Origin of the sequence: Pseudomyxococcus flavus, from assembly GCF_050038885.1 — a bacterium.
Classification (GTDB): domain Bacteria; phylum Myxococcota; class Myxococcia; order Myxococcales; family Myxococcaceae; genus Myxococcus; species Myxococcus flavus.
Map to the genome: position 1 here is coordinate 2,747,140 of NZ_CP143624.1, position 57,671 is coordinate 2,804,810.

General features: G+C 71.0%; 47 protein-coding genes (1 of these 47 running past the window's edge). 19 read left to right on the top strand and 28 right to left on the bottom strand.

Features of this window, described 5'->3' with window-relative positions:
• The 9 genes from VZL07_RS11600 to VZL07_RS11640 all read right to left on the bottom strand — a co-directional run.
• A protein-coding gene (locus VZL07_RS11600) for a fatty acid desaturase family protein (RefSeq protein ID WP_426755564.1) crosses the window boundary here: on the bottom strand, positions 1-734 show its 5' portion. The gene continues 232 nt to the left of window position 1, outside the view; 734 of the gene's 966 nt are visible here — the first part of the coding sequence; its start codon is at positions 732-734; the stop codon falls past the left edge of the window.
• A gap of 68 nt (positions 735-802) precedes the next feature.
• Complete coding sequence (gene cheB, locus VZL07_RS11605; protein WP_426755565.1) at positions 803-1,849, bottom strand: chemotaxis-specific protein-glutamate methyltransferase CheB; 1,047 nt, start codon at positions 1,847-1,849, stop codon at positions 803-805.
• On the bottom strand, positions 1,846-2,667 hold the full coding sequence (locus VZL07_RS11610; RefSeq protein ID WP_426755566.1) for a CheR family methyltransferase: 822 nt from the start codon (positions 2,665-2,667) through the stop codon (positions 1,846-1,848). The genes cheB and VZL07_RS11610 overlap by 4 nt, the downstream gene beginning before the upstream one ends.
• A 9-nt stretch (positions 2,668-2,676) precedes the next feature.
• Positions 2,677-5,043 (bottom strand): HEAT repeat domain-containing protein, encoded by a 2,367-nt coding sequence (locus VZL07_RS11615; RefSeq protein WP_426755567.1) that lies wholly within the window; start codon positions 5,041-5,043, stop codon positions 2,677-2,679.
• Positions 5,040-7,595: a methyl-accepting chemotaxis protein gene (locus tag VZL07_RS11620; RefSeq protein WP_426755568.1), complete on the bottom strand. Its 2,556-nt coding sequence runs from the start codon at positions 7,593-7,595 to the stop codon at positions 5,040-5,042. Before VZL07_RS11620 ends, VZL07_RS11615 begins: the two co-directional genes overlap by 4 nt.
• On the bottom strand, positions 7,576-8,022 hold the full coding sequence (locus VZL07_RS11625; RefSeq protein ID WP_426755569.1) for a chemotaxis protein CheW: 447 nt from the start codon (positions 8,020-8,022) through the stop codon (positions 7,576-7,578). The genes VZL07_RS11620 and VZL07_RS11625 overlap by 20 nt, the downstream gene beginning before the upstream one ends.
• Positions 8,019-10,079 carry a chemotaxis protein CheA gene (locus VZL07_RS11630; protein WP_426755570.1) on the bottom strand — a complete coding sequence of 687 codons (2,061 nt, stop codon included), beginning with the start codon at positions 10,077-10,079 and terminating at the stop codon, positions 8,019-8,021. Before VZL07_RS11630 ends, VZL07_RS11625 begins: the two co-directional genes overlap by 4 nt.
• The gene (locus VZL07_RS11635) at positions 10,076-10,453 is read right to left on the bottom strand and encodes a response regulator (protein WP_426755571.1); all 378 of its coding nucleotides are present in this window, start codon (positions 10,451-10,453) and stop codon (positions 10,076-10,078) included. Before VZL07_RS11635 ends, VZL07_RS11630 begins: the two co-directional genes overlap by 4 nt.
• Positions 10,454-10,738: 285 nt before the next feature.
• Positions 10,739-12,694 (bottom strand): ATP-binding protein, encoded by a 1,956-nt coding sequence (locus VZL07_RS11640; RefSeq protein WP_426755572.1) that lies wholly within the window; start codon positions 12,692-12,694, stop codon positions 10,739-10,741.
• 481 nt (positions 12,695-13,175) lie between these two features.
• Here VZL07_RS11640 and VZL07_RS11645 point away from each other — a divergent pair, with 481 nt between their 5' ends.
• The 4 genes from VZL07_RS11645 (at position 13,176) to VZL07_RS11660 (ending at position 16,640) form a co-directional block, all read left to right on the top strand.
• Positions 13,176-13,625, top strand: coding sequence for a Fur family transcriptional regulator (locus tag VZL07_RS11645; RefSeq protein WP_426755573.1), 450 nt, complete (start codon positions 13,176-13,178; stop codon positions 13,623-13,625).
• Positions 13,626-13,825: 200 nt separating this feature from the next.
• Positions 13,826-14,206 carry a response regulator gene (locus VZL07_RS11650; RefSeq protein WP_426755574.1) on the top strand — a complete coding sequence of 127 codons (381 nt, stop codon included), beginning with the start codon at positions 13,826-13,828 and terminating at the stop codon, positions 14,204-14,206.
• 128 nt (positions 14,207-14,334) lie between these two features.
• Positions 14,335-14,871, top strand: coding sequence for a hypothetical protein (locus VZL07_RS11655; protein WP_426755575.1), 537 nt, complete (start codon positions 14,335-14,337; stop codon positions 14,869-14,871).
• Between the two features lie 197 nt (positions 14,872-15,068).
• On the top strand, positions 15,069-16,640 hold the full coding sequence (locus VZL07_RS11660) for a hypothetical protein (RefSeq protein ID WP_426755576.1): 1,572 nt from the start codon (positions 15,069-15,071) through the stop codon (positions 16,638-16,640).
• 64 nt (positions 16,641-16,704) lie between these two features.
• On the opposite strand, the gene VZL07_RS11665 is transcribed toward VZL07_RS11660, so the two are convergent.
• Positions 16,705-17,865, bottom strand: a complete 1,161-nt coding sequence (locus VZL07_RS11665) for an ATP-binding protein (RefSeq protein ID WP_426757284.1) — start codon at positions 17,863-17,865, stop codon at positions 16,705-16,707.
• Between the two features lie 353 nt (positions 17,866-18,218).
• Here VZL07_RS11665 and VZL07_RS11670 point away from each other — a divergent pair, with 353 nt between their 5' ends.
• Positions 18,219-19,121, top strand: a complete 903-nt coding sequence (locus tag VZL07_RS11670) for a metallophosphoesterase (protein WP_426755577.1) — start codon at positions 18,219-18,221, stop codon at positions 19,119-19,121.
• A gap of 37 nt (positions 19,122-19,158) precedes the next feature.
• Positions 19,159-19,470 carry a hypothetical protein gene (locus VZL07_RS11675; protein WP_426755578.1) on the top strand — a complete coding sequence of 104 codons (312 nt, stop codon included), beginning with the start codon at positions 19,159-19,161 and terminating at the stop codon, positions 19,468-19,470.
• 3 nt (positions 19,471-19,473) lie between these two features.
• Here VZL07_RS11675 and VZL07_RS11680 read toward each other — a convergent pair whose 3' ends face one another.
• Complete coding sequence (locus tag VZL07_RS11680) at positions 19,474-19,911, bottom strand: DoxX family protein (RefSeq protein WP_426755579.1); 438 nt, start codon at positions 19,909-19,911, stop codon at positions 19,474-19,476.
• 209 nt (positions 19,912-20,120) lie between these two features.
• On the opposite strand from VZL07_RS11680, the gene VZL07_RS11685 reads away from it, so the two are divergent.
• The 6 genes from VZL07_RS11685 (at position 20,121) to VZL07_RS11710 (ending at position 26,066) form a co-directional block, all read left to right on the top strand.
• Positions 20,121-21,017 (top strand): transporter, encoded by an 897-nt coding sequence (locus VZL07_RS11685; protein WP_426755580.1) that lies wholly within the window; start codon positions 20,121-20,123, stop codon positions 21,015-21,017.
• A 3-nt stretch (positions 21,018-21,020) separates the two neighbouring features.
• Positions 21,021-21,788 (top strand): hypothetical protein, encoded by a 768-nt coding sequence (locus VZL07_RS11690; RefSeq protein ID WP_426755581.1) that lies wholly within the window; start codon positions 21,021-21,023, stop codon positions 21,786-21,788.
• A complete protein-coding gene (locus VZL07_RS11695; RefSeq protein ID WP_426755582.1) occupies positions 21,785-23,113 on the top strand; it encodes an ATP-binding protein in 1,329 nt (442 codons plus the stop codon). The genes VZL07_RS11690 and VZL07_RS11695 overlap by 4 nt, the downstream gene beginning before the upstream one ends.
• Before the next feature lie 106 nt (positions 23,114-23,219).
• Entirely contained in the window at positions 23,220-23,783 is a 564-nt protein-coding gene (locus VZL07_RS11700; RefSeq protein ID WP_426755583.1) for a response regulator transcription factor, read from the top strand.
• 23 nt (positions 23,784-23,806) lie between these two features.
• Positions 23,807-24,424, top strand: coding sequence for a hypothetical protein (locus tag VZL07_RS11705; protein WP_426755584.1), 618 nt, complete (start codon positions 23,807-23,809; stop codon positions 24,422-24,424).
• A 283-nt stretch (positions 24,425-24,707) separates the two neighbouring features.
• Positions 24,708-26,066: a hypothetical protein gene (locus VZL07_RS11710; protein ID WP_426755585.1), complete on the top strand. Its 1,359-nt coding sequence runs from the start codon at positions 24,708-24,710 to the stop codon at positions 26,064-26,066.
• 75 nt (positions 26,067-26,141) lie between these two features.
• Here the strand turns inward: VZL07_RS11710 and VZL07_RS11715 are convergent, their stop codons facing one another.
• Positions 26,142-27,074 (bottom strand): LysR family transcriptional regulator, encoded by a 933-nt coding sequence (locus VZL07_RS11715; protein WP_426755586.1) that lies wholly within the window; start codon positions 27,072-27,074, stop codon positions 26,142-26,144.
• A 104-nt stretch (positions 27,075-27,178) separates the two neighbouring features.
• Here VZL07_RS11715 and VZL07_RS11720 point away from each other — a divergent pair, with 104 nt between their 5' ends.
• On the top strand, positions 27,179-28,051 hold the full coding sequence (locus VZL07_RS11720; protein ID WP_426755587.1) for an aldo/keto reductase family oxidoreductase: 873 nt from the start codon (positions 27,179-27,181) through the stop codon (positions 28,049-28,051).
• 159 nt (positions 28,052-28,210) lie between these two features.
• On the opposite strand, the gene VZL07_RS11725 is transcribed toward VZL07_RS11720, so the two are convergent.
• On the bottom strand, positions 28,211-29,071 hold the full coding sequence (locus VZL07_RS11725) for a class I SAM-dependent methyltransferase (RefSeq protein ID WP_426755588.1): 861 nt from the start codon (positions 29,069-29,071) through the stop codon (positions 28,211-28,213).
• A 75-nt stretch (positions 29,072-29,146) separates the two neighbouring features.
• On the opposite strand from VZL07_RS11725, the gene VZL07_RS11730 reads away from it, so the two are divergent.
• Positions 29,147-29,650, top strand: a complete 504-nt coding sequence (locus VZL07_RS11730) for a helix-turn-helix domain-containing protein (RefSeq protein WP_426755589.1) — start codon at positions 29,147-29,149, stop codon at positions 29,648-29,650.
• Here the strand turns inward: VZL07_RS11730 and VZL07_RS11735 are convergent.
• Complete coding sequence (locus VZL07_RS11735) at positions 29,584-30,984, bottom strand: amidase (protein ID WP_426755590.1); 1,401 nt, start codon at positions 30,982-30,984, stop codon at positions 29,584-29,586. The genes VZL07_RS11730 and VZL07_RS11735 overlap by 67 nt on opposite strands.
• A gap of 308 nt (positions 30,985-31,292) precedes the next feature.
• Here VZL07_RS11735 and VZL07_RS11740 point away from each other — a divergent pair, with 308 nt between their 5' ends.
• Together VZL07_RS11740 and roxA are read left to right on the top strand one after the other, a co-directional pair.
• Complete coding sequence (locus VZL07_RS11740) at positions 31,293-32,495, top strand: DUF1624 domain-containing protein (protein WP_426755591.1); 1,203 nt, start codon at positions 31,293-31,295, stop codon at positions 32,493-32,495.
• A gap of 233 nt (positions 32,496-32,728) precedes the next feature.
• Positions 32,729-34,708, top strand: a complete 1,980-nt coding sequence (roxA, locus tag VZL07_RS11745) for a rubber dioxygenase RoxA (protein ID WP_426755592.1) — start codon at positions 32,729-32,731, stop codon at positions 34,706-34,708.
• Positions 34,709-34,760: 52 nt separating this feature from the next.
• Here roxA and VZL07_RS11750 read toward each other — a convergent pair whose 3' ends face one another.
• The 9 genes from VZL07_RS11750 to VZL07_RS11790 form a co-directional block, all read right to left on the bottom strand.
• Positions 34,761-36,167, bottom strand: coding sequence for an aldehyde dehydrogenase family protein (locus tag VZL07_RS11750; protein WP_426755593.1), 1,407 nt, complete (start codon positions 36,165-36,167; stop codon positions 34,761-34,763).
• 28 nt (positions 36,168-36,195) lie between these two features.
• Positions 36,196-38,373 (bottom strand): 3-hydroxyacyl-CoA dehydrogenase NAD-binding domain-containing protein, encoded by a 2,178-nt coding sequence (locus tag VZL07_RS11755; protein ID WP_426755594.1) that lies wholly within the window; start codon positions 38,371-38,373, stop codon positions 36,196-36,198.
• Between the two features lie 40 nt (positions 38,374-38,413).
• On the bottom strand, positions 38,414-39,625 hold the full coding sequence (locus tag VZL07_RS11760; RefSeq protein WP_426755595.1) for an acetyl-CoA C-acetyltransferase: 1,212 nt from the start codon (positions 39,623-39,625) through the stop codon (positions 38,414-38,416).
• 31 nt (positions 39,626-39,656) lie between these two features.
• Positions 39,657-40,805, bottom strand: coding sequence for an acyl-CoA dehydrogenase family protein (locus VZL07_RS11765; protein WP_426755596.1), 1,149 nt, complete (start codon positions 40,803-40,805; stop codon positions 39,657-39,659).
• A gap of 9 nt (positions 40,806-40,814) precedes the next feature.
• A complete protein-coding gene (locus VZL07_RS11770) occupies positions 40,815-41,954 on the bottom strand; it encodes an acyl-CoA dehydrogenase family protein (RefSeq protein WP_426755597.1) in 1,140 nt (379 codons plus the stop codon).
• A 30-nt stretch (positions 41,955-41,984) separates the two neighbouring features.
• Positions 41,985-43,823: an AMP-dependent synthetase/ligase gene (locus VZL07_RS11775; protein WP_426755598.1), complete on the bottom strand. Its 1,839-nt coding sequence runs from the start codon at positions 43,821-43,823 to the stop codon at positions 41,985-41,987.
• A gap of 62 nt (positions 43,824-43,885) precedes the next feature.
• A complete protein-coding gene (locus VZL07_RS11780; protein WP_426755599.1) occupies positions 43,886-44,716 on the bottom strand; it encodes an SDR family oxidoreductase in 831 nt (276 codons plus the stop codon).
• Positions 44,713-45,393 (bottom strand): TetR/AcrR family transcriptional regulator, encoded by a 681-nt coding sequence (locus VZL07_RS11785; protein ID WP_426755600.1) that lies wholly within the window; start codon positions 45,391-45,393, stop codon positions 44,713-44,715. The genes VZL07_RS11780 and VZL07_RS11785 overlap by 4 nt, the downstream gene beginning before the upstream one ends.
• Positions 45,390-46,232, bottom strand: coding sequence for an enoyl-CoA hydratase-related protein (locus tag VZL07_RS11790; RefSeq protein WP_426755601.1), 843 nt, complete (start codon positions 46,230-46,232; stop codon positions 45,390-45,392). Before VZL07_RS11790 ends, VZL07_RS11785 begins: the two co-directional genes overlap by 4 nt.
• 280 nt (positions 46,233-46,512) lie before the next feature.
• Here VZL07_RS11790 and VZL07_RS11795 point away from each other — a divergent pair, with 280 nt between their 5' ends.
• The 3 genes from VZL07_RS11795 to VZL07_RS11805 all read left to right on the top strand — a co-directional run bounded on the left by VZL07_RS11795 (position 46,513) and on the right by VZL07_RS11805 (position 48,414).
• Entirely contained in the window at positions 46,513-46,842 is a 330-nt protein-coding gene (locus tag VZL07_RS11795; protein WP_426755602.1) for a hypothetical protein, read from the top strand.
• A gap of 142 nt (positions 46,843-46,984) precedes the next feature.
• On the top strand, positions 46,985-47,677 hold the full coding sequence (locus tag VZL07_RS11800; RefSeq protein WP_426755603.1) for a TIGR02269 family lipoprotein: 693 nt from the start codon (positions 46,985-46,987) through the stop codon (positions 47,675-47,677).
• A 20-nt stretch (positions 47,678-47,697) separates the two neighbouring features.
• A complete protein-coding gene (locus tag VZL07_RS11805; protein ID WP_426755604.1) occupies positions 47,698-48,414 on the top strand; it encodes a double-CXXCG motif protein in 717 nt (238 codons plus the stop codon).
• A 224-nt stretch (positions 48,415-48,638) separates the two neighbouring features.
• On the opposite strand, the gene VZL07_RS11810 is transcribed toward VZL07_RS11805, so the two are convergent.
• From VZL07_RS11810 to VZL07_RS11830, 5 genes are all read right to left on the bottom strand, one after another.
• A complete protein-coding gene (locus VZL07_RS11810) occupies positions 48,639-49,634 on the bottom strand; it encodes a hypothetical protein (protein WP_426755605.1) in 996 nt (331 codons plus the stop codon).
• A gap of 181 nt (positions 49,635-49,815) precedes the next feature.
• Positions 49,816-51,054 (bottom strand): sensor histidine kinase, encoded by a 1,239-nt coding sequence (locus VZL07_RS11815; RefSeq protein WP_426755606.1) that lies wholly within the window; start codon positions 51,052-51,054, stop codon positions 49,816-49,818.
• A gap of 246 nt (positions 51,055-51,300) precedes the next feature.
• On the bottom strand, positions 51,301-53,574 hold the full coding sequence (locus tag VZL07_RS11820) for a GAF domain-containing protein (protein ID WP_426755607.1): 2,274 nt from the start codon (positions 53,572-53,574) through the stop codon (positions 51,301-51,303).
• 236 nt (positions 53,575-53,810) lie between these two features.
• Complete coding sequence (locus VZL07_RS11825; RefSeq protein WP_426755608.1) at positions 53,811-56,675, bottom strand: TonB-dependent receptor domain-containing protein; 2,865 nt, start codon at positions 56,673-56,675, stop codon at positions 53,811-53,813.
• A 436-nt stretch (positions 56,676-57,111) separates the two neighbouring features.
• Positions 57,112-57,579, bottom strand: coding sequence for a helix-turn-helix domain-containing protein (locus VZL07_RS11830; protein ID WP_426755609.1), 468 nt, complete (start codon positions 57,577-57,579; stop codon positions 57,112-57,114).
• Between the last annotated feature and the right edge of the window lie 92 nt (positions 57,580-57,671).

The window sequence follows — 57,671 nt, forward strand, 5'->3', positions numbered from 1 at the left end:
AGGCTCCAGTGCAGGCCTGGCATCTCGTGGTGCACGGCGTGGAGGCCGTTGTTGAAGAGGAAGAAGTTGATGAGGCGGCCGGTGAAGCTGCGGCTGTGGTCGTGCTCGCTCCAGGGGTCCGTGTGGACGTGCTGGATGTAGTTGAAGAACATGATGGTCCACAGCGAGAAGAGCGCCGGGACCAGGAAGGCGAGCGCCCAGATGCGTGCGCCGCCGACCACGCCGTGCAGGACCATGGCCAGCCCCAGCAGCGCCGCGTGCGTGCCGCCCCAGACGACGTACTGGGTGAGAATCTGGCGGAACAGCGGGCGGTTGCGCGCGCGGGCCTTGTCGATGAACGCCTGGGTCGGCGCCTGCTGCCAGTACGTGGAGACGAAGGGGAAGAGGAAGGCCACCAGGAAGTTGTGCTTCTTCGAGTAGCGCCAGGTGATGGTGGCGTCGCCCGCCTTGTTCACGAACTTGTGGTGGTTGAGGTTGTGCGTCGGAATCCAGACGAAGGTGGGGTACCCGTAGAAGAGCGACAGCCACATGCCCATCGCCTCGTTCAGCTTCCGGTTCCGGAAGGTGGGGCAGTGGTTGTGGTTGTGGGCGATGACGCCTGCCGACAGCGCCAGGTAGCACGCCAGTGGGCAGAGATAGGGAATCCACCCGGGGGCCACGTACATCGACAGGGCCACCACGGGCATGGCCAGACACCACAGCATCGTCCGGCGGTCAGCGGCGTATCGGAGCATGCCGGCATCCTGACCTACTCGGCGCCCGGCCACCATCCATCCGCCAACAATTCGAGCCCGGGCGGCGCTCAGTGGACGTGGCGCATCAACAGCGACACCATGTCCTCCAGCGGTGCGCTCGAGGTGGCCAACTCCGCCTCCTGCACCGCGCGCGGCATGCCGTACACCACGCAGGACGACTCGCTCTCGGTGAGGATGGTGCCCCCGGCTTCCCGGATGGCCCGGGCGCCCGCGACGCCGTCGTCGCCCATGCCGGTGAGCACCACCCCCACCGCGTCCGGGCCCCAGCTCTTCGCGGCGCTCTCGAAGAGGACGTCCACGCTGGGGTGGTGGGCCGTGCGCACGGGCCTCCGGTCCAGACGCGCGAGCGTCACCGCCCCGTGACGCTCCACCTTGAGGTGCTGTCCGGAGCGCGCCAGCACCACGCGGCCGGGCCGCAGCTCCAGCCCGTCCACCGCCTCCAGCACCTCCAGGGCGCAGTGCGCGTTCAGCCGCCGCGCCAGCGCCTCCGTGTAGCCAGCGGGGATGTGCAGCGCCAGCGCCACCGGGGCGGGGAAGTCCACGGGCAGCTCCGACAGCAGCCGGGTGAGCGCCTGCGGCCCGCCGGTGGACGTGCCCACCACCACCAGGCTCCGGGCCACGTCCCGTGGCGCCACCGGCGCTGTCTCGTTTGAGGGCGGCGGAGGCTCCGGTGCCACCCGGACCGCCGCGCGCGCGGCCGTGCGGACCTTCTCCACCAGCTCGCTTCCCAGCTCGTAGAGCCGCTCCGTGGCGAGCGCGGTGGGCTTGTGCACCAGCTCCACCGCGCCGGACTGGAGCGCGGCCACCGCCAGCTCGCTCTCCTCGCCCGCGATGCTCACCACCACCACGCGGGGCGCGGACTCGCTGGAGGCGAGCGCGCGCAGCACGCCCAGGCCGTCCAGGCCCGGCATCACCAGGTCCAGCGTGAGCACGTCCGGCGACAGCTCGGCCACCTTCTCCAGCGCGTCCAGGCCGTCGCGCGCGACGCCCACCACCTCCACGCCCTCCGCGGAGGAGAGCACCTGCCGCAGCACCTTGCGGGCGAAGGCGGAGTCATCCACCACCAGCACGCGAATGGGAGACTCCGCCGTCATGGCCCCGCCTTGGTGTAGAAGAAGGTGCCGCGCCGCTCCTCGCAGACGAGCGCGGTGCCGAAGCGCATCAGGGACTCGGAGGTGCCCACCAGCAGGTGGCCCCCGGGCACGAGCGCGCGCGTGAGGGACGCCACCACCCTCAGCGCGGTGGCGTCCTGGAAGTAGATAAGGACGTTGCGACAGAGAATGGCGTCGAAGACGCCCAGCTCGGCCACGGCCTGCGCGTCCACCAGGTTGACGCGCCGCCAGTCCACCGCATCCACCAGCTCCTGCCTGACGCGCGGGCGCCCCTCGCGCAGCTCCAGCCACCTTCCCTCCACACCCGCGGGCAGCGCGCGCAGGGAGCGCAGGTTGTGCTCGCCGCTGCGGGCCCGCTCCAGCGCGCGGGCGCTCAGGTCGCTGGCCACCAGCGACACGCCTTCGAGCACCCCCAGCTCCGCGAGCATCATCGCCAGCGTGAGGGGCTCCTCGCCGGTGGAGCAGGCCGCGCACCACACCCGGGGCTTGCGGCCGGCGCGGACGGCGGGGGCCAGCACGTCCTCGGACAGCACCCGCAGGGGCTGCGGCTCCCGGAAGAAGTAGGTCTCGTGGACCAGCAGCGAGTCCACCAGCGCGTCCAGGGCCTCCGGCCCCGCCGGGTCGTAGCGGAGGAAGTAGTAGTAGTCGAGCAGCGAGTCGAAGCCCGCGTCCAGCGCGCGGGGCACGACCTTGTCGGCGAGCAACTCCCGGTCCTCGGGGGCGTAGTGCAGCCCGGCGCGCTGCTCGATGAGCGCGGCCAGGATGGCAAACACCTGGGGAGACATGGGCAGAGAGAGCATGGCGGGACGTCAGCGGCTCAGCGCGAGTCGGCAGGCCCGCCGGACCTCGGGGTCCTCGTCCTGCACCGAGGCCCGCTCCAGCGCCTCCCGGGCCTCCACGGTGCCCAGCGCCGCCACGGCGGGCACGGCGGCGCGGCGGCCCGCGGGGCTGGCCGACCCCAGGAGCTGCAGCAGCGCGGCGCGCGCGTCCGAGCGGCGCATGCGCGCCAGCGCCGCCACCAGCAGCGGCGCGGTGACCTCGTCCGCCGCCTCCAGCGCGGCGAGCAGCCCCGGCAGCCGTCCCTCCAGGGGCAGGGCCAGCGCGCTCACCACCCGCTCGCGCAGCGTCATGTCCCCCAGCAGCGACACCAGCGCCTGCGTGGCCGGCACGCCGGGACGCGTGGCGATGAAGCCCACCGCGGCGCTGCGCACGCTGTCGTCCCCGTCACCGGCGGCGTGCAGCAGCGCGGGCAGCGTCTCCGGCGCGTCGTATTCCGCCACCGCCGACAGCGCGACGAGCCGCGTGGCCGCGTCCTCGGACTTCGCCGCCTCCAGCAGCACGGGCAGCGCGTCCGGGCGGCGGCCCACGCCCAGGCCCAGCAGGGCGGCGCGGCGCACGTCCGCGTCCGCGCTGGACGCCGCGCGCTGGAGCGCCGCCATCGCGCTCTCCGTGTGCATGTGCGCCAGCGCGTCCACCACCGCCACGCGCACCTGGCCCGCGGCGTCGTCCGCGAGCGCGACGATGGCGTCCGCGGCGGCCTCCTCGTTCAGCTTCCCCAGCGCCTGGCAGGCGTAGTAGCGCACCCACGGGTCGCGGTCGTTGAGGCCCCGCAGCAACGCGGAGGTGATGCGGGCCTCCTTCTCCGTCTGCCCCAGGGCGCGCATGGCCGCCGCGCGTGTGCGCTCGGACTCGTGGGAGGCGGCCGTCAGCAGCGCGTCCACCGCGCGCGGGTCCTCGATGAAGGGCAGGCCGTAGATGGCCGCGTCGCGCAGGCGCTCATCCGGGTCCCTCATGGCCTGCAGCAGCACGTCCAGCCCCTTGGGATAGCCGAAGTAGGAGATGATGCGCAGCGCCGCGCGGCGCAGGCGCGGGTCCGGCGACCGGGCCGCCTGCAGCGCCAGCTTCTCCGTGGTGTCGCTGCCCAGGGACTGGATGGCCCCCACCGCGGCCTGCACCACGCGCAGGTCCTCGTCCACCAGCCGCTCGAAGAGGGCGGGCACCGCGGCCGCGCTGCCAATGCGGGACAGCGTGTCCGCCGCCAGCGCGCGCACCGCCGCGTCCCGGTCCTCCAGGCACGACATGACGTCCGGCACCGCCGCGGCCCGGCGTCCCACCAGCGGCAGCAGCACGCGCCGCCGGGCGCTGTCGCCCTCGCGCAGCGCCTGGAGAATCTGCGCGTCGGCGTCCGCGCCCAGCTCCGCCAGCGCGTTGGCCGCCGCCCGCGCCACCGACGGGTCCGGCCCGTCCAGCAGCTTCAGCAGGCCGGACGCGGCGTCCTGTCCCCCCACCCACCCGAGCAGGCGCGAGAGGGCCGTCTTCTCCGTCGTGTCCGCGCCCGGCACGCACTGCGACAGCCGCCGTCCCAGCGCGGCCGACTCCGGCCCCCGCACCGCGGTCTGCACGGTGCGCGAGCCGCCGAAGCGCTGCACCTGCGCCTCGTGGATGTCCACCACCGCCACCGCCGCTGCCCGCACCACGGCGTCGTTGCCCTTGCGCAAGAGCCCCACCAGCGAGGGCACGGCGGCCTCCTGGCCGGTGCGCCCCAGCGCGCGCGCCACCTCCAGGGTGTAGAAGGGGTCCGCCAGCAGGCCCAGCAGCGCGGGCACCACCACCGGGTCCCCACACCGCCCCAGCACGTCGATGGCGGGGAAGATGCGGAAGAAGTTCCCGCTGCCCAGCGCCGTCAGCAGCGCGTCCACGGCCGCGCCGCCGCCCACGCGGCCCAGCGACTCGATGGCCGCCACGGCCACGTTGTCGTCCGGGTGGACGGTGAGCCGCGCCAGCAGCGGCACCGAGCGCCGGCTGCGGCGCCGGCCCAGCACCTGGGCCGCGTCACAGACGACGGCGGGGTTCGCGTCGTCCGCCAGCGGCTCCAGGGCGCTCTCCACGTCCCCGGTGGAGGCCACCAGCGCCTCCACCGCGGCGGCCAGGCGCGCCTCGCTGTCGCGGCGGTGGACCAGGATGTCGCGCAGCGGCGCCACCGCCGGCGTCCCCAGCTTCGCCAGGGCACCGACCACGGCGCGACGCACCGCCCAGCTCTGGGCGTCCAGGCCGCCCACCAGCAGCGCGAGGCTGGAGGCGCCCCGCCGGGCGAGCTGCTCCACCTCATCCACCTGGGAGCGGTCCTCCGCCGACAACGTCAGCGGATGCGCCCGCGTCGAGGACGCCGCCGTCATGCCCGCTGCTCCTTCGGGTCCTGCGCGGCCCCCGCCTCTGCGTTGTCACGCGCGCCCCCCAGGGCGCCGCGCAGCCGCGTCAGGCTCTCCGCCTGCAAGCCCTGCAGCCGCGTGAGCTGGGCGAGCCGGCCAGCCACCTCGCCGACTTCGGTGGCGGTGGCGACGGCCGTCCGCGCCTGCTGCGCGCTGGCGGTGGCGATGTCACGGGCCCGGAGGCGTATCTCCTCCACGCCCCTGGCCAGCCCCTCCATCACCGTGGTGGCCTCCGTGCTGGCGCGGGCCATCACCGCCACGCCCGTGGCCTGGCGGTTGGCGGAGCCCGAAAGCGCGGTGAGCGCCTCGGTCTGCTCGTCCAGCGCGCGCGACGTCTGCTTCGCCACGCGCCGCACCTCGTCCGCGCCCCGCACCAGCGCGCCCAGGGCCTTCACCTGCTCCTCGGTGGCGCGCGTCACCGACGCGGCCAGCTTCGCCACCTGGCGGCTGGCCACCTCGCTCTGCTTGAGGGCCCGGGCCTGCTCCGTCATGCCGCGCGCGGACTGGGCCACCTGCTTGCGCGTCTCCTCCATGGCCCGCGTCACCTCCTGGGACGCGGTGGCCTGCTCGGCCAGCCCCACCAGGATGCGTTGGGTGGAGGCCGCCGCCTCCTGCGCCAGCGTCCCCACGCCCGCGATGTCGCGGCTCTGCCCCGCCACCGCCGCGCTCACCCCCTGGACGAGCTGACGCATCTGGGAGGCGCCCTTGGCCAGGTCCGCCGTGGCCGCCACCTGTTCCTGCACGGCCCGCGCGACCTTCTGCGCCACCTCCGCGAGCTGGCCGTTGGAGCGAACCATGTCGCGCAGCGCGCGGGCCTGCTCCGCGGTGGCCTGGGTCGTCTGCCGCGCCATGCGCCGCATCTCCGCGCCGCCCTGGGCCAGGGACTGGGCCGCCTGCGCCTGCTCCGCCGCGGACGCGGCGATGGCCCGCCCCTGCTCGCTCACCTTCGCCGTGCCCTGGACGAGCGCCTGCGTGGCCTGCACCTGCTCGCCCGAGGCGCGCGACACCTCACGGACGTTGTGCCCCAGGTCCTCCACGCCCTTGAGGATGGTGTTCAGCGCGCGCTCGGCATCACCGGCCAGCGCCGCGCCCTCGTCCGCGGCCCGCACGCCCTCGCCGGTGGCGGCGGCCGCCTCGCGCGCGGTGGTCTGCAGGCCCCGGACGATTTTCGCCACGTCCGCGCTGGCCGCGGCCGCGCGGTCCGCCAGCGCGCGAATCTCCTCCGCCACCACCGCGAAGCCCCGGCCGTGCTCACCCGCGCGCGCCGCCTCGATGCTGGCGTTGAGCGACAGCAGGTTGGTCCGGTCCGCGATGAGGTTGATGGTCTGGACGATGTCGCCAATCTCCTCGGCGCGCCGGCCCATCTCCTTCATCACCCCGGCGGACTCGACGATGGTGGCGCGGACGCGGCCGAACCCCGCGATGGAGCGCGTCACCGTGGCGCCGCCCTCGCGCGCCGTGGTGCCCACGCGCTCGGCGGTGGCGCGCGCCTCCTCCATCATCTGCGCCACCCGCCGCGTGGACGACTCCAGCTGCGCCGAGGCGCTGGCGCTGCCCGTGGCCAGGGTGTTGATTTGCTCGGCGGCCTTCGCCACCGCCTGCGCGGAGCGGGCGAGCTGCTCGATGGTGGCCGCGTTGGCGTCCACCGTCGCCGCGTTCTTCTCCGCCGTCGCGGCCACCTCCTCCACGCTGGCGGCCACCTCCTCCACGGTGGACGCGGTGGACGCGGAGTGGGCCTCCAGCGCCCGGGCGTTCTCCGCCACGCCCCGCACGCTGCGCGCCACCTCCTCCACGGTGGAGGCCGTCTCCTCCACGCTGGACGACATGGTGGCGGCGTCCCGGGCCACCTCGCCCAGCGAGCGGACCAGGCCCGTCACCGCCTGCGTCACCTGCGTCACCCGGTCGCCCACCCCCTGCGAGTCGGTGGCGAGCCGGGCGATGCCCTTGGCCATCTCCTCGGCGGTGGCGGCGACCTGCTCCGTGGCGGCGGCGCTGGCCTGGTTGCGCGCGACCAGGTCCGCCACGGTGGCGTTCATCTCCGTCATCGAGGCCAGCAGCTCCTCGCTGGACGCGGCCAGCTCCTCCGCGTTGGCGCTCACGCCCTTCACCGAGCGGGACACCTCCTCCAGCGTCGCGGCCGTGGCGTCGGACGAGGCGGCCAGGTGCGCGGCGTCCTTGCGCACGCTGGTCACCGAGGCGCTGACCTCCTGCAGGGTGCCCGCGGTGGCCTCGGCCTCCTGGGTCAAGGCCCGCGCCGAGTCGCTCACCGTGCGCTGCGAGCGCACGAGCTCCTGGACGGACTGGCCCGTCTCCTCCACGTGCGCCGCGACGGACTCGATGGCGGTCCGCACCTGTTCGGACGCGGCGGCCTGCTCGTTGCCTCCCGCCGCCAGCCGCGCCGCGAGCCCCTCGACCGCCTGCACCAGCCCCACGCTCTCCTGGACGCTGTTCCCCACGTCCTCGGCCAGCGCGCGCGCCTCCTCCAGCGCCACCCCTGCGTTACCGCTGTCCGTCGCCATCCAACGTCTCCTCCCCGATGACCCGAGGGAAATCGATGAGCATCACCAGCCGGGGCCCCACCTGGGCCACGGCCTTCACGAAGCCGTGCGCTCCCTCCACGACCAGCGGAGGGGGCGGTCTCAACTGCTGGGGCTCCAGCTTCAGCACCTCGCGGGCGCTGTCCACCAGCAGGCCCACGACGCGGTCGCCCAGCTGGGCCACGACGACCCGGGAGTCCAGCGAACGCTCCACCGGCGGCAGGCCGAAGCGCGCGCGCGCATCCACCACCGGGATGACGCGCCCGCGCACCTGCACCAGCCCCGCCACGTGCGGCGCGGCCCCGGGCACGGGCGTGGCGCCCGTGAAGGACTCCATCTGGAGCACGTCCGCCGCGGGCAGCACGTACTCGGCCCCATCCACCTTGAACACCACGTGCAGCACGCTCATGCCAGGCGCCCCTCCTCCCGAGAGGAGACCTCGCGCCGGGCCGACTTGCCGCCGCGCGCGAGGCCGAGCGAGGCCAGGTCCAGGACCAGCGTGGGCCGGCCATCCCCCAGGTCGGTGGCCCCCACCACGCCGGGCACGCGCACCAGCGGGTCCTCCAGCGGCCGCAGGACGATTTCCTGCTGCCCCACCAGCCGGTCCACGCCGAAGGCGACGAGCTCGCCGCGCTGGCGCACGATGAGCGCCTTGGCCCCCATGTCCTGCGTCCCCGCCGCGGCGCCCAGCCCCAGCAGCCGCGCCAGCGACACCAGCGGCACCGCGCTGCCCCGGCGCTCCAGCAGGCACAGGCCCCCGGCGCCCGCGGGCCGCGCCAGCCGCGCGCCGTCCACCTCGATGAGCTCCTCCACCGAGCCCACCGCGACGGCGTAGCGCAGGCCCGCGCACTCGAAGACGAGCGCGTCCAGCAGCGTAATCGTGAGGGGCACGCGGAGCCGGAAGGTGGTGCCCGCGCCGGGGCGCGTCTCCAGGGCCAGCTCGCCCCCCAGCTGCTCCACGACGATGCGGCGGACGATGTCCATGCCCATGCCCCGGCCGCTCGTCGCGTTGGCGGCGTCCCGGGTGGAGAAGCCGGGGCGGCAGAGCACCTCCAGCAGCGCGTCCGGCGTCTGGGGCACCGGCACCTTCGCCCGCGCGGCCACGGCCTGGGCATCCACGCCGCGCCCGTCATCCGACACGGTGAGGTCCAGCAGCCCTCCCGCGCGGCCATGGCTCGCCACGCGCACCACGCCTTCATCGGGCTTGCCGGCGGCGCGGCGCGCCTCGGGCAGCTCCAGCGCATGGTCCACCGCGTTGCGCACCAGGTGCACCAGCGCGGGCAGCAGCCGGTCCGCCACGGCCTTGTCCAGCTCGGCGTCTCCCACGTCCAGCTCCAGCCGCACCGACTTGCCCGTGCTGCGGCGCAGGCCCCGCACCAGCAGCGGCAGCCGCTCCAGGACGTCGCCCACCCGCACCATGCGCAGGCGCAGGATGGCGGCGCGCATGTCGCGAAGCTGGCGCGCGTTCTCCTGGAGGATGGCGGTGAGCTCGCGCGTCGGCGCCCCCGCCGCCGTCAGCGCCGCCACCGCGCGGGACAGCCGCGAGCGGTTGACGACGAGCGCGGCCAGCCGCTCCAGCGCCTCGTCCAGCCGGGACACCTCCACCCGCAGCGTGCCGCTCCCGCGCCGGGCCTCCTCGAGCTCCTCCTCCGCCGGCAGCTCCTGCACCGCAGGCCCCAGGGCGGGCGCCTCCGCGGGCGCGGCGAGGAGCGGACGCACCGAGGCGGGAGGCCCGCCAGCGGCCTCCAGCAAGGCCGCGTCCGGGGCCTCCGTCAGCAGCAACAGCACGAAGGTGAGCGAGCCGCCGCCCGCGGTGGGGCCGGACAGCGGCAGCACCTTCACCGTCTCGCCCAGCGCCGCCACGCGCTCGCGCACGCTGTTGATGGTGAGGCCGCTGGCGGCCCGGTCCGCGCCCGGAATGAAGTCCAGCCGCACCGCCCGGCGGCCTCCGGTGGCGCCCGCGGCGAGCTGCTCCCGCTCGGCCGCGGAGAGCCGGGAGGCAACGGACTCCTCCAGCGCCAGCGCGGCGGCCCCACCCTTCGTGCCCCCCGCGCCTGGAGCGCCCTCGAGCTCCAGCGCCTCCAGCCGCGAGAGCAGCGCCGCGGACACGGACGCCGCCGGCTTGCCCGCGGCGAGCTGCCGCACGCGCTGCTCGATTTCGCGCAGGCCCTCCAGCAGCGGCTCCACGCTGGCCTCGGACAGCCGCCCTCCGGCGCGGTCCGCGTGGCGCAGACACGTCTCCATCCAGTGGGCGATGTCGACGATGGGCTCCACGTCCACCATGGCGGACAGGCCCTTGATGGTGTGCACCGCCCGGAAGAGCTCGCGCACGGCGCGCGGGTGCGCGAGCCCCCGCCGGATGCTCGCCTCCATCGCCAGCAGCTGGCGCTGCGCCGTCCCCAGCAACTCCTCCGCTTCCGCGAGGTAGGCGGGCAGGAAATCCGCGAGGTCCACCGAGGCGCTCAAGCGCGCCTCCCCTCCAGCAGCCCACGCACCTCCGCGAGGATGGCGTCCGGCGTGAAGGGCTTCGTCATGAAGCGGCTGGCCCCCGCGGCCAGGGCCCGGGCCCGCGAGGCCTCGTCCCCACGCGTGGTGACGATGATGATGGGCAGCTCGCGCAGCCGGTCCTGCCCCCGCACGAACTCCACCACCTCGATGCCGCCGATGTCCGGCATGTTCAGGTCGAGGACCAGCAGGTCATACGGCTGCAGCGACAACCGCTCGATGGCCTCCAAGCCGCTGGAGGCATGCGTGAAGGTAAGCCCCGGATAGGGGCGCAGGCACGCGACCACCATGTCGCGCATCACCTTGCTGTCATCGACGACGAGCACCTCTGCCATGGCTTCCCCTGGAAACGGCCACCGAACCTAGAGCGATTCCTCGAACTTGAAAGACATGGCCGTACATGCGGCTGCTACAGCGCCCACTGGCTGACAGTCCTCCGCCATGAGGGCTCCAGGCTGGAACGCCAGGTGTCAGGAGGATGCGCCTGTGGTGCGGCTCCCGGGTACCGGCCCTTCTTCCTCCCGCCACGCGGTGCCTGCCTCGCCTGCCGGGTGGGCAGTGGCCAAGGCCCCTTCTCGAGAAGGTCGAGGTCGCTCACGCGAAGCCATGCGTCCCATCCATCAGTCCCGCGCCGCGGGCGGCCCCTCGCGCGGGAGCCGGACGCGGAACGTCGCGCCCTCGCCGGGGACGCTGTCCACCGAGACTCCGCCTCCGTGCGCCTCCACGATGCGGCGCAGCCGGTACAGCCCCAGGCCCAGGCCGCCGTAGTGGCGCACCGGCACGGCGCGCTCGAAGCGGCGGAAGAGGCTCTCCAGCCGGCCGGGCGCGATGCCGATGCCGTGGTCCTTCACCATCAGCGTCGCCACGTCCGGCTGGGACTCCAGCGCCACCTCCACCGGCTTGCCGGGCCCGAACTTCATCGCGTTGGACAACAGGTGCGTCATCACCTGGGACAGCCGAGCGGCGTCCCACCGGCCGGGCGTGGGCTCCAGCGGGCTCAGCACCAGCAGGCAGCCCGCGCGCGCGGCCGCCTCCTCGGAGCGCGACACCGCCTCGCGCACCACCGTCGCCAGGTCCACCTCCTCCAGGTGCAGGCGCGGCGCGCCGCCCTGGAGCTGGGACACGTCCAGCAGGGACTCCACCAGGTCCGACAGGCGCTGCACCTGCCGGTCCGCCGCCTCCAGCGCGCGCTCCAGCCGCTGGGGCCCGGCCTTCAACCCCGAGCGCAGCACGCCCTGGGCGCCCTGCACCCGCAGCCGCAGCGCGGCCAGCGGGGTGCGCAGCTCATGGGCCGCGACGCTGAGGAAGTCGTCCCGCGCGCGCACCGCCTCCTGCGTCTCGCGGTACAGCCGCAGCTGCTCCGTCACGTCGCCGATGATGCCGGCCATCCGCACCGGCCGGCCCTGCGCGTCCCGCAGCGCCTTGCCCCGGCTCACACACGAGCGCCACGTCCCCGTGGCGTGCCGCAGCCGCAGGGACACGTCGTAGGGCTCGCCCCGCTCCAGGTGCGCGGACAGCGCCGTCATCACGTCCGGCCGGTCCTCCGGGTGGATCAGCTCCAGGAAGGCGGAGAAGGTGCCGCCGAAGGACTCCAGCCCCAGCATCTCCAGCAGCGGCGGGCTCCAGTAGAAGGCCTGGCCGCGCAAATCCCAGTCCCAGATGCCGTCGTAGGAGCCGCTCACCACCAGCCGGTAGCGTGCCTCGCTCTCGCGCGTGGCGCGCTCGGCCTGCTCCAGCAGGCCGACCCGCCGCTCGAGCTGCCGCACCATCCGGTACAGGTGGTCCTCGGTGCTCAGGTCCACGGGGGGCGGGGTGTACGCGGGGCCCCCGGCGCGCAGCTCGCGCAGGAGCGCGCCCACCAGCTCGTCGCCGTCCTGCGTCCGGCGCACGAAGCCATTGGCCCCCACGTTGTGGGCCATGCGCAGGTCCAGCTCGTCCGGGGCCACCGTGTGCGTGAGGATGACGGGCACCCGGGCCAGCCGCGGGTCCTGCCGCAGCTCCAGGCACAGCTTGAAGCCGTCCATCCCCGGCATGAGCGCATCCGCCAGCACCACGTCCGGGCCCCGGCGCCGGGCCAGGTCCAGCGCCGTGCGCCCATCCGCCGCCAGCGCCACCTCGAAGCGGAAGGGCGCCAGGTACAGCTGCGCCAGCTTCCGGGAGACGGGGTCGTCGTCCGCCACCAGCACCCGGGGCCGCCTCACTTCCGGCCCCGCCTCCCCGGGCAGGACCTGCCGCGCCGCCTCCACCAGCGCCCCCAGCGTCAGGGGCCGGCCCAGGTACCGCTCCACCGGGAGGCCGAGCGGGCGCAGCGCCTCCCTTTCCGCGGGGAAGGCACTGACCTGGAGCAGGGCTCCCGCCTCCGCCAGGCCGCGGCCCAGCGCGTCCAGGTGCGTCCCGTCCGCCACCAGCGCCCCCGCGGCGGCCACCACCAGCAGCACCGGCTGCGCCTGGAGCAGCGCCAGGGCGCCTGGCACATCCGGTGAAACCCAGACTCTCCAGCCCTGACTCTCCAGCGCGAGGACCTGGAGCTCCCGCGAGGCGCCGGGGTCTTCGATGAGCAGGAGGGAGGGCGTCATCACGACGGGTCGAAGGCGGGCGTGCGGCCAGGACGTCGGGACGCCCTGGATGAAGGAAAGGGTCGCAGTCTGGGCACCGGACGCACCGAGTCAAGCAGTCCAAACGCAAGTGTTCGCCGGTGCAAATGACCTCCGGTCGGCCCGCCGCCCCTCACGGAACGCATCTGCGTGACGGATGCATCCGGCGAGGCAGCGGTATCCCGTCAGCAGACGCACCCGGGCATGCAGGGGCATGCTTGTGGCCAGCCCGCCACCCACGAGGTCATCCCCAGCGACATGCCGCGCAGACTCACACCTCAGTTGTCAACAGCGATTCTTTTGCATCCAGATTGCATTGGATACAGATACAAGTCGCTACCGAAACGTGCGCGGGGAGTCGGGGGAGACCCGCTGGGATGAGCCACGCGGAGCGTAGAGTCCCAACGCTCCAGGTCTCAGCTGGGTGAAAGTGACCGCTAGATCGGTTATGCGAAAGGGCATCATGGGAGCAAAGAGAAGTTCCGTGCAGCCGAAGCTCGCTGAGTTCCAGGACCGGATTCGCGCGGCAGGCCTGCGCAGCACCGCGCCGCGTGTGGCGGTGCTGCGGGAGCTGGAGGACGCCACGTCGCCAATGAGCCACGCCGACCTGGTGGACGCGCTGGGTGACGAGGGCTACGACCGGGTGACCATCTACCGCAACCTCACGGACCTCACCGAGGCGGGCCTGGTGGTGCGCGCGGACCTGGGCGACCACGTCTGGCGCTTCGAGCTGAAGCGCGCCGGTGAGGAGCACGGCGGCAACCACCCGCACTTCACCTGCACCGACTGTGGCACGGTGGCCTGCCTGCCCGAGGAGTCGGTCCGCATCGCGTCCTCGAAGGGCGTGCCCCGCGCGGTGTCGCAGCGCGCGGTGGAGGTGCAGCTCCGCGGCCTCTGCGACGGCTGCAACTGAAGGAACGGCCCGCGCCGGCCCCCAGCGGGCCGCGCTGGAGCCACCTCCACGGCCGCCGATCGGTGGGCGGCCGGGCATGCGTCGGGGGTTGAGCATTTGCCCGCCCCCAGGGCGGCCCCGCGCTTCCGCCTTCGTGGGAGCGGACACATCGTGGGTTCGGCGTCGCGAGGGAACATGCCCCCGGGACGCCGGAGGCTTCGGTGCAACCGCTTCAGACACTGCTGGTCGTCGACGACGACCTGGACATCCGAGACGCGCTCCAGGATGTGTTCGAGCTGGAAGGCTACGCGGTCCTCCTCGCCGCGGATGGGCTGGAAGCCCTCGCGCAGCTCCGCCAGGTGGAGTCCATGCCGGACCTCATCCTGCTCGACCTGATGATGCCGCGCATGGACGGCTTCGCCTTCCGCGAGGCGCTGCGCCAGGACACGAGCCTCAACCGCATCCCCGTGCTGGTGGCCAGCGCGGACCTGGACGTGAAGGGCGCCGCGGAAGGGCTGGGCGTCGCGGGTTGGCTGCGCAAGCCCCTGGACCTGCGCGAGCTGCTCACCGCCGTGAAGCGGCTCAGCCACCTGCCCAACTGACGCGGGGCGTCCGCCCGCCTGTCCGGCAGTCAGCGCGCCGCGGAGCCCCTGGCGTGGATTGGCGACCGCAGGAGCCGACCCCACCCTTGCCTCCAGCAGTCAGTCACTTGACCTGGGGGAGAGGAATCATGAAGAAGCTCATCGCCACACTGGCCCTGTGCGTGGGAAGCGCCGCGTTCGCGCAGCAGCAGGAGCAGCCGTCGAAGACGCAGGTGCCCCGCCCTGGCACGGAGAAGAGCACCGGCGTCGACGCCACCGAGGTGGGGCCCGCCATCGGCAAGGCCGCCAGGGACGTGACGGGCGGCGGGACGACGAAGGAGGGCACCTTCAAGCTGGACAAGGCCCTGAGCCTGCAAGGCACCCTGAAGGACGCCGACGACGACAGCGTCAACCTCTCCCGTCCGGGGCTTCCCGACGCGGAGCTCGACGTGCGCAAAGAGACGGTGCTGATGCTGGATGGCCAGAAAATCTCGAAGGCGGACCAGATTCCAGAGGGCGCCACGGTGCGCGCCCGCTTCCAGCTCGAGGGGGATGACTCCGTCGCGGTGGAGCTGCGCGCCACCAGCCCCAAGGGCACCCAGAAGCAGCAGCAGGGCACCGGCGGCGCGGGCACGCAGGGGCATCAGTCCGTCGACAAGGAGCTGGACGGCACGCCCTCGCGGTAGGCCTCGCGCCCGAACGCAAGCGCTTCACCCCGGGCCCGCTTCCTCCTGGAGGCGGGCCCGTCTGTTTTGCGCATCGCGGTGCACGCGGCTTCCTCTCGCGAGGAAAGGGTTTGCCCACATTGACCCGCGTTTCCCCTGCGGCCAGGCGTCTCCGCGTCGGTATGCGATTTGCTGTCCGCCCCGGGGAGGAGGAAGCGGTGATTCGACGACTGTTGGGCGGGTGTCTTGGGGCAGTGGTGGTCACAGCGTGGGCATGTGGTGGCTCGAGCGAGCCCTCCTCGCCCCCGGCGGTGGATGGCAGCATCGACGACCATCCACCGGTCGCGCAGCCGGATGCGGGCACCCGGCCGGACGGAGGGACGGACGCGGGCCCGGAGCCGGATGCGGGCACCGACCCGGAGCCGGATGCGGGCACCGGCCCGGAGCCGGATGCGGGCACCGACCCGGAGCCGGACGGTGGCAGCGGCCCCACGGCGGGCCCGTGGCCGACGGACGCGGTGATGGACTACTCGGCCCGGTACAACATCGACCGGGCGCAAGCGGTGGGCGTGGACGCCGCGCACAACATCTGGCTGCTCGACGGAGACCGGATTGGCGTGCTGCGCGCGGACACGCAAGCGCTCGTCTGGACGCGCTCGCCCATTGGCCAGGCCAGGGATGGCTTCGGCCCGGACCGGGCGGCCACCGGCTCCACCGTCATCTGCGGTGGCAGCGCGGGCCGCGCCTACGTGGGCTACGCGACGCCCGACCTGCGCGAGGACCCGGAGTTCGAGGGCCTCCAACCCAACTACATCGTCAGCCCCGACGAGTGCTACCAGCCGGACCCGCGGCGGCCGTGCTACCCGTACAGCCGCCGCCGGCTCGACTACTACAAGCAGGGCGACGTGGACGTGGTGCGCCTGAACGAGCGCGGGGAGATTGTCCTCGAGGAGCACCTGCACCAGTCCATCCGCAACACGGTGGACGAGAACGGCCAGCCCCGCGTGCAGACGGGGCCCCGCGAGCTGGCCGATGTGCGCAACCTCGGCATCCGGAACAGCAACGACCACCACTTCGACGAGGACCGCAGCATCCTCAGCTGCGTGACGGTGCTGCACGGCCGTGACCAGGGCGACGTCTACGTGGGCACCAACCACGGCGTCACCCGCATCCGGGGGCTCGAGTACAACTCCCACCGTCACCCCATCTGGCACGACGAGAACGGCAGCCAGAAGGCGGGCTACACCTACGGGCTCGGCATCGCCCAGGACGGGGACGTCCTCATCGCCAACCAGTGGACCTTCGGCATCGTCACGCCCACGGCCCGGCTGGGGGACTGGGACAACATGGACAAGAACGTCAACCGGATGAAGGTGGAGTCCTCCTATCTGCCCCAGGTCAACAGCCTCGCCGAGTACGACTCCTGGCGCGGCTTCCAGCAGACGACGGATGGCCGCTACTACCTGGGCAGCGCGGACCTCGGCCTGTGGGAGATGACCATCGTCTGGCCGTCCAATCAGGCCCAGACGGGCACCCAGGTGACGGGCGCGAACGCCGAGCAGCGCGCGGCGCTCCAGAACATCAACGCGCTCGCGGCCACGGGTGACGGCTCGCTCTTCATCGGCACGAACAAGGGGGGCCTGTGGCGCCTCACGCCGCAGAAGGCGCTGGAGAAGGTGACGGACGTGAGCGGCTCGAAGGTGAAGCAGCTCATCTACGACCCGCGGGTGACGCCGGCGGCGCTCTATGTGCTCACCGACCGCGGCCTCACCGTCCTCCGCGGCCACTGAGCCCGTGCCGGACGTGGCCCCGGGGTGCCAGGCATCGCGCTGGCGCCTCGGGGCCTTGCGCCATCTACCGCGTGCCCGCGGCGGCCTTCCTGGGCGCGGGAGGCCGGGTGGGCAGCCGGAGGATGAAGGTGGAGCCCTTTCCCTGCGCGGAGCGCACGGTGATGCTGCCGCCCATGGCCTCCACAATCTGCCGGGTGATGTAGAGCCCCAGGCCCAGCCCGCCGTAGTGCCGCTCCGACACGGCGCGCTCGAACTTGCCGAACAGCCGCGCCATGCCGTCCTCGGAGATGCCGATGCCGTGGTCCTTCACGGCGAGCACCGCCGTGGGGCCCTCGCCCACCAGCGACACCTCCACCGGCCGGCCCTCGCCGTACTTCACGGCGTTGGACAGCAGGTTCACCAGCACCTGCTCCAGGCGCAGCGAGTCCCACTCGCCCATCACCGGCCCGTCCACGTGCAGCGACAGCGTGCTGCCGGCGCGGCTGAACTCCTCGGAGAAGGCCTCCGCCATCTGCCGCACCAGCTGCGCCAGGTCCAGCTCCCGGGGCTCCAGCGACAGGCGCCCCGCCGCCAGCCGGGACACGTCCAGCAGCGTGTTCACCAGGCTCGCCAGCCGCGACAGCTGCCGGTCCAGCACCCGGGCCCGGGGCGCCAGCTCCGCGGGCGGCTCCGCCTGCGAGCCCGCCACCTGCCGCAGCAGGAGCTGCAGGTGCAGCCGCAGGCTGGTGAGGGGCGTGCGCAGCTCGTGGGCCGCCACGCTGAGGAACTCGTCCCGGGCGCGCACCGCCTCCTGCGTTTCACGCAGGGCCTGCTCGCGCACCGAGCGCTCCCGGGCCGCGCCCGCGTCGCGCTGGGCCTCCACGCGGCGGCGCTCCGTCATGTCCTCCACGTAGATGCACGCGGCGACGATGACGCCGCCCCGGCGCACCGGGTGGTAGCTGGCCCGGTAGACGCGGGTGCGCTCGCTGCTGGCGCCGGAGTCGCGGTGGATGATCTCCACGCCCTCCAGCGCCACGCCCGTCTCCAGCACGCGGCGGACGCGGCGCACCACGTCGGCCACGGAGGGCTCGGCGCGCAACACCTCGGCCATGGGCTGGCCCAGGTGGGCCTCGCGCGGCACGCCGTGCATGGCGGCCATGGCCTCGCTGACCTCGACGAAGCGCAGCTCGCGGTCGATGACGGCCATGCCCAGCGGCACCGTGGACATGAGCTCCGCCAGTTCCACCGGCCGCGCGTCGTCGCGGGGGTGAGGCGCCGCGCTTCCTCCACCATCTGGCGTTGTCACGTCCGGCCCCGTGTCCTGGGCGGACCCGAGCCTGGGGGTCATCGTCTCCCCCGGTGTAGCAATCCCAACTGAAGCCGTCACGGCACGCCCCCCGGACGTGTGTCCAATGCTGGAAGGATGCCTGAGTCGGCCACGGAATCTTCCTGAAATCGCGCGGGTTTCTCCTGCACCTCAGGCGTCGGCCGCTGACCGGGCAGGCGTGCGAGGGACACCTGCTTCAACCCACCCTGGCCGGCTCTCTAGAATAACCCGAGCCTTCACGCCGTCCCGGCACGGAAAGGATACCGAACCGCATGCGCCTGAGACGTTTCGCCCGCCGTGCCGCGCCCCTGGTCTCCCCGGCCAACACCCTCCGGCAGGAAGTACAGGAGGACGGGCGCAACGAGCTGGTGGCTCGCAGCGGCGAGGACCCCTTTCGCGCGGAGCGGCGCCTGCGCTGGCGGGACCATTTCTCCCTCACGGAGAACGTGCTGATGCTCCAGCACATGCACGCCGAGCATGATGGCCTGCGCATCGCGCAGCTGTCGGACGTGCACGTGGGGCAGGCGACCTCGGCGGTGCGCATCCGCCGCGCGGTGGAGGCGGTCAACGCCGAGAAGCCGGACCTGGTGTTCCTCACGGGCGACTACGTGACGCACAGCCCCAAGCCGCTGCCGCGCGTGCGCGAGCTGCTGGCGGGGCTCCAGGGCCCCGTCTACGTGGTGCTGGGCAACCATGACCACTGGGTGAACGCGCCCTACCTGCGCGAGTCCTTCGAGCGGCTGGGCTACACGGTGCTCCAGAACGAGCACCGTCAGGTGCAGGTGAAGGGCGCGCCGGTGACGGTGCTGGGCATCGATGACGGCCTCACGGGCCGCGACGACGTGGAGGCCACCTTCCGTGGGGCGCCGGTGTCGGGCACGCGCCTGGTGCTGGCGCACACGCCGCCCACGGCGGAGAAGCTGCCGGCGCACGCGGGGCTGGTGCAGTTCTCCGGGCACACGCACGGCGGCCAGTTCGTGGTGCGGGGCCTGACGGAGGCCCTCTTCCGCCGCGCGGGCCAGCCGTACATCCGCGGCCACTACCACGTGAATGGCAACCAGCTGTACGTGAACCGGGGCCTGGGCTTCGGCTTCGGCGGGCCCTACCTGCGCCGGGGCAGCGAGCCGGAGGTGGCCTTCTTCACGCTGCGCCAGGCCACTGTGAGCGCGGGGTAGCCCCACTCACCGCGCGAGTTCGGATAGCATGGACCGCATGCGCAAATCCCTGCTCCCCAATGCCGTGCTCCTGCTGTCGCTCGTGGGCTGTGGTGTTCCGGCGCACGTCGACTACGTCAAGTTGCCGACCGAGGGCAAATTCGCCGTCATCGCCATCGACAACCGGAATGGCTATCTCATCGACCCGCGCACGGAGAGCTGCTTCCTGTTGACGTCGAGCATGGACAACCACGCCATCGTGCACGTCCCGTGTGACAAGCTGAAGCGGAACGTGCCCGAGGCCGCCACCTTCATCACCTGGGTTCCCGACAGCGCGGAGTCCCCGGCCGTCAGCGCGCCCACGCCCTGAGCCTCAGGGCCGCAGCGGCACGCCCAGCCGCCCGCTCCCCAGTCCCTCCGCCTTCTTGCGCCGCAGGCTGAAGGGGCCGGACCCGAAGTAGACGATGAACAGCGCGCCACCCGCCATGGAGAGGTTCTTCATGAAGTGGATGAGCTGGTCCTGCGCCTGCACCGGGTCCGTCACCAGCCAGAACCTGTGGACCATGAAGGCGGCGGACAGCAGGAAGATGGCGATGGCCGCCGCGCCCAGGCGAGCGAACACGCCCAGCAGCACGAACAGGCCGCCCACCACCAGCGCCACGCCCGACCCCAGCACCGCCATGCGCGGCTCCGGGACGCCGGACGCCTGAGCCACCGCCGTCAGCGCATCGAGCTGGAAGAAGTGGTTCAGCCCACTGGTGATGAAGATGGCCGAGAAGAGCAGCCGGCCAATCGGCGCGAGCACGCCCATGAGTCCTCCCTGTATCCCTCCTCCCAGGAGCACAACGCTGGCAGGATGAAGTCATTCTCAACGTGGGCATGAATTCCCGCGTGACAGCGGCCGCTCGCCTGCCTGCCCGCCCCCGTCGACAAGGCACTGTCCGGCCCGCTCCGGGCCTGGCGTGCTGCGACAACACGCCACACGCGGGCCCTCCGGGCAGCACGTATGGTGCCCGGGCCGTGAAGAAAACACTGACCGTCAGCCTCCTGCTGTCCAGCGCCCTCCTGCTCGTCCCCACCTCGAGCGCCTGGGCGTGCGCCACCTGCGCCTGTGGCGACCCCACCCTGATGTCCATGGGCACCGAGCAGCCCTTCGAGGGCCGCCTGCGCCTGTCCTCCACCCTGCGGGGCTGGGGCCACACGGTGGGCGAGGACGGGGTGAACGCCCTGCGCCTGCGCGAGGCGCGCATGGACCTGGCGGTCGCCTACGCGCCGCTGCCCTGGCTGTTCCTCTCCGCCACCCTGCCCCTGCAGGCCCGCGAGGTGCGCGACGTCAGCCTCGCCCGGGAGCGCGGCTGGGGCATTGGCGACGTGGAGCTCACCGCGAAGGTGTTCCTCTTCCAGGACAAGGCCTTCTCCGCGGACCACCTGTTCAGCGTGCTGGGCGGCGTGAAGCTCCCCACCGCCCCCGAGCTGCGCGGTCCCAATGGCACCATGCAATTGGACCTGCAGCTGGGCAGCGGCTCCGTGGACCCGCTGGCCGGCATCGCCTACCAGCACTTCCGCGGCGACTGGTCCTTCCTGGTCAGCGCCACCGGCTTCCTCCCCACGCGCGGCATCCAGGGCTACCGCGCGGGCGCCTCCCTGCGCACCACGCTCGCCGCGCAGTTCCAGCCGTCGGCCCGCTGGGCCCTGCGCCTGGGCTTCGACAGCCGCCTGGAAGCGCCGGCCGACACGTACGGAGAGCGCGAGGAGAACACGGGCGGCTTCATCGGCTACGCCTCTCCCGACGTGCTCTTCAGCCCGGGCATGGACGTCGTCGTCGCGGCGGGCGTGCGCGTGCCCTTCCTCAACCAACTGCGTGGCCGCGTCGCTCCCACGCCCATCGCGATGCTGTCCGTCGCCTACGACCTCTGAACCATGCGCTCCTTCCTGAAGACCCTCACCCTGGGCGCCACCGCCCTCCTGTCCCTCGCCGGCTGCGGAGGCGGCAGCCGCGAGGACGGCATGACGCTGGACCTCGCGCTCACCACCGGCCGGGCGCGACCCATCTCGGGCGCGGCCGGCGCGCGCGAGCTCATGAACGACCAGGGCGTCCACGCCGTCCTCACCAGCGGCTTCGTCACGCTGGGCAGCGTGGAGCTGCTCCCCTGCGCGGAGGTCGGCTGGAAGCGCTTCCTGCGCCAGCTCTCACCGGTGGGCACGGCGTGGGCCCACCACACCGTGGGCAACCCCACGCGGCTGGACATCGCCCACGTGGTGAGCCTGGGCAGCTCGGACGGCACCGTCATTCCGCTGGGCTCGCTGCACCCGCCGCCGGGACGCTACTGCCACGCGCGCCTCAACTTCGAGCCCGCGGGCGACGACGCGGAGGGCCTGTCCGCCGCCGCCCAGGGTGACGCCCCCGTGGACATGGTGGGTCGCAGCCTGCACCTGCGCGGCACCCTGTCCACCGGCCAGGAGGGCGAGCCCCAGCCCTTCGAGGTGAGCTTCCAGACGCGCGCCTCCGTGGACGTGCTCCTGGAGTGGGTGACGCTGTCGGAGGCCGAGCCCCACGCGCAGCTCGTCTTTGCGCTCACGTGGGATACGTGGCTGGATGGCGTCAGCGCCGAGCAGCCGCCCGCCAACGTGGACCTGGTGGGCAACGTGGCCCGCTCGGTGGTGCCCCCCACTTCCGCCGGACCATGACGCCTCCGCCCGTCGCCGCCACGCCACTCCCCGAGTCCGACTCCCGGGCCCGCATCAACCTGGAGTGGCTGCTGCGTCTGCGCTGGGGCCTGCTGCTGGGCCAGGCGCTCGTCATCGCGGTGGCGGCCTATGGCCTGGAGCTGGGCCTGCCCGTGCCGGTGCTGGCCGCATTGCTGGGCCTGGAGGCGCTGACGAACCTGTCGGTGCGGGCCTGGCTGACCCGCGGGCAGCGGGTGACGGAAGGCACCATCGGCAAGCTGATGCTGTGGGACACGCTGGTGCTGACCGGCCTGCTGGCCCTCAGCGGCGGCACCCACAACCCCTTCACCACGCTCTACCTGGTGAACGTGGCGCTGGGCACGGTGCTGCTGCCCGCGCGCTGGACGTGGGGCCTGCTCGGCTTCACGCTGGCGGCCTTCGGCTCGCTGTTCGTGCTCCAGGACGTGGAGCTACCGGCGGGGCTGTCCCGGCCGGACCACGCGGAGCTGATGCGGCTGCACATCAACGGCATGTGGGTGGCCTTCGCCGTGGCCGCGGGCTTCATCGTCTACTTCGTCCAGCGCGTCACGCGGGCGCTCGGCGCGCGGGAGCAGGAGCTGGCCCAGGCGCGCGCGCTGCACGCGAGGCGGGAGAAGGTGGCTTCGCTGGCGACGCTGGCCGCGGGCGCCGCGCACGAGCTGTCCACCCCCCTGTCCACCATCGCCGTGGTGGCCAAGGAGGTGGAGCGCGCGCTGGCCAGCGCGGGCACCTCCGAGTCCGTGCGGGAGGACCTCCGCCTCATCCGCCAGCAGGTGGACCGCTGCCGCGACGTGCTGGTGCAGATGTCCGCCGACGCGGGCCAGACGACGGGCGAGCCCTTCCACCCCGTGCCCCTGGGCCGACTGGTGGAGGAGATGCTGGCGGAGCTCCACGGCGCGGAGCGCGTGCGGGTCGAGCTGCCCGCCGAGGCCCGCGAGTGGCACGTCCATGGCCCGCCCCGGGCCCTGGCGCGGGTGCTCCGCGGACTGCTGAAGAACGCGCTCCAGGCCTCGCAGGCCACGCGCACCGTGGCGCTGCGCGTGCGAGCGCGCGGCGATGGCGCGCTGCTGGAGGTCCAGGACTCGGGCACGGGGATGCCGGCGGACGTGCTGTCGCGCGCTGGCGAGCCCTTCTTCACCACCAAGCCACCGGGTGAGGGCATGGGCCTGGGGCTCTTCCTGGCGCGCACCCTGGTGGAACAGCTGGGCGGCTCGCTGGAGCTGCGCTCGTCACCGGGCCAGGGCACCACGGCCAGCCTCTCGCTGCCAATGAGCGAGCCGCGCGCCGCGCCGGAGCTGGCGTCATGAGTCGCACGCGCCTCGCCACGAACGCGGCCGCGCCGGCTAGCGGAGCCCTCCCCCACCTCGCGCGGCCACCAGGAGCCTCTCGGCCAACGATGGAGGAAGCAGCGCCATGAGCCTCGCGAGCGCGGGCACCGAGCACCGCCCCAGCCTGCTGCTGGTGGATGACGACGCCACCCTGCGCGAGCGCCTGGCGCGGGCCTTCCGCGAGCGCGGCTGGGACGTCACCACCGCCGGGGACTACGACGAGGCGCTGGCGGCTGCCCGGCGCGAGTCCCCCGAGTACGCGGTGGTGGACCTGCGCATGCCGGGCCGCAGCGGCCTGGAGGTGGTGAGGGACTTGCTGGCGGTGGATGCCGCCACGCGCGTCATCGTCCTCACGGGCTACGGCAGCATCGCCACCACGGTGGATGCCATCCGGCTGGGCGCGGTGAACTACCTGCCGAAGCCCGCGGACGTGGACGACGTGCTCGCGGCCTTCGCGCGGGCCTCCGGCGAGCCCTCCGTCGCGACGTCCGAGCGCTTCGAGGCCCCCTCGCTCGCCCGCGCCGAATGGGAGCACATCAACCGCGTGCTGGCGGACTGCGGTGGCAACATCTCCGAGGCCGCGCGCAAGCTGGGCATCCACCGGCGCTCGCTCCAGCGCAAGCTCCAGAAGTACCCCCCATCCCGCTAACAACTCTTGCTATGGGTCGCACCATGTCGACCGCACTCCAGACCCGCGCTCCCAGCCACCTCGCCCCCGGCCGCTTCGGCCAGACGCGCTACATGATTCGCCGCAAGTTCTTCAAGCTGTTCGGCGACGCGTTCCACATCTATGACGAGGCGGGCAACCTCGCGTTCTACTCGAAGCTGAAGGCCTTCAAGCTGAAGGAGGACATCCGCATCTACGGCGACGAGGAGATGCGCGAGGAGCTGCTCAGCATCAAGGCGCGCGGCATCCTCGACTTCGGCATGACCTACGATGTGACGGACGCCACCACGGGCGAGCGCGTGGGTGCGCTGCGCCGCAAGGGCCTGCGCTCCATCCTCCGTGACCAGTGGCTGGTGCTGGACACGCATGACCAGGAGGTGGGGAAGATTGAAGAGGACAGCATGGTGCTGGCGCTGGTGCGCCGCTTCCTGGTCAACCTCATTCCCCAGTCCTTCACTGGCACGATGGGCGACGCCCAGGTGCTCTCCTTCAATCAGCGCTTCAACCCGTTCATCCAGAAGATTGATTTGGACTTCTCCATGGACAGCAGCCACCGGCTGGACCGGCGGCTCGGAATCGCGGCCGCGGTGCTCATGTCCGCCATCGAGGGCCGTCAGCAGTAACCACGAACCTTCAGGCCCGGCGCGGACACGCCGGGCAGGTGTCTCACAGCGTCGCCTGCCGGTGGCCGCATGCGTGGCCTCGCGTGGGTTCTGGCACTGGCAATGCGCCGGGCTGTGACTTCGAACGCCACGGAATGACCACGCCTTGTGACGGGCCGGGCTACGCCCGCCGCGCTCCGGGGTCGTGCTGCGTCGCGCTCGCGTGCACCAGGGGATGGCATCACGGCTGCACAGCGGTCCGTGCCTGCACCTCATGCCCGTTCCCGGGCACAGGAGACCCTGGATGCGACTCCCCCTGGATTCACAGTGGCTGACGAACGCGGCGCTGCTCGGTGCGCTCTCCTGGGGTGGACTGGCGCTGGCCAGCACACCCGCGAGCGCCACCGTCCCCAACGCGGGGACGCGGATTCACCCCATGAACGCGAAGGCGCTCAAGGAAGGCGAGCGCGCCCCCGTCGAGACGCCCCACTACCTGCCACCGCCGCCGCCGCCCAGCTGCCCCGGCGTGATTGACAACGGGACGGTCCAGCTCGGCGTGGCGCCCGAAGGCCACCTGAGCATCCCCTGTCCGTTGAGCCCTCTCTCCAGCGGCTGGTCCGGGACCACCTGGGTGGGCTTGCGCTATCTGCCCACCGTGGGCGAGGCCGCCGCGCCGGGCACGCCGTGCGAGGGCTGGGGCGTGGCCGACGCCAGCCTGGGCGTCACGGGCTTCTCCTCCGCGGGCTGCGGCAGCTCCAGCAACCTGACGGTGGAGTCCTTCGCGTCCTCCACCACCACCGCGACGTCGGTGGTCCGCGTGGGCAACTCCCTCCGGGTGACGCACATCTACACGCCCTCGCAGGTGTCGAACCTGCTGTACCAGGTGGATGTCCTCATCGAGAACATCGGCACGACGTTCATCCCGGACCTGCGTTACACGCGCGGCATCGACTACGACATCCTGCCCAACACCTTTTCCGAGTACGTCACCATCGCGGGCGCCGCGAGCAGCCCCTGGGTGGTGGGCTCGGTGGACAACAACTTCACGTCGCTCGACCCGCTGGCCGCCAACACCCCCATCTTCGGTGGCACGGGTGACTTCACCAACCTGGGGCCGGGGGACGTGGGCGCGCAGCTCGACTTCCAGCTCGGCGCGTTGCCCGTGGGCCAGGTCCGCGCCTTCCGGACCTTCTACGGTGCCGCGGGCAACCACTTCGCCGCGCTGGCCGCGCTGTCCTCCGTGGGCGCCGGCACGTACTCGCTCGGCAAGGGCAACTGGAACGGCTCAGGGAGCCCGCTGAGCGCGGCGGGCGCGCCCCCGGGGACCTTCGCGGCCATCACCGGACAGCCCAATACCTTCATGTATGGCTTCCGCCCGCCGGAGCCGCCGACGAGCTGCACGGTGGAGTGCAGCGTCCTTCAGAACACGCCCGTCTACATGACGGACTCCGCGGGCACGCGGGACCTCTGCTTCGTCAACGGCACGAGCCTCATCAACCCCATGGGCGTCACGTACATCAACGGTGAGCGCATCGAGTTCAACTGCGGCACCTACGGCAGCCTCGGCACCCTGTGCAACCTCGTGCCGGGGCAGGACACCTGTGACGCCGCGGTCTACCAGGCCATCTGCAGCAGCCCTGTGTACGCGCATCACTGCCTCTGACTCGACTTTCGCCATGCTGCCCGCCGCTCGAGCAACGTCTGCCAGCGGCGAGGCAGCGGGGACAGGCCAGCGAATTCAACGTTCGTTACGTCGACGCGCTCGCGGCTGCGTCGACTGCACCGACCTGACGAAGTCCACGAAGGCACGCAGCGGCGTCGGCAGGTACCGACGACTGGGGTAGTAGAGGAAGGGTCCGGAGAAGCTCAGCCACCACGATTGGAGTACGGGAACCAGCGCGCCTCGGTCGATGAAGGGACGCAGCCAATCCTCGAACAGATAGATGATTCCGGTACCCGCCACGGCGGCATCCACGGCGAGCTCCGTGGTGCCACCGAAACCGGCGATCAGCGGGCCCTTCGGGTCGACTTTGATTGTCTCGCCGTCTCGCTCGAACTCCCACGGGTGCGGTGGCCCGTTCGAGAAGCGCCATCGCAGGCAATCATGTTCGAGCAGGTCATGCGGGTGTGTGGGACGACCACGGCGAGCAAGATACGCGGGTGACGCGGCTGCGGCGAACCGCTGGATGCGCGGACCGATGGGAACCGCCACCATGTCCTTTTCGAGCCATTCTTCGTAGCGGACGCCAGCGTCGAAGCCTTCGGCAACCACGTCGACGATACGCTCCTCGGCGGTCACCTCGAGACAGATGTCGGGGTACTTCGCGAGGAAGGGCGGCACGATGTGAGGGAGGACGAGCCGTGCAGCGGCGGTCGGCACGTTGAGCCTCAGACGACCCGCGGGCCGGTCGCGGAAATCGTTGACCACGTCCAGCGCCGCGCGCACTTCACCGAGCGCCGGCGTGACCCGCTCGATCAGGCGCGCTCCCGCGTCGGTGGGTGTGACGCTGCGGGTGGTGCGATGGAGCAGCCGGACCCCGAGCCGGGCTTCCAGCCGACGAACCGCGTCGCCCATGCGCGACGCGCTTGTGCCCGCCGCACGGGCGGCGCTGCGAAAGCCGCCCTCCCGGGCGACCGTCAAGAACGCGGTGAGGTCTGCGAGGTCATCCATCGACTGTGCAGATTATCGCACAGCCCGTACAGACTGCAGTGGGTTGCCGCGCAGAGGGCTCCTCGTAAGGCTTGTGACGAAGCCAATCCTCAAAGGACCTCGTCATGACCGCTCCCCACATCGTAGACAGCTACCACCTCGGCGCTCACACCGTTCGCCGTCTGGGCTACGGCGCCATGCAGCTCGCCGGCCCTGGCGTCTTCGGCCCGCCCAGGGACCGCAAGGCCGCCATCGCCGTGCTGCGAGAGGCCATCGCTCTGGGCGTCAACCATATCGACACGAGCGACATCTACGGTCCCCATGTCACGAACGAGCTCATCCGCGAGGCGCTGCATCCGTATCGCGAGGGCCTCGTCATCGCCACGAAGGTCGGCGCCGTGCGCGGCCCATCGGGGTCGTGGGAGCCCGCCTTCTCCGCCACCGACATCGAGCGCGCGGTTCACGACAACCTGCGCAACCTCGGCCTGGACGTGCTCGACGTCGTGAACTTTCGCGCGATGTTCAACGCCTATGGCCCAGCGGAGGGCTCTATCGAAGCGCCGCTGACCGTGCTCGCCGAACTCCAGCGGCGTGGGCTGATTCGACACATCGGCCTGAGCAACGTCACGGCCGCGCAGATCGCGGAAGGACGCAAGCTCACGAACATCGTGTGCGTGCAGAACCAGTACAACCTGGCGTACCGCGGCGATGACGCCGTCATCGACGAGCTCGCCGCGCTCCGCATCGCGTACGTGCCGTTCTACCCGCTCGGCGGGTTCTCACCGCTGCAGTCCAGCGCGCTCAACACGGTTGCCGCCCGGCTCGGGGCTACGCCGATGCAGGTGGCGCTCGCGTGGCTCTTGCGCCGCTCGCCCAACGTGCTGCTCATTCCTGGCACGTCCTCCATCGCGCACCTCAGGGAGAACCTCGCGAGCGCCTCAATCGTCCTGAGCGACGAGGACATGGCCACGCTGAACGGGATTGCCGAGCACGCCTGAAGGCCGACGTCCCCCGAGCGAGGCCAGACCGGCCTTGCTCCGGTGTGTCCTTCGCCGGGGCCCTCTCTCGGCCACCTCGATGCGTGCTCGTGAACGTCACGGCGAGCGAGCCCATCGCGTGCTTGTTCAACCCGACGCGGCTTTCGAAGCAGCTGCAGGTCAACGGGAGCCGGCTGCGGGGGCGCGGGCCTCAGCCCGCCAGCAAGCGGCGGTGAACCGCACCTCGTCGCCGTGCACGAAGGGCTTGAAGGCGGCGAGGACGGTCTCGATGACGTGGCTCCGGGTCCGTTCGTCGACCTCCTGAAGAACCCGGCCGAGCAGGCCGAACCGGGTCACATACCGGGCCAGCTCCTGCTCGGGCAGGGTGCAGGCGACTTCGATGGGCTGGATGTCGATGTCCGCCCAGCCGCTCTGCTCCAGGATGCGCTGGACGCGGCCCCGGTCCTCGAAGGCGAACTGCCCCGGCGCGTTCGGCTGGCGGGCGGGGAGGTTCGGGACGAGGGGCGCCGCGGCCCGCTCGGCGGTCGTCATGAACGGGTTCTCCGAGGGGCTTCGCCAGGCGATGAAGCACAGCCGGGCGTTCTCCTTCGCGGCTCGTCTCAGGTTCGCGAAGGCCTGGACGGGGTCATCGAAGAACATGACGCCGAAGCGCGAAATCACCATGTCGAAGCGGGCCGGCTCGAAGGCGTGACTCTCGGCGCTGGCTTCGATGAAGCTTGCGGCCACGTGCTCCGCCTCGGCCCGGGCCCGTGCGACGGCGAGCATCGGCGCCGAGACGTCGACGCCGACGCAGTGTCCCTGGGTGCCGAGCTGCCGCGCCACGGCGAGCGTCGTGCTACCCGTCCCACAGCCCACATCGAGCACCTGGCGCGCGCCGCGGGTCTGGACGGCCTCGACGAGCAGGTCCTCGAACGGCTTGAACATCCGCTCGACCATGTCCCGAAGCTCGGCCCAGGCGTGTCCCGCGGGACCATTCCAGAGCGCTATCTGCCCATCCGGGGGTGGGTGTCCGGCCGTCATCGCGAGTCTCCTTCCACATGCCTTCAAGATGTGAAGGCCGTACAGTGCCAGTTCAAGTCGACTTGAGGTCAACAGGTGAGAGACCTGGACATCACCGAGGTGGCCCGGCGCTCCGGGGTTCCTGCCTCGACGCTGCGCTTCTATGAGGCGAAGGGCCTGCTGTCCTCCACAGGCAGGCGAGGCCTGCGCCGCCTGTTCGCACCGGAGGTGCTGGAGCGGCTCACACTCATCGCGCTGGGGCGAGAGGCCGGCTTTTCGCTCGATGAGATTGCTCGGATGTTCACGCCGGATGGACGGCTGCGCATCGACCGGAAGATGCTCACCGCGAAGGCAGAGGAGCTCGACAGCACCATCCGGCGTCTGAGCGCCATGCGCGACGGCTTGCGGCACGCCGCGAACTGTCCCGCGCCGAGCCACATGGAATGCCCCACGTTTCGCCGGCTCCTGGCGGCGGCCGCGTCCTCCAAACGAGGACGGGCTCCGATGACGCACGGGAACAAAGGCGAGCGCCCTCAGAAGCGCGCTGGAATCGAGAAGGGCGCCCAGCGGTCCTTCCACGGGCGCGCCTCTTCGAGCTGATAGGCAAGGCCCAGTAGCAGCGCATCCGCCCCCGGAGCCGCGGCGAAGTGCATCCCCACGGGCACTCCGCCTTCCGGAAAGTGGAGCGGCACCGACATGGCCGGGCACCCGGCGATGTTGTGGAGCGGCGTGTCTCCAATCGCCTGGGCCGTGCGCTGCAACAGCACCTCCCTGCCGAGCACCGGCGACAGGCGCCCCAGGGGCCATGACGCGGCGGAGGTCGTGGGCGTGAGGACCACGTCATATCCGCGCGTGGCCTCGAGGTAGGCCCGCACGGCCTGCGAGAAGGCGGCACGGGCCTGGGGCAGCGCCTCGGGGCCAGCGGCCAGGAAGTCCTCCACCAGCGCCCAGGTGAAGGGCTCCAGCTCCTCGATTTGCACCGGCTCGTCCCGCGTCCGGTCCATCAGCTCGACAATGCCCGCGACGGCCGCCCCCGCGACGCGGAAGAAGGCGGCGCTCAGCCCCGGACCGTCGAAGCGCGGCGGGGCGATGGGCTCCACCTCGTGCCCCAGCTCGACGAGCAGCGCCACGGCGTCTTCGGAGGCACGGCGGACCTCGGGCTCCGGCTCGGTGCCCATCATCGTCCGCGTCCAGGTCGCGATGCGCAGGCTCCGGGGCACCGGCTCCCGGACGAACCCCACGGGCGTCCCGAAAGAGGGGTCTTCCGTCAGCGACAGGAACAGCGCGCTGTCCCGCACCGAGCGGCTGATGCAGTGGTCGCTCGTCATGGCCGCGAAGTCGGACCTGGCGAAGCTCGCGGGCACGGTGCGCCCGCGGCTCGGCTTGAAGCCGAAGACGCCGCACGCCGACGCCGGCACCCGGATGGAGCCGCCCCCGTCATTGGCATGCGCGATGGGAACGAGCCCGGCCGCCACCGCCGCCGCGCTTCCACCCGACGAGCCCGCCGCGGAGCGGGACAGGTCCCACGGGTTGAGCGTCGCGCCCTCGAGCAGCGTCTCGGTGCTGAAGAGCAGGCCGAGCTCCGACATGGCGCTCTTGCCGGCGCAGACGAGCCCGGCTGCTTCGAGCCGCTTTCCGTACGGCGTCTGCCGCCGCGCGACGTTGGCCGCGAACAGCCGCGAGCCCATCGACCAGCGAAGGCCCGGCCACTCCGTGGAGTCCTTCACCAGGAAGGGCACGCCGGAGAACGGGCCCGCGCCCGCTGGCTCCGAGGGCTCGCGAGCCGTCGTGACAACCGCGCGCAACAGGGGATTCAACGCGTCGATACGCGCCAGGCAGGCCTCGAACAGCTCGCTCGCCTGGACCTCACCCCGAGCACACAACTCCGCCTGCGCCACACCATCCAGCCGCGCCAGGACCGCCAGTTCCTTCATGCCTCCATTCTGGTGCGGAGGACCGCGAAGGCGCCATCACGGATGACGGCGAGAAGGTGGAGCAAGCAACCGCCCCTCAGGACCAAGCCCCACTAATCGCCATCATGATGCAGATACAATTACGATTCACGTATTCCTCGCCCACGTCGGGGAACGAGGATTCTTCCTGCCCCTTTCCGCCTGCGGGAGAGGACTCCCCCTGCTATCCAACGCGGACTCGGCAGGCGCCAGCAGGGCCACGGACCTCGGGCCTGCACGCACGCATATCCCACCGGCCACCGCGCGGGTGGCCTTTCCCCTCGCTCGCGATGACCTCACTCGCCCAGACGCCACACTCCGCGCACACCGCCACTGCCTCGCGTGAAGCAGCGGGCACCAGAAGCCGCCGCATCGTCGGCATCGACGCCCTGCGCGGCCTGGTCATGGTGCTGATGCTGGTCGACCACGTGCGGGAGTTCTTCTACCTGCACGCCCAGGTCAGCGACCCGGTGGAAATCTCCTCCACGCCCCCCGGCCTCTTCTTCACGCGGCTGGCGGCGCACCTGTGCGCGCCCGTGTTCGTCATCCTGACCGGCGTGGCGGCGTGGCTCTACGGACAGCGGCACGGTGGACGCCGCGCGGCGTCCGGCTTCCTGTTCAAGCGCGGTCTCTTCCTGCTGGTGCTCGAGCTGACGGTCATCAACTTCGCCTGGACCTTCACGCTCCTGCCCCGGACCTATTACTTCCAGGTCATCGGCGCGATTGGCGTGTCGATGATGGTGCTGGCGGCCCTGCTCCACCTGCCGCGCCCGGCCCTGCTGACCTTCGCGCTGGCGGTGATTTTCGGCCACAACCTGCTCGACCCGGTTCACTTCGCGGCCGGCGAACCCGGCCACGCCCTCTGGGCGCTGCTGCATGATCGCGGCTTCATCGCCCTCCCCTGGGGCGCGCAGCTCAAGACGTCCTACCCCGTCCTACCGTGGATAGGGGTCATCGCCCTGGGCTTCGCGGCGGGACCGTGGTTCGCGTCCCAGGTCGCTCCAGAGGTGCGCCGCCGTCGCCTGCTGCTGACCGCGGCCCTGTCGGTGGGCCTCTTCGTGGCGCTGCGGCTCCTCAACATCTACGGAGAGCCCCTCCCCTGGTCACCCGGCGCGACGGCGCTGGAGACGGCCATGTCGTTCGTCAACCTGACCAAGTACCCGCCGTCGCTCGACTTCCTGCTGCTGACGCTCGGCGTGGGCGCGGCCTTGCTGGCCCTGCTGGACCTCGCGCCGCACCGGCTGAGCGCCGCCCTGGCGGTGTTCGGCGCCGCGCCGCTGTTCTTCTACGTCGTCCACCTGTACCTGCTGCACGTGCTGAACAAGCTCGCGCTGGCCACCCTTGGACCGAACCAGGGCGACCTGTTCAGCCTGCCGAACATCAGCGCCCTCTGGCTCATGGCGCTCGTGGCCACGGTGCCCATGGGGTTCGCCTGCCGCGCCTTCGCCAGGCTCAAGGCCCGCTCCTCCAGTCCCTGGATGAGCTACCTGTAAGCCCGCACCGCGCCCCATGCCGCGAGGCCAATGCCTCATATCCATCAACGCGCTGCGGTTTCCCCAGACAGACAACCACATCGCACCCGCCACGGAAGCGAACTAACGCGCTGCGTATTGTGAGCCTTCACGCCCAGCCCTAAACAGGAGCTTGTTGTCATCATGCCAATAAGCCATGGAGGGCCGCGCGCATGCGACTGCACTGGAGTCGTCGTCTGGCGTTTTCGAGTACCTTGCTCCTGACCCTGGGAGTGGCGCAGGCCGCCGAAGATCCGCTGCCGCTCCTGGACATGACGCCCATTCGCTCGCCATTCGCGGCGGCCTGTGAGGGGAAGCCTGACTCCACCCCGCTGCCCGTGGACGCACGCACCCTGGTCGTCCCGGGCGTCAACAAGCCGGGCACCGCGGTGCAGTTCAACGCGTTCTGGGTGGACCTGCACTCACCGCCGCCGCCGTTCATCTCCAACCTGCCGCCCAACCCGACGACGTGCGGCGAGTTCCGGGCGAGCGTGCAGCGAGGGCGGGTGAACATCGAGACCCGCGCCTACTTCCAGCCCTTCACGACCTCGCTGGCCTACTACCACCTCTATCGGCAATGGGGTTACCTCTTCCGCCCCGCGGACTTCGATGAGCAGATCATCAACCGCTTCGGGCTCGCGAAGGCGCCGTTCCGCAATCCCTATCCGCTGCCGTGGGAGGACCCCAACCGCACCAACGGCGGCAGCGGGCAGCTCCCCCTGGGCCTCGTGCAGGAGCGCGACGCCAACGGCCGCTTCACGGGGATGATTGCCTCCAGCTGCTCGGGCTGCCACGACTCGAAGCTGGGCAACGACCAGGAATCCTCCTTCGTCTGGGGACGCTCCACGGACGCCAGCGACCCGGGCCTCATCCAGTCCGACTTCTTCCGCTCCACCGTCGTGGGCAACGTGTTCCAGCTCGCGCCCATCCCCTGGAGCGTGGGCCGAGGCATGAGTGATGCCATTGGCATCGTGGACCTGCTGCCCGCCCTCTTCGACATGGACTCCCTGGCGATGGTGCCGAGCCTGCTCGAGTACTTCCCGACGCACGCCGGTGGCATGTCCCGCGCGCCCAACTGGTGGTACCGCGCCTTCAAGACGCGCCAGTTCTGGGACGGCGCGCTCACCTCGGACAACGTCCGCTCAGAGATGGCGTTCGGCATCGCCAACATCGGGCGCTCGGCCGCGGAGCGCCGCGCGCTCACCGCCGAGTTCGAGGACAACGACAACTTCTTCCTCTCGCTATCGCCCCCCACCTACCCCAAGCCCATCAACACCGCGCTCGCCGAGCAGGGCGCCATCCTCTTCCACGAGCGCGACCTCTGGGCGAACGGCGCCAACCCCGACATCCCGAAGACGCCCGGCAATGGCTCGTGTGCGAGCTGCCACGGTGTCTACTCCCCGCGCTACGCGGCCAACCCCGCCTACCTGCCCGACCCGCGCCTCAAGGGCATCGCCGGCGTCATCACGCCCATCGAGACCATCCGGACGGACCCCGCCCGCAAGGACCTGATGGCGGACGAGCGCAAGCGCCGGGCCTGGAACACGTCCTTCCTGGCCTACAACGACATGCACCCCGACCACGGGCCCTTCTATGACGACCCCATCATGAGCGCCCTGCGACGCGTGCCCCGCGCCGCGTATGACCGGGGCGTGGGCCCCATCTACTCGCCCGAGGGTCCGAACATCTGGATCGAGCCGTTCGGCTACATCGCGCCACCGCTCTACGGCGTGTGGGCCTCCGCGCCCTACTTCCACAACAGCAGCGTGCCCACGCTGTGGGACGTGCTGAAGCCGTCGGACCGGCCGAAGGTGTGGCAGCGCCAGCAGACGGAGCCCAACAACCTGGGCATCAACGCGGGCTATGAGATGGGCTACGAGGCGTATGACTTCGCGAAGCTCGGCTGGAAGGTGACGCGCCTGGCCTGTGGCGACGTGCCCAGCAGGGACCCGTTCATCCCCTGCAGCCAGCACATGGCGACCATCGACATCGCCTTCGCCAACATCGCCAACCTGGTGGCCAACTACAACTCGCTGGCCTACCAGTCGCCGCCGCCCATCACCCAGAAGCAGATTCGCTCCCGGATGATTTTCAACTCGCACCTCTACGGGCTCGGCAACGAGGGCCATGACTTCAACCAGTCGCTCACCGACGACGAGCGCTGGGCCATCATCGAGTACATGAAGACGCTCTGAAGCCCGGGCGCCGGCCTCCTGGGGAACACGCCAGGAGGCCGCGGCCTTCGCGTCACAGGAAGCGCTTGAAGAGGTCCAGCTTGCCCGTGTAGGGCGGGTAGCGCAGCTTCATGTCGAGCAGGAAGGGCCGCTTCACCACGCTCTTGCGGTGGCTGAAGGCGTCGAAGCTGGCCTGGCCGTGGTAGCCGCCGATGCCGGACTCACCCACCCCGCCGAAGGGCAGGCCCTTGACGGCGAAGTGGACGCACACGTCGTTGGCCACCGCGCCGCCGCTCGACGTCTCCAGGAGGACGCGCTCGTTCACCGCCGCGTCCTTCGCGAAGGTGTAGAGCGCGAGCGGCTTGGGCCTCGCGCGGACGAAGCGGATGGCCTCGTCGATGCTGGGGCAGTCCACCAGCGGCAGCAGGGGCCCGAAGATTTCCTCCTGCATCAGCGGGCTGGACAGCGGCGCGTCGGTGATGACGGTGGGCGCGAAGAAGCGGCTGTCCGCGTCCCGCTCACCGCCGAAGGCCACCGTCCCGTCCTGCGCCAGCTTCGAGACGCGCTCGAAGTGCCGCGTGCTGATGATGCGGCCGTAGTCCCGGCTCGCCCGCGCGTCCGCGCCGTAGAACTCGGTGACGGCCTTCTGGACCAGCTCGGTGAAGCGGCCCTTGAGCTCGGGAGGAATCAGCACGTAGTCCGGGGCGATGCACGTCTGCCCGGCATTGACGTACTTGCCCCAGGCGATGCGGCGCGCGGTGACCTCCAGGTCCGCGCTCCGGTCGATGATGCAGGGGCTCTTGCCGCCCAGCTCCAGCACGGTGGGCGTCAGGTGCTTCGCCGCGGCCTCCGCCACCACCCGACCCACCTGGGGGCCACCGGTGAAGAAGATGAGGTCCCAGCGCTCGTCGAGCAGGGCCCGGCTCGCCTCCGCCCCGCCCTCCACCACGGCGACGACGTCCTCGGGGAAGGCCTCCCGCAGCATCCGCGCGAGCACGCTGGACGTCGCCGGGGACAGCTCGCTGGGCTTCAGCACCGCGGTACAGCCCGCTGCGAGCGCCCCGATGAGCGGCGCGATGGCCAGCTGATAGGGGTAGTTCCAGGGGGCGATGATGAGCGTCACCCCCAGCGGCTCCGAGTACTGCCAGACGCGCGCGGGCTGGATGACGAGCGGCGCCGAGCCCTTGCGCGGCGCCATCCACGCCTTCACGTGCTTGAGCGCGTCCTTCAGCTCCCCGTAGATGCTGCCCACCTCCGTGAGGTAGGCCTCCTCGGGGCTCTTGGAGAGGTCCGACTGCAAGGCGGCGAGAATCTCCGCCTCGTACTTGCGTGCCACCCGTTCGAGCACCTGCAACTGCTCCCGGCGCCACGCCAGCGGCAGCGTGGCGCGGGTCTCGAAACGGGCCCGCTGCTTCTCGACGAGCGCCTTCGCATCGAACGAAGGCGGGACGGCGGCGAGACGGCTGGAGCCCTGCGTCATCGGACCTCTCCTTGTGTGTGGGGAGTTGCTATTTCAAGAGCTCGCCCTTTTCGGCCTTCTCGACGAGGGACGCCGGGGGCTGGAAGTGCGGACCGTAGCGCTCCGCGAGCTCGCGCGCACGGGCGATGAAGCCCCGCAGGCCGGTGCCCGTGCGGCCCTCGTAGCCGTTGATGAACTGCGCCACGCCGCCCGTCCACGCCGGGAAGCCGATGCCGAGGATGGAGCCGATGTTCGCGTCCGCCGCCGAGCGCAGCACGCCCTCGTCGAAGCACCGCACCGTGTCGATGGCCTCGGCGAACAGCATGCGGTCCTTCATGTCCTCGAAGGGGATGCTGTAGCCGGGCTTGGTGAAGTGCTTCGCCAGGCCGGCCCACAGCCCCGTGCGCTTGCCGTCCACGTAGTCGTAGAAGCCGCCGCCCGTGGAGCGCCCCTTGCGCTCGTGCTGGTCAATCATGGCGTCGACCACGGCGTAGCTGCCGTGCTCCGGCCAGGGCTTGCCCTCCGCCAGGGCGGCCGCCTTCGTCTCCAGGCGAATCTTCCGGGGCAGCGTCAGGGTGAGCTCGTCCATCAGCTGGAGCGGCGCCGCGGGGTAGCCCGCCTGGAGGCCCGCCTGCTCGATGGAGGCCGGCGCGATGCCCTCGCCCACCATGGCGATGGCCTCGTTGAGGAAGGTGCCGATGACGCGGCTGGTGAAGAAGCCCCGGCTGTCGTTGACGACGATGGGCGTCTTCCCAATCTGCACCGCGATGTCGATGGCCTTCGCCAGCGCCGCGTCGCTCGTCTTCTTCCCGGCGATGAGCTCCAGCAGCGGCATCTTGTCCACGGGCGAGAAGAAGTGCATGCCCACGAAGTCGTCCGTGCGCTTCACGCCCTCCGCCAGCAGGGTGATGGGCAGCGTGGAGGTGTTGGACGCGAGCAGCGCGTCCGGGGCCACCACGTCCTGCACCTCCTGGAACACCTGGTGCTTGAGCTTCACGTCCTCGAAGACGGCCTCGATGACGACGTCACACCCCTTCAGCGCGGCGGCGTCCGCGGTGGGGGTGATTCGCGCGAGCAGCGCGTCGCCCTTCTCCTTCGTGGACTTGCCCTTCTGGATGGCCTTCTCCACCAGCTTGACGGAGTACTGCTTGCCCTTCTCCGCCGCGGCCAGGCTCACGTCCTTGAGCACCACGTCGATGCCGGCCTTGGCGCACACGTAGGCGATGCCCGCGCCCATCATCCCCGCGCCCAGCACGCCCACCTTCTTCGCCGTGTACTGCGGGAAGCCCTTGGGCCGGCCGCCGCCGGAGTTGATGTGCTGCATGTCGAAGAAGAACGCCTGAATCATGTTCTTCGCGACCTGGCCGGTGACGAGCTCGGTGAAGTAGCGCGACTCGATGGTGAACGCGGTCTCCACATCCACCTGGGTGCTCTCCACGGCCACCGCCATGATGGCGCGGGGCGCGGGCATGTTCGCGCCCTTGAGCTGCTTGCGCAGGTTGGCCGGGAAGGCCGGCAGGTTCGCCGCGAAGCCGGGGTTCGACGGCGTGCCGCCCGGAATCTTGTAGCCCTTCTGGTCCCACGGCTGCTGCGCGGTGGGGTGGGCCTTCACCCACGCCTTGGCCGCGGGCAGGAGCGCCTCCACGGAGTCCACCACCTCGTGGACCAGGCCGACCTCCTTCGCCTCCTGCGGACGGTAGCGCTGGCCCTGGAGCAGCACCTTCATCAGCGCGTCCACGATGCCCAGCATGCGCACCGTGCGCACCACGCCGCCGCCGCCGGGCAGCAGGCCCAGGGTGACCTCCGGCAGGCCCACCTGGGCGCCCTTCACGTCGGCCACGATGCGGTGGTGGCACGCGAGCGCAATCTCCAGCCCGCCGCCCAGCGCCGCGCCGTTGATGGCCGCGACCACGGGCTTGCCCAGCGTCTCCAGCGCCCGCAGCTGCGCCTTGATTTCCTGCCCCAGCTCGAAGGCCTGCTTCGCGTCCTCCTTCTTGACCTTCAGCAGGTCCTTCAGGTCACCGCCGGCGAAGAAGGTCTTCTTCGCGGAGGTGAGGATGACGCCCGCGATGCTGTCCTTCTCCTGGACCAGCCGGTCCACCGTCGCGCGCATGGACTTCAGGTACGCGGCGTTCATGGTGTTCGCGGACTGGCTCGGGTCATCCATCGTCAAGACCACGATGCCGTCGGCGTCTTTTTCCCAGCGGATGGTGTTCTGCTCGCTCATGGGGTTCGCTCGAATCCTGTCGAAGTATGGGAAGAGAAGTTCAGACGCGCTCGATGAGGGTGGCCACGCCCATGCCACCGCCGACGCACAGGGTGATGACCGCGCGGCGCGCCTTGCGGCGCTCCAGCTCGTCCACCATCGTCCCCAGAATCATCGCGCCGGTGGCGCCCAGCGGGTGCCCCATGGCGATGGCGCCGCCGTTGACGTTGAGCTTCTCCTCCGGGATGCCGAGGTCCTTCTGGTACTTGAGCACCACCGAGGCGAAGGCCTCGTTGAGCTCGAACAGGTCGATGTCCTTCACCGACAGGCCGGCCATCGCCAGCAGCTTCTGGGTGGCCGGAATCGGGCCGGTGAGCATGATGGTCGGGTCCGAGCCGGACGTGGCCACGGCGGCGATGCGGGCGCGCGGCGTGAGCCCCAGCGACTTGCCCACCTGCTCCGAGCCGATGAGCACCAGCGCCGCGCCATCCACGATGCCCGACGAGTTGCCCGGCGTGTGGACGTGCTCGATGCGCTCCACGAAGTGATACTTCTGCAGCGCCACCGCGTCGAAGCCGCCGGCCTCGCCCATGACGGCGAAGGACGGGTTGAGCTTGCCCAGCGACGCCACGGTGGAGTCCGGGCGCATGAGCTCGTCATGGTCCAGCACGGTGAGGCCGTTCTGGTCCACCACCGGGATGACGGAGTTCTTGAAGTACCCGCCGGCCCACGCCTTCGCCGCGAGCTGCTGCGAGCGCTCCGCGTAGCGGTCCACGTCCTCGCGGGTGAAGCCCTCGATGGTGGCGATGAGGTCCGCGGAGATGCCCTGCGGGACGAAGTAGGTGTCGAAGTTGGTGGCCGGGTCCATGGCCCACGCGCCACCGTCCGAGCCCATGGGCACGCGCGACATGCTCTCCACGCCGCCCGCGATGACCAGGTGCTCCCAGCCCGAGCGCACCTGCTGGGCGGCCATGTTCACCGCCGTCAGGCCGGAGGCGCAGAAGCGGTTGAGCTGCACGCCGCCCACCGTCTCCGGCAGCCCCGCGGCCAGCACCAGCGTCCGGGCGATGTCCGCGCCCTGGTCCCCCACCGGCGAGACGACGCCGAGCACCACGTCGTCGATGCGCTGGGGGTCCAGGTTGGGGTGGCGCTTCTTGAGCGCGTCCACCAGCCCGGTGAGCAGCGAGATGGGCTTGGTGCCATGCAGCGAGCCCTTCTTGCCCTTGCCGCGAGGGGTCCGGACGGCGTCGAAGATGAATGCTTCCTGGCTCACGCAGAGCCTCCTTGGGTACGGGGATGGGGGTCTACAGGGAACGGGCGACGAGCTCTTTCATGACCTCGTTCGCACCGGCAAGGATTCGCAGCACACGCGTGTCCGCGAAGAGGTGGGCGATGGGGTACTCCTTCATGTAGCCGTACCCTCCGAACAACTGCAAGCAACGGTCGGCGACAATGCACGCCTGGTCCGTCACCCAGTACTTGGCCATGGCCGCCGTTGTCACATCCAACCCACCCTCCAGGTGCGACACGATGCAGTCGTCGATGAAGGTGCGGCAGACCCGGCGCAGCGTCGCCACTTCCGCCAGCTCGAAGCGAGTGTTCTGGAGGGCGAAGAGCGGCTTTCCGAACACCTGACGCTGCTTGGTGTATTCGACCGTCACGTCCATGGCCCGCTCCAGGCTGGCCATGGCGATGATGGCGGTGCTCAGCCGCTCCTGGGGGAGCTGCTGCATCAACTGGATGAAGCCCTTCCCCTCCTCGCCGCCCAGGAGGTTGCTGGCGGGGACCCTCAGGTCGTCGAAGAAGAGCTCCGTCGTGTCCTGGCCCTTGCCGCCCAGCTTGTCGAGGATGCGCCCCCGCTCGAAGCCGGGCGTCGTGTCGGAGACCTCCGCGCACAGCAGGGAGATGCCCGCGTGCCCCTTCGCCTCGCCCGTCCGCACGGCGATGATGAGGAAGTCACACACGCGGCCGTTGGAGATGAACGTCTTCGAGCCGCTCACCCGGTAGAAGTCACCCTCACGCACCGCGCGGGTGGAGATGGCCTGGAGGTCCGAGCCCGTCCCCGGCTCCGTCATGGCGATGGCCCCCACCCACTCGCCGCTCGCGAGCTTGGGCAGCCACCTCTTCTTCTGGGCCTCGGAGGCGTAGGCCAGCAGGTAGTGCGCGACGATGGTGCAGTGCACCGCGAAGCCCATGGACGGGTCGCCCGCGCGCACCTGCTCCTCGATGAGGACGGCCTCGTGCGCGAAGGTGCCGCCCCCGCCGCCATAGGCCTCCGGGATGGACATGCACAAGAGGCCCAGCTCGCCCGCGCGGCGGTACAGCGCCTTGTCCGGATACCCCTGGGCCACGTGCTTGGGCACGTTGGGGAGGACCTCCTTGGTGAAGTAGCTGGCCGCGAGCGCCCGCACCTGCTCGAGCTCCTCCGAGCCCCATCGAGGTGTTGCCTTCATGTCCGCCTCCTAGAGTCCGAACGTCTTGCCGATGATGTCGCGCTGGATTTCGCTGGTGCCGCCGTAGACGGTGGAAATCACCGTGGCGCGCAGGTGCGACTCCATGTCGTATTCGGTGGCGTAGCCGTAGCCGCCCATCATCTGCACGCCCTCGAGCGCCACGCGCTTGGCCGTCTCCGTGGCCTTCAGCTTGGCCATGGACGCCTCGCGCGGGAGCATCCGCTCGGGGGCCTCGTCCGCCATCGCCGCCACGCGGTAGACGAGCAGCTCGCAGCAGTCGAGCTCGGTGGCGAGGTCGGCGATGCGGTGCTTGAGCGCCTGGAAGGAGCCCACCGCCTTGCCGAACTGCTTGCGCTCCTTCACGTAGGCGACGGCGTCATCGAAGGCGCGCCGGCCGCGGCCCAGCATCGTCGCCGCGAGGATGAGCCGCTCGCTGTTGAGCCCCGACATCAGCTGGGGCCAGGCCTGGTCCACCGTGCCGACGACGGCGCTCTCCGGCACGAAGCAGTCGGTGAAGTAGACGTCGTTGACGTCCTTGCCGTTCAACGTGGGGATGCCGCGAATCTCCACGCCCTGCGTGTCCGTGGGGACGCAGAACATGGTGAGCCCCTCGTGCCGAGAGCCCGTGGTCTGCGTGCGCGCCACCAGCAGCAGGTGGTCCGCGAGGTGCGCGTTGGAGCACCACGTCTTCTGCCCATTGATGAGGAAGCCGCCGTCAATCCGCCGCGCCCGGCAGGCAATGGCGGCGGCGTCCGAGCCCGCGCCGGGCTCCGAGATGGCGATGGCCTCCACGCTGCCCCGGACGATGCCGCCCAGAACCTTCTCGCGCTGCGCCGGGGTCCCGAACTTCGCATAGGGCCCGGCGGCGACCGCGGTGGTGACGTAGCCGCCCACCGGGGCGAGCCCGTAGGCGGTCCGCTCCGCGAACAGGCAGACTTCCGACAGGCCACCGCCCGAGCCGCCAAACTCCGGCGGGATGCCCACGCCGAGCCAGCCGAGCTCGGCCATCTGGGCATAGAGGGCGCGGTGGTGCGTCTCCGCGCCGTGGTGGGTCAGCGCATCGCGCTGGGCACGCGTGCCCGTCCGAGCGCGGCAGAACGCGTCGATGGAGGCGGCGAAGGACGCCTGCTCCGGGGTTCTCACATGCATGGGGACTCTGGGGAGGCTGCGGGTGAGACGTCAGGCGTCCTCGTAGAACGAGGCGATGCGCGCGGCGTACTGCTGGAGAATCACGCGGCGCTTGAGCTTCAAGCTGGGCGTCAGCTCGCCCGTCACGGGTGACCAGGCCTCGGCGACCACGTCGTAGTGCTTCACCTGCTCCGCGCGCGAGAGCCGGACGTTGCTGGCCGCCACCAATGCGTCGAGCTCCGCGCGGACCGCGGGCTCCCGCGCGAGCGCCTCCAGCGAGCGCGCCTCCAGCCCCCGGGCCTTCGCCCAGACCGGCGCGGCCTCCGGGTCCAGGCTGATGAGCGCCGTCACGTAGGGCCGCCGGTCGCCAATGGCAATGGCCTGGGCAACCAGCGGGTGCGCGCGCAGCATGCCCTCGATTTTCGACGGGGCGATGTTCTTCCCGCTCGAGGTGATGAGCAGCTCCTTCTTGCGGTCGGTGATGGTGAGGTAGCCCTCCGCGTCCACCGTGCCGATGTCGCCGGTGGCCAGCCACCCGTCCGCGTCCACCGCGCTGACGATGGTTCCATCCGCGGCGAGGTAGCCGAGGAAGAGCACCGGGCCCCGGACGAAAATCTCCCCGTCCGCGGCCAGCCGGAGCTGGAGCCCGGGGATGGGGCGCCCCACCGTGCCCACCCGGAAGTCCGAGGGCGTGTTGATGGTGGCGCAGCCCGTCGTCTCGCTCATGCCCCAGACCTCCAGCACCTTGAGGCCGAAGCCGCCGAGGAACTCCAGCACCTCCACGGGGATGGGCGCCGAGCCGCTGCTCGCCCACATGAGCGCGTCCAGGCCGAGCACCGCGCGCAGCGGCCTGAGGACCTGCGCCTCCGCCTCGGCGGCCTTCCGCGCGAGCTCGGGCGGCACCGCCCGTCCGGAGCCCTCGAGCCGGAAGACCTCCAGGAGCGCCGCGTGGGCGGCCAGGACGGCCTCGCGGCGCGGCGACTCCATGGTGTCGAGCTTCGCCTTCAACCCCGCGGCGAGCTTCTCCCAGACGCGCGGCACGCCGAAGAAGGCGGGCGGGCGGGCCTTGGCCAGGAGCCCCATCACCCCGGCGGGGTCCGCGCAGATGTAGACGTGCAACGCCTTGTAGAGCGAGCGGTAGAGACCCAGCTCGCGCTCCGCGATGTGCGCCAGCGGCAGGTAGGCGACGGAGGTGGCGTGCATCGGCGTGGGGACCACCGCGTCCACGGCGATGGCCTCGTAGAAGGCGTTGCGGTGGCTGAGCACCACGCCCTTCGGGTCACCGGTGGTGCCCGAGGTGTACATCATCGCGATGGGGTCCTCCGGGCGGATGCCCTTCCAGCCGGACTCGAAGACGGAAGGGTCCTCCTGGTGCAGCCCACGGCCCCGGGCCTCCACCTGCGCGAAGGAGACGAAGCGCGCATCGCCGGGAGGTAGCGCGGCTTCGTCCACGACGATGACCCGCTCCAGCGCGTCCAGCGCGTCGAGCACCGGCTGCCACCGGGCGAGCTCCGCCGCGCCCTCCAGGACGACGATGCGGGCCTGGCTCTGCTTCGCCACGAAGGCAATCTGCTCGACGCTCAGCGTCTGATAGGCGGTACAGGAAATGGCCCCCAGGTGGACGGCTCCATAGTCGATGAGCCAGTGCTCCGGCCGGGCGGACATCATGATCATCATCCGGTCGCCCCGCCGCAGCCCGAGCGCCCCCAGCCCACGCGAGAGCGCCGCCGTCCGCGCCCGGAGCTGTGCCCAGGTGAGCGTGGTGTCTCCAGCGGTGAGCGCGGGAGCATCCGCATATGCCTCCGCGTTGCGCTGCAGGAGCAGCGGCAACGTGAGCGTGTCCGCCAGGGATTGGCACTGCGATTCCAGGTCTGCGAACGACGGACGCATGGCATCTCCTCGGTTCACTGTTTCACTGGACTGCAATGTCAGACAGCGTGGCGACGTTTGATTCAGGGGTCGACGTACAGGTCGAGGATGACGTCGGGACCGCCGCCGTACCTGCTGAAGTCGGTGATGCCCTCGGCGCGCAGGACGTCCTCATCGATGAAGGACTGCCCGGTGCAGGCGCGAGGCGAGCGCTGGAAGATGGCCACGGCCGCGTCCGCCATGATGTCCGGAGAGCGGGCCCGCTGCATGGACGCCTCGCCCCCGAGCAGGTTGTTCACGGCGGCGGTGGCGATGAGTGTCTTTGGCCAGAGCACGTTCGCCGCGATGCCCGCCTCCGCGAGCTCCGCGGCCCAGCCGAGCGTGAGCAGCGTCATGCCGTACTTCGCGACCGTGTACGCCGGGTGCCGGCCCAGCCAGTGCGGCGCGAGGTTGATGGGCGGCGAGAGCGACAGGATGTGCGCGTGCGAGGAGCGGCGCAGGTGCGGGAGCGCAGTCCGCGTGAGGAGGAAGGTCCCCCGGAGCTGAATCTGCTGCATCAGGTCGAAGCGCTTGAGCGGCAGCTCTTCCGTCTTCAGCGGCGCCAGGGCGCTCGCGTTGTTCACGCAGAAGTCGATGCCGCCGAAGCGCGCCACCGCGGCGTCCACGGCGCGCTGCACGTCCGCTTCCTCGCGCACGTCGCCTACCACCGCGAGCGCCTGGCCTCCCGCGTCCTCGACGGCCTGGGCCGCCGTGTGGACCGTCCCGGGGAGCCGGGGGTCCGGCGTGTCTGTCTTTGCCAGGAGCACGACGTTGGCCCCCAGGCGCCCGGCGGCGACGCCGATGGCCAGCCCGATGCCCCGGCTGCCCCCGGACATCAGCAGGGTGCGCCCCGCCAGGGGCTTCGCGGCGCTCATCGCCCGTCCTTGCCCGGCCTGGGCCCGGTCTTCAGCGTGGCGGCGCCCCGCTCCGGCCCGGGCTGCTGGGGAAGGTGCGGGAAGACGTCCCGGACGATGGTGATGAGCGCCTCGCTGAGCAGCAGGTGCGCGTCCTCCCGGGAGAGCGTTCCACCGCGAATCCACTCGCGGATGGTGGACTTCACCAGGCCGCCGTAGGAGCGCATCATCGCGCGGTGGCGCGCGTCGCTCCCGACCTCCACCTTGAGGCCCAGGAACTCGAGCGTCTTCGCGGCGGCGACGTCGTCCGCCTGGGCGACGATGCGCTCGACCTCCGGGTCCGCGATGCTTCCCGCGCCCGTGACGGCCACGTACATCTTGCCATGGGCGGCCACGGTGTCGAGGTACCACTCGACGCTGCGCTCCACGCGCTGCCGCAAGGTTCCGGTCGCGCTCACCTTCTCCTCCAGTCCGGGCATGCGCAGCATCCGCTTCACCACCTTGAGATAGAGGTCCCGCTTCTGTCCGAAGTAATGGTTGAGCAGCCCCCGAGCCACGCCCGCTTCCCGCGCGATGTCCGTGGTGGAGACCTCCGCATAGGGGCGCTCACCGAACAGCCGCATGGCGCACTCGAGAATCTGTTCCCTGCGCGCGTCGGGCTCCAGCCGCTTCCACCGGGGGGCGTCCGCGGAGCTCATGACGTCACCTCCCGCCAGGGCAGGAAGGCCGGCAGGTCCTGCGCCACGGTCCGGGTGAACCGGGGAGGCCGCTTCTGCATGAAGGCCTGCACGCCCTCCAGCGCGTCCGCGCTCCGGCTCAAGCTGGCGATGAGCCTGCTGTCGAGCTTGAAGGCGGGCTCCGGCGAGCTGAGCGCGCTCATCTGATAGAGCGCCTGCCGGATGACGGCCACGGACACCGGCGCCGTCGTCTCCACGAGCTCACGGGCGAGCGCGCGGGCCGCGTCGAGCACCTCGTCGGGCGCATGGAGGGAGCGGACCAGGCCCGCGCTCAGCGCCTCCTCCGCGGGAATCAGCCGCCCGCTCACCATCCAGTCGAGCGCGCGTCCCAGGCCGACGATGCGCGGCAGGAACCACGTCGAGCCGGCCTCGGGGTAGATGCCGCGCCGGCTGAAGACGAAGCCGAAGCGGCTGTCCTTCGCCGCCAGGCGGAAGTCCGCGGGCAGCAGCATCGTCGAGCCCACGCCCACCGCGGCGCCACGAACGGCGGCGATGACGGGCTTCTGCATCGAGAACATGCGGCGGGTGACGCGCGTGGCGGGCTCCACCCAGCCTCCTTCGGGAGGCTCGGTGTTCGTCACCTCGAGCGCGCTGCCGCTCAGGTCCGCGCCCACACAGAAGTCCCTCCCCGCGCCGGTGAGGATGACGACGCGCACGGACTCGTCCGCATCCGCCGCGGCGAGCGCGGCCTCGAGCTCGTCCGCCATCATCACCGTGAAGCCATTCCGCGCTTCGGGCCGGTGCAGCTCGAATGTCGCGACCCGGTCGACCACCGAAGACCGGATGTGCTGATAGGTCATGGAGGGTTCCTCATACCGTCTGTGCAAGGGATGATGGGAGCTTGTTGGCGGAGTGTCAATAGCGAGGTCTCCGCGATTTCCTGTTCATTTCCGACGTCTTGCGTCATCCGCACCGACTGCCCTTTACGTCGCACCGCGGCGGAGCCGGCGTGCCTGTCCATGCAATCCATGTCGTCTCCATGCCAGAGCCGCTTTTGCCGTTTTCTTTGCCCGGTTCGATAATGGACCGCACCGGAGCACGCCGTGTGGTCCGGTCACCCGTCGTCGAGATGGAGCCATCATGAACCTGCTTGCGAAGACCCTGCTGACGAGCGTCGCCGCCACGCTCACGCTCGCGCCGTTTTCCGCGTCGGCCCTGCCTCCGGACTGCGACGTGCAGTGCACCGACAACCCGCCGTGCTGGCTCGTCTGTGCCGTTCCGTGGGGCATGCGGGTCATCACCTGTGAGCAGTGGTTCAACGATTACGAACTGGGCGGCACCTGCTCGCCCGATGCGCAGCCTTCCTCCGAGGAAGAGGACGAGCTGTCGTCGGCGGAGCCGAGCCAGAGTGTCATGCCCGGCATGGCGTCCGCCTGCCAGGCGCCTGTGCTGGTGAGCAGCGCCCAGTAGCGCGCGGGTGCCAGAGCCCACCCCGCGCATCCTGGCGCCGGGTGGGCCCGCGGCGGCGCGGAGAGACACACGCCGGTCCAGTGCCACCGCGCCTTTCACGAGGGCCTCCGTGCGGTCCCGCGAACAGGAGCCGAGTGCGCCGATGCGAAGGTCCGCCATGTCGTGGCGCGTGCTGGTCATCGCCTGGATGGTCGCGGCGTGTGCCTCGCGGCCGCCGCTGACGCGGGCCTGGGATGCCGCGGGCACCTCTGGCTGCTCGGCGCCCGGTGATGACCACTGCGTGGTGCTCGGCTGCGAGGAGGGCCTGTGCGGGTTCTTCGCGTGCGAGGACGTGCTCGCCGAGCCGCCTTCATCGCCGTCTCCTGGGGAGTCCCTGACCGCCGGGCCAGTCCTCGCGATGCGGCCGGGGTTCCCCGTGGGCCCCGCCAGGCCCGGCCGCTGGTGGCGGAGAAGCCCCTGGCTCCGCCACGGGGCCGAGCCGGTGATGACGTTCCGCTGGTACCCGGAACGACTTCCGACACGACCACCCGCCGCCCTCCCCGCGCCGCGGTTGCAGAAGCACCACCTGTTCCCCCAGGCCAGCGACCTGTCGAGCTGGTTCAAGGTGCGCGGCATCAACATCCATGACTACACGATGCTCATTCCCACGCACGTGCACCGGCGCATCCACAGCGGCGGCCCCTCTGGCGGCCAATGGAACGAGGCCTGGCGGCAATTCATCCAGGGACCTGGGCGCACCGCCTCTCGTGAGGAGCTCTTCCGCCACGCCGGTGCGCTCATCTATCGCTTTGAGCTCACCGGGCCCGTGGGCTCGTATTATCGACGGCTCCCATGACCCGACCCGGCGCGAGCCCCATGAGCATCTACAAACTGGCAGCAACTGAGGATGCGGGCTCCAAGGGCGAGCTGAACGCCACCCACCCGTGGATACTTCCAGGCCTGGAGAACTGCGTGGGCTGTGGCGCGACCTGGGCCACCACCGGCCTTCAGTATCCCTGTGTCGACTTGTCGGCCGTTCCCGAACAAGCGATGTACCGCGAGCCTCGCGCCGAGCCTCACGACGCCCTGGCTCGGCTGACCGAGCAGCTCCGTCCCTGGATGCCTCCGGGAATCCTGCTCAACCCCGGGGCGAGCTTCGGTCCCATGACGGGTACGGCGCGGGGCCGCTTCGGTGGCTTCCATCTGCCCAATCCCTGGACGCTCTGCATGCGCAAGGAAGCGCTCGAGAAGCTCTCATCGTCCGGTGTGCAAGGGCTCCAGGGATGCCGCATCAACGTGCGATACCGAGGAACACAGCCACCCGAGCTGTTCGAGCTGCAACTCGAGCTGCATGGGAGCTTTCACCGGGACTGTCTGCCCGCGGAACAACCGCCTCCCTGCGAGCGTTGCGGTCGCGAGGACATCCCGCTCCCCGACCCGTACATCCTCGACGCCGCAACCCTGCCCACCACCACGGATGTCTTCCGCCTCGCGGATTGGCCCACGCTCATCCTGGCCACCCAGCGCTTCGTCGACACGGTCCGGCGCTTGGAGCTCGACGGTGTCGTCTTCCACGAGGTCCCGGTCCGCTGACCCACCTGCGGGGGGAAGCCCATCGCGCTGACGACAACCTGGGCCGCTCACGGGGAGCGCTCGCGAGCCCGGGCATGCGGGGACGGCCCGGGTACGGCACGTTCAGCCTGGAATGCGGCCACCGCCGCGCTCGAACAGGCTGTCACTCACGGAATCCTCCCGAGGGGAAGGAGGAAGACCGCGCCCTACGCGCGGCACGGGGGCGCCGCGAGGACTGTCACGCCCTAGCAGGCGCCGCAGTCCGCCGCGCAGTTGTCGGCCGTGTTGCCGGTGCCGCAGCTCTCGGAGAGCTGGCACGTCCCGTCACCACACTTGTAGATGTCCTGCGCGCGGATGCGGGTGGTGAGCGGCCGGTACGTCACGCCGTTGTACGTGCAGCGCGAGTAGTACGTCCGCGAGGCGTCCAGCTGGCAGTGCGTCCGGGCAGAGCCCACGTGGGTGATGACCGCCGCGCAGTCCGGGTCCCCGCTCCACGACGACAGGCCACACGCGCGCACGGTGCTCTCGTCGTAGGCCAGGAAGGGCGCGTCATTGGCGGCGAAGAGCCCCTCGCCATTGAAGAGGTTGCCGAAGAAGACGGCCTCCGGCTGACCATACGTCTCCAGCTCCTCGGCCGTCGTCGGAATGGCGGCGCCCAGCGCATCCTTGCCCAGCACGGAGATGTTCAGGTGCACGCCGTACTTGTTCACGTGCGCCGCCAGGCAGCTCGACACCAGCTGCTGCTCGGCCAGCGTCGCCTGGGCGCCGCTCGACCAGCCCGGCGCCAGCCCCAGCGAGCCTTCCCACGTGTGCGTGGTGCCCGAGTACGTGTACGCCAGCGACTGGCCCGAGCCGAGCGCGCACTTCACGATGTAGCGCATCACCTCCTCGGCCTTCACGGGGTCCGCGCTGAACCACGTGCTGAAACCATTCGTCGACAGGCCATTTGTCGACAAGCCATTCGTCGACAAGCCATTGGTGGAGAGGCCGTTCGTCGACAAGCCATTGGTGGAGAGGCCGTTCGTCGACAAGCCATTTGTCGACAGTCCATTCGAGGACACCAGCTCATCCGAATGGGTGCCCAGCGGCTCGCCCACATCGTCCACCTGCCCTGCGGGGCCGCATCCCACAGCGGCGGCGAGGAGCAACGCCGACAGCAGCTCCCACCGGGGCGCGACACGGCACGCAGTGTGGGGAAGGGTGGAGCTGAAACGGGTCTGCGGGGTGGAGTGGCGATACATGACGACCTCCGGTTTTTGGGGGTAGCCGCGTTTCTCGCGGCCATGACAACCGGTAGTCCTTCTTCACTCGGGTGACAGGTGCCCTCCCGGGCAAGTCGCGCACGTCGGTCATGCGGCAAACACGTAGTCCGTGCGCCGGCTGACGCTCAGCCGGCGTTCCGCCCAACCACTAACATTCCATTCACATGCGACAGTGTTCACCCGAGGGTGATGACACCTCCGACTCTCGCGCGTCTCGCGGCAGTTTCACCGTGAAGGTCGTCCCCTCTGCCTCCGAGGAGCACACGCCCACAGCACCTCCATGCGCCTGGACGACTTGTTTCACGATGAAGAGTCCCAGCCCCAGGCCGCCGCGACGGTGGCCCTTGTCCCGCGCGCAGCCCACCTGGCGAAAGGGGTCGAAGACTGTTTCCAGGTATTGAGAAGGAATGGGCACGCCTGCGTTGTGGACCTCCAGGACCTGATGCCCGTTCACATCCATGCAACGGAGTGTGACGGCGGAGTCTGGAGCGCCGTGCTCCAGCGCGTTGCCCAGCAGATTGCTGAGCACCTGCGCCAGCCGGTCCTCGTCCCAGAAGCCCTGGGAGAGGCCCGTCACGTCGAAGACGATGCACCGGCCCGGATGCGCGGCGGACAGCTCCTCCACCACCAGCCGGCACACCGTGGCCAGATTGACGGTCGACCGGTGCAGGGGAATGCCTCCCGCGAGCCGCGCACGGGTGAGGTCGAGGATGTCGGAAATCATGGCGCCCATCCGCGCGGCGCTCGCTTCGATGCGCTGGGCGCACTGCTGCTGCGCCGCGGGCAGCGGGCGCTGGGACAGGGCTCGCGCGGACAGGACGATGGCGTTCAGGGGATTGCGCAGGTCATGCCCGAGGATGCCGATGAAGCGTTCACGGAACTCCGCCTCCTCATACAGGCGCGCCATGGCGTGATGGCGCGCGGTGCCGTCCTGGGCCTCCCGAGCCAGCTGGTTCGTCGCGTGCTCCAGCGCGAGCTCCACCCTCCGCAGCGCCTCGCGCTCCCGTGCCAACGCTTCACGCAGTGACGGCGTGTCGTCTTCCTCGGCCTCGGGCCGCAGCCAGAGCTCGAAGACATCCTGGGCCCTCACCCCCACCGCCCGGAAGCGGGCCTCCGCGTCCCCGCGTGAAACACGCAGCACCACGGACACTGGCTCGCCCGTGTCCATCACCCGCGCGCAGTCCTCCAGGCGCAGCCCCCGTACCCCCTCCTGCTCCCAGCGCGAGAGACAGGCGGGCAGGAGGGCGGTGTCATCGCCCGCGTGAGCAAGCGGCCGCAGCTCGAGCAGTCCGCCTGACGCGCCTCGCACCACCTCGAAGCGCAGGCAGGGCGACGGGCCTTCCGCCTGCATCACCTTCTGCCAGCTGGAGCCTCCTTGCGACGACAGCGTCACGCCCATCGGTATCCCCCTGGAACGCTCCCAGACCCGACGCCTTGTGGTCGGGGGCGGAGCACTCACGGGCGCAGGGTGACGAATCCGCGCGGGCGCGAACTTGTACGAGGGTGCAAACACGGTCTTCCGTGCTCACTCCCCAGCACTGCCGACGCGGCGCCTCCACGATGCGCGGTCGGAGGCACGACACACGCCGCGCGAAGGCGGGGGCTCCCCCCCCGAAGGACGCACGGAAGGCCCCGCCCAGAGGGCTCAGCCCACGGCGCGAGGCAGCCGCACGGTGAACGTGGTGCCGTGCTGCTCGGAGGACACCACCTCCACGCCGCCGCCGTGGCCGCGCACGATGTCCTGCACGATGTAGAGCCCCAGGCCGATGCTCCGGGTGGACTGCCCTTCCTTCAGCGTGCCCCGGGTCAGCGGCTCGAAGAGGCGCGGCAGCAGCTCGCGAGGAATGGGGGCGCCGCCGTTGAAGACGGACAGCAGCGCGGACTCGCCTTCCAGGCGCGTGCCCACCCGCACGGGCGCATCCGAGGGGCTGTAGGCCAGCGCATTGCCCAGCAGGTTCGTGAGCACCTGGGCGATGCGGTCCGAGTCCCACTCGCCACGGACCTCGCCCTGGATGTCGACCTCCACGCGCCGCCCGGGGTTCGCCACCAGGAGCTCGTCCACCACCTGCTGCACCACGTCCCGCAGGTCCGTGGGCTGGCGGTGCAGGGCAATGCCGCCACCCAGCCGCGCCTTGGTGAAGTCCAGCAGGTCTCGAATCATCCGCGCCGCGCGCTCGGTGGCCTGGCCAATGCGCCACACCATGCGCTTCTGTGGCTCCGTCAGCTCGCCCTTCTTCTCCAGCAACCCCGCCGACATGGAGATGGCCGCCAGGGGATTGCGCAGGTCATGCGAGACGATGCCCACCAGCTGCTGCTCGAACTCGGCGCGCCGGCGCAGCTCCTCCTGCGAGCGCTGCTGCTCCGCGAACAGGCGCGCGTTCTCGATGGAGAGCGCCGCCTTCGCCGCCAGCTCCTCCACCAGCTCCTGGTCCTCCAGGGTGAAGCCACGGCCCGGCCCCGTGCGCCCCACCGACAGCGTGCCCACCACCCGCCCCTGCGTCCGCAGCGGCACGCAGAGCAGGCTGCACAGCGGCGCGTCGGCCTCCAGCGCCGTGCTCCCCACCAGCTCCAGCCGCTGCTCCGGTGACAGCTCGGGGACGAGCAGGGGCCGCCCGCTGCGGAGCACGAAGTCGCTCACGCCCTCGCCGGGAAGCAGCGGCCGCCCTCCGGGGGCCGCGGGGTGGCAGGCCACCACCTCCAGCCGGGTGCCTTCATCGGCCAGCAGGCACAGCGTGCACGCATCCGCCAGGAAGTGGGACACCTGCCGGGTGATGGTGTCCAGCAGCACCGTCAGGTCGCGGTTGGTCGCATCGAAGGCGTTGGAGGCCTCCGCCAGCATCTGGAGCCGGGCGGCGGCGGCCCGGGCCTGCGCATGCGCCCGGCGCTCCTCCGCCGTCAGGTGCACCCGGTCCAGCGCCTGGGCACACGCGTGCGCCAGCGCGGTGAAGAAGGCCCGGTCCATCTCCGAGAAGGTGCGCGGCCTGGCGAAGGACAACCCGATGACGCCCAGCGCCCGGCCCTTCACCAGCAGCGGCACCGCGAGCGCCGCCTCCTGCACGCCCTTCATGTCCATCTGCGGATAGCGCTCGCTCCACTCCTCCGGCGAGCCCACCCAGATGGCCTGCTGCCCCCGCACCGCCTCCACGAGCGGGCCGGCCGCCGTCAGGGGAATGCGACGCAGCCGGTTCAGCACCCCCTCGGGATAGCCGATGGCGTCCACGACCTCCAGCGCCTCGCCCGTCGTGTCCAGGAGGTTCACGGAGCCCGCCTTCGCGCCCGCGGCCACCAGCCCCTGCTCGAAGAGCGCGCGGCACACCTGGGGCACGGTGCTCGCTTCCGACAAGCGCGCGGCGAAGTCCCGCAGCCGGTCGATGTAGCCCGCGGCCCGCAGCGCCGCGTCGCGCGCCTCGGCCTCCTTCTGGCGCAGCAGCTCCGACTGGCGCCGCACCTGCTGCTGCGCGCGGAACAGCTCCACGAAGACGGACACCTTCGAGCGCAGCACCTCCGGCGGAAAGGGCTTCTGCAGGAAGTCCACCGCGCCGGTGGCGTAGCCCGTGACGAGCTCCGCGTCATCGCGGCCATACGCCGTGAGGAAGATGATGGGGACGTTGCGCGTGCGCTCGCGCTGCTTGATGAGGGCCGCCGTCTCGAAGCCGCTCAGCCCCGCCATCCGCACGTCCAGCAGGATGACGGCGTAGTCCTCGCGCAGCAGGAAGCGCAGGGCCTGCTCGCCGGAGCAGGCCTTGTCCATGCGAATGCCCAGCGGCTCGAGGATGGCCTCCAGGGACACCAGGTTGGAGACGTGGTCATCCACCAGCAGCACGGCCGGCGCGTCCGAGCCCGCCTTCACGAGCCGCTGGGGCGTCTCCTCCGAGAGCCGGAGGTGCGTCAGCGACAGCCGGTTCACGGCCGTGGCCATATGGCCATAGGGAATCCCTACTCGCTGCAACGGCACCATCGTCGGAATCCCGTCCTGCGACATGAAGAAGTCACCTGGTGTGCGGTGGTCAGGGACACGGCCCGGCCTACCGGGCCCCAGGGGCGGACCGTCCCCGGGGCAATTGGCGGCGGGGATTACACCGTGAGGCGCGCGCCCCTGCCCAGGACAAGACGGCAACACCGCGCCAAGCGTGCGCTATCCATCAGTCCCCGTGCTCAATAACGGCCCTTCACGCCCAGGATGGGGAGCGCGATGGGCAGCCCCACCGCGTCCTTGCGCAAGGGAAGGCCATTGCCCCCCTCGTACTCGAAGCCCAGCGTCTCCCGCCGCAAGGTGACGTTGAGCATGTCCAGGTACGCCTCCAGGCTGAAGGTGTCGTAGACCCACGACTTGGACAGCCGCACGTCGAAGCGGATGAAGCCCGGCAGCCGGTCCACGCGATCGCGGTCAGCCTTGACCCAGGCCGGCCGCCCCGAGGCGTCCTGGCCCGGCCGGTGCGTCTGCGCCGCCAGCGTGCCGTACTCGGGACGGCCGGTGTTGAAGTGCAGCACGCCGCCCAGCGTGACGTTGTTGGAGAACTTGTAGCTGAGCACCAGGTTGAGGATGTGCGTCTGGTCGAAGGCGAAGGGCAGGTCCGCCTCGGCCTCGCCCACCCGGTGGCCCTCGGCGTCATACCGATGGAAGCGCGTCCGGCGCGTGCTGCGCTGGAGCGAATACGAGAGCCAGCCGAACCAGTTGTTGCCCAAAGGATGGCGCAGGAGCAGCTCCAGGCCATAGGCCAGGCCATGGCTCCGGAAGTCCGGGAAGTCGATGTCGCCGCGATTCGGGATGCCGCCCCCGTCCCCGATGCCTATCTGCATCGCGCGGCGGAGTCCCGCGGGGCGGTCCGTTCCCGGCGAGGACGGGTCCTCGTCGTCCACCATTCCCTCATCGGAGAAGGGCGTCAGCTCAATCGTGCGCAGCATGGGGTTGAGGTAGACGTCCACGCCCACCTCCAAATCCCGCCACGCCTTCCACTCCGCGCCCGCGGAGAGCTGCACGCCCTCCTGGAGCCCCAGCAGCAGGCTTCCCACGTCCACCACGGGCAGGCTGATGAGCGTGGTGGGCGGCTGATGGAACAGGCCAGCGCCGCCCTTGAGCGTGAGCGACTCCGACACCTTGTGGCGCACGGTGAGGCGCGGCTCCAGCGCCCGCCGGTCGATGCCTGGCGACAGGTGGTAGTTGTCCACGCGCAGCCCCGGCACCACCGCCCACTTCTCGTTCGGCTGCCACACCAGCTCCGCCCACGCGCCCATGGAGGTGCCCAGCGCCACCGGCGCGACCTCTCGCTCGCCGACGGGGCTGTCCTCCTGCTGGAGCAGGTCGACGATGGCGCGCTTGTGCTCCACGTCCGCGCCGGTGCGCAGCGTCACGTGGGGTGACAGCGGGGCGGTGTAGCCCAGGCGCGCGGACCAGTGCCCCTGGTCGATATGGATTTCGGTGGCGTCGTCGGGCGGGTTGCGGCTGACGATGGCGAAGCGGTCCAACCCCCACGTCCCGCCCACCTCCAGCTCGCCGGGCCCCACCGGATGCCGGTGCCGCAGGTCCACCCGGTGGAAGACGATGGATTGAAGCGCGGTGTCTCCCAGGTCATCCTGGGCCTCCGAGCCGAAGGTGTCCGAGGAGCCGAAGGCGAACAGGCGCATCGTCCCGGCGCCCACCTTCTGCTCCACCCGCCCCTGGTAGTCCCAGAAGTCGAGCACCACCTTCGGGTTCTCCCGCCCGGGTGGTGGCGGCGCCTGGAGCTGGTTGGCCGCCAGGGCGATGAGCCAGGGCGTGTAGGAATAGCGGCCGGCGAGGCTGACGTTGGTGTCGGTGTCCTTGAACGGCGTCTCGATGAAGAACCCCGCGTTGATGAGGTCCGCGTAGGCGCTGCCATGGACACGGTCATCCCGCGGTCGGCTGAGGCGCCCGTCGATAGCGCCGCCCATCAACCGCCCATACCGGGGCGGCGGCGAGCCCGGATAGAAGTCGATGGCGTCGATGAAGTCCGGGTGGATGACGGCCGGCCCCAGGAACAGGTGGAAGAGGATGGGAACGCGGATGCCATCCAGGAAGTACCCCGTGGCGGCCGGCTGGCTGCCACGCACCACCGGATAGGCCACCCCCGACAGCATGCTGCCCACGCCGGGCAGCAGCATGACGACGCGGAACGGGTCCCCCAGCGTCCCCGGCACCTCGCGCAGCTCCGCGTCATGCAGCGTGACGCGGCTCACCTCCGTGCGCTCGCGATCTCCCCGCACCACCGTCTCGTAGGGATTGATGATGAGCGGCTCCAGCCCGTACATCACCTCCAGGGCCTCGTTCGCCTTCAATCCCTCGCGGAAGACGGCGGGTTTGTGGCCCGGTGCGGTGACACGCACCGGATGGACCCCGGCGGGCCAGCGCGCCTCGAAGCGGCCGTCCACGTCCGTCTGCACCGGCGCGTCTGGCAGGGCGTCCGACACCAGCGTGGCCCCCGCCAGCGGGCGCCGGTTGCCCTTGGTGCGCACCCGCCCGCGGAGGGTGACGGGGGCCAGGGCCGCCGGCTGCTCGGCCGCCACGGGAGCGGGGGCCGTGAAGCGGTACTCGAAGAAGATGCGCACGGCCACCGGCTGGCCGTCCAGGGTGGCGGGCGTGAAGCGCAGGGAGGGCGCCGCGTGCAGCGCCGCCCGGTTCAGCAGGGGATGAACCCCCTGCACCAGCGTGGCGACCTCCACCTCGCCCGCCTCGTCCACCAGGAGCTCGAGCTTCACCACCCCCGCCACGCCCTCGGACGCCAGCCCCGGGGGATAGGGAGCAGGCGAGTCCACCAGCAGCGTGGGAGGGACGAACGCCGGCTGCGGCGTCCCCGCGTCACCGGTGCCAACCGCCTCCACCCACCCGCCCGCGTCCGTTCGTTGCAGCGCCCGCTCCACACGGGTGGCCTCCTCCCCACCCCCACCGTCCGGGGTCCCCGCATCCTCCGCCTGGGCCCGCTGCACGGACACGAGCAGCGTCAGCACGGCCACCACCGTGCGCGCTGCCGTCCCTGCCTCGTGCCACCTGCGTTCGCGGACCATGCCACCCATCCCCTGGGGCCCGATGCCCCCCGGGCCCTCATGAGGCCAGGGAGAGGACGGGGTGACAAGCACCTGGGAGTGGGCGATACCTCCTGACGCCAATCACAAACACAAACAATCAAGGAACCCCGGATGCGACGCCCGCCGTCCACATGTGGACCGTGGACACCGTTGCGCCCGAGGTGATGGTGGAGCCCGCCCCGACCACAACGGAGGCATCGACAACCCCGGTATGGCGCCGGCTGGCGACCGCGGCGGCCTGGGCTTCCGGGGTGGCGGCAGGGGCCGCTCGAGCACGTCCTCCTCCGGGCTCACCGGCGGCCTGGCCCCGCTCGGAATGGCACAGCTCCCGCGGCGCCGGCAGGCGCGTCGGTCCCTGACGCGGCGGCAGCGCGAACCGGAAGGCAGGGGGCTTCGGCGCCGCCCGGGGCCCGCTTCAGCGCTCAGGCAGGATGGCCAGGGCCACCTGGTTCATCAAGTTGAGCTGGCTGCGCGACATCCGGCGCAGCAAGCGGAGCACCTTCCGCATCTCGGGGAGGTGGTCCCGGTGCCCGGAGTCTCCCTCCCAGAGCGCCGCGCCCACGCTGGCCGCGGTGGCGAGCCCCAGCCCGACATCCGCGGACAGGCGCAGCGCCAGACACAGACGGAACAGGGTCGGCACGCTGGGCATCATCTTCCCGCGCTCCATCCGCCCATAGACTTCCGCGGCGATACCGACACGCTCCGCGACATCCGCCTGCGTGAGCCCCGCACGCAGCCGCGCGCCCCGAGCCGCCTCACCAACGCTCTCCGCCAGACGGCTCTCCAGTTGCTCGCGCGACTTCCTGGCGCGATCCGCCGGGCTTCGAGGCTGGGACCGGGGCCGCTTGCGCGGAGAAGCAGAACCTTCAAGGTGGGTCTTCACTGCGTCAACCTTGTGAGTACGGGCCGAGGCCGCGGCCTGCCCGGGACAGTCCACGCTCGGTCACGAGTTTTCCAGTGGCTTATAACCCGGCA

Excerpts from the sequence above, each read along its gene's own strand:
- cheB (WP_426755565.1), bottom strand. The coding sequence starts at position 1,849 with ATGACGGCGGAGTCTCCCATTCGCGTGCTGGTGGTGGATGACTCCGCC.
- VZL07_RS11610 (WP_426755566.1), bottom strand. The coding sequence starts at position 2,667 with ATGCTCTCTCTGCCCATGTCTCCCCAGGTGTTTGCCATCCTGGCCGCG.
- VZL07_RS11615 (WP_426755567.1), bottom strand. The coding sequence starts at position 5,043 with ATGACGGCGGCGTCCTCGACGCGGGCGCATCCGCTGACGTTGTCGGCG.
- VZL07_RS11620 (WP_426755568.1), bottom strand. The coding sequence starts at position 7,595 with ATGGCGACGGACAGCGGTAACGCAGGGGTGGCGCTGGAGGAGGCGCGC.
- VZL07_RS11625 (WP_426755569.1), bottom strand. The coding sequence starts at position 8,022 with ATGAGCGTGCTGCACGTGGTGTTCAAGGTGGATGGGGCCGAGTACGTG.
- VZL07_RS11635 (WP_426755571.1), bottom strand. The coding sequence starts at position 10,453 with ATGGCAGAGGTGCTCGTCGTCGATGACAGCAAGGTGATGCGCGACATG.
- VZL07_RS11640 (WP_426755572.1), bottom strand. The coding sequence starts at position 12,694 with ATGACGCCCTCCCTCCTGCTCATCGAAGACCCCGGCGCCTCGCGGGAG.
- VZL07_RS11645 (WP_426755573.1), top strand. The coding sequence starts at position 13,176 with ATGGGAGCAAAGAGAAGTTCCGTGCAGCCGAAGCTCGCTGAGTTCCAG.
- VZL07_RS11655 (WP_426755575.1), top strand. The coding sequence starts at position 14,335 with ATGAAGAAGCTCATCGCCACACTGGCCCTGTGCGTGGGAAGCGCCGCG.
- VZL07_RS11670 (WP_426755577.1), top strand. The coding sequence starts at position 18,219 with ATGCGCCTGAGACGTTTCGCCCGCCGTGCCGCGCCCCTGGTCTCCCCG.
- VZL07_RS11675 (WP_426755578.1), top strand. The coding sequence starts at position 19,159 with ATGCGCAAATCCCTGCTCCCCAATGCCGTGCTCCTGCTGTCGCTCGTG.
- VZL07_RS11680 (WP_426755579.1), bottom strand. The coding sequence starts at position 19,911 with ATGGGCGTGCTCGCGCCGATTGGCCGGCTGCTCTTCTCGGCCATCTTC.
- VZL07_RS11690 (WP_426755581.1), top strand. The coding sequence starts at position 21,021 with ATGCGCTCCTTCCTGAAGACCCTCACCCTGGGCGCCACCGCCCTCCTG.
- VZL07_RS11695 (WP_426755582.1), top strand. The coding sequence starts at position 21,785 with ATGACGCCTCCGCCCGTCGCCGCCACGCCACTCCCCGAGTCCGACTCC.
- VZL07_RS11700 (WP_426755583.1), top strand. The coding sequence starts at position 23,220 with ATGAGCCTCGCGAGCGCGGGCACCGAGCACCGCCCCAGCCTGCTGCTG.
- VZL07_RS11705 (WP_426755584.1), top strand. The coding sequence starts at position 23,807 with ATGTCGACCGCACTCCAGACCCGCGCTCCCAGCCACCTCGCCCCCGGC.
- VZL07_RS11710 (WP_426755585.1), top strand. The coding sequence starts at position 24,708 with ATGCGACTCCCCCTGGATTCACAGTGGCTGACGAACGCGGCGCTGCTC.
- VZL07_RS11715 (WP_426755586.1), bottom strand. The coding sequence starts at position 27,074 with ATGGATGACCTCGCAGACCTCACCGCGTTCTTGACGGTCGCCCGGGAG.
- VZL07_RS11720 (WP_426755587.1), top strand. The coding sequence starts at position 27,179 with ATGACCGCTCCCCACATCGTAGACAGCTACCACCTCGGCGCTCACACC.
- VZL07_RS11725 (WP_426755588.1), bottom strand. The coding sequence starts at position 29,071 with ATGACGGCCGGACACCCACCCCCGGATGGGCAGATAGCGCTCTGGAAT.
- VZL07_RS11735 (WP_426755590.1), bottom strand. The coding sequence starts at position 30,984 with ATGAAGGAACTGGCGGTCCTGGCGCGGCTGGATGGTGTGGCGCAGGCG.
- VZL07_RS11740 (WP_426755591.1), top strand. The coding sequence starts at position 31,293 with ATGACCTCACTCGCCCAGACGCCACACTCCGCGCACACCGCCACTGCC.
- VZL07_RS11750 (WP_426755593.1), bottom strand. The coding sequence starts at position 36,167 with ATGACGCAGGGCTCCAGCCGTCTCGCCGCCGTCCCGCCTTCGTTCGAT.
- VZL07_RS11755 (WP_426755594.1), bottom strand. The coding sequence starts at position 38,373 with ATGAGCGAGCAGAACACCATCCGCTGGGAAAAAGACGCCGACGGCATC.
- VZL07_RS11765 (WP_426755596.1), bottom strand. The coding sequence starts at position 40,805 with ATGAAGGCAACACCTCGATGGGGCTCGGAGGAGCTCGAGCAGGTGCGG.
- VZL07_RS11770 (WP_426755597.1), bottom strand. The coding sequence starts at position 41,954 with ATGCATGTGAGAACCCCGGAGCAGGCGTCCTTCGCCGCCTCCATCGAC.
- VZL07_RS11775 (WP_426755598.1), bottom strand. The coding sequence starts at position 43,823 with ATGCGTCCGTCGTTCGCAGACCTGGAATCGCAGTGCCAATCCCTGGCG.
- VZL07_RS11780 (WP_426755599.1), bottom strand. The coding sequence starts at position 44,716 with ATGAGCGCCGCGAAGCCCCTGGCGGGGCGCACCCTGCTGATGTCCGGG.
- VZL07_RS11785 (WP_426755600.1), bottom strand. The coding sequence starts at position 45,393 with ATGAGCTCCGCGGACGCCCCCCGGTGGAAGCGGCTGGAGCCCGACGCG.
- VZL07_RS11790 (WP_426755601.1), bottom strand. The coding sequence starts at position 46,232 with ATGACCTATCAGCACATCCGGTCTTCGGTGGTCGACCGGGTCGCGACA.
- VZL07_RS11795 (WP_426755602.1), top strand. The coding sequence starts at position 46,513 with ATGAACCTGCTTGCGAAGACCCTGCTGACGAGCGTCGCCGCCACGCTC.
- VZL07_RS11800 (WP_426755603.1), top strand. The coding sequence starts at position 46,985 with ATGCGAAGGTCCGCCATGTCGTGGCGCGTGCTGGTCATCGCCTGGATG.
- VZL07_RS11805 (WP_426755604.1), top strand. The coding sequence starts at position 47,698 with ATGAGCATCTACAAACTGGCAGCAACTGAGGATGCGGGCTCCAAGGGC.
- VZL07_RS11810 (WP_426755605.1), bottom strand. The coding sequence starts at position 49,634 with ATGTATCGCCACTCCACCCCGCAGACCCGTTTCAGCTCCACCCTTCCC.
- VZL07_RS11815 (WP_426755606.1), bottom strand. The coding sequence starts at position 51,054 with ATGGGCGTGACGCTGTCGTCGCAAGGAGGCTCCAGCTGGCAGAAGGTG.
- VZL07_RS11820 (WP_426755607.1), bottom strand. The coding sequence starts at position 53,574 with ATGGCCACGGCCGTGAACCGGCTGTCGCTGACGCACCTCCGGCTCTCG.
- VZL07_RS11825 (WP_426755608.1), bottom strand. The coding sequence starts at position 56,675 with ATGGTCCGCGAACGCAGGTGGCACGAGGCAGGGACGGCAGCGCGCACG.